Source organism: Halogranum gelatinilyticum, from assembly GCF_900103715.1.
Classification (GTDB): Archaea; Halobacteriota; Halobacteria; order Halobacteriales; family Haloferacaceae; genus Halogranum; species Halogranum gelatinilyticum.
The window spans coordinates 172,651-228,703 of record NZ_FNHL01000004.1; the positions used below are offsets into that span (position 1 = coordinate 172,651).

55 protein-coding genes are annotated in these 56,053 nt (G+C 67.6%); 29 read left to right on the forward strand and 26 right to left on the reverse strand.

The window, feature by feature from the left end; all coding sequences use genetic code 11:
• Positions 1–367 precede the first annotated feature (367 nt).
• Positions 368–511 carry a DUF7563 family protein gene (locus BLR57_RS20045; protein WP_449271668.1) on the forward strand — a complete coding sequence of 48 codons (144 nt, stop codon included), beginning with the start codon at positions 368–370 and terminating at the stop codon, positions 509–511.
• Between the two features lie 17 nt (positions 512–528).
• Here the strand turns inward: BLR57_RS20045 and BLR57_RS14290 are convergent, their stop codons facing one another.
• From BLR57_RS14290 to BLR57_RS14335, 10 genes are all read right to left on the reverse strand, one after another.
• Complete coding sequence (locus BLR57_RS14290; protein ID WP_170830652.1) at positions 529–1,671, reverse strand: PrnB family protein; 1,143 nt, start codon at positions 1,669–1,671, stop codon at positions 529–531.
• Between the two features lie 132 nt (positions 1,672–1,803).
• Positions 1,804–3,705: a hypothetical protein gene (locus tag BLR57_RS14295; protein WP_089698686.1), complete on the reverse strand. Its 1,902-nt coding sequence runs from the start codon at positions 3,703–3,705 to the stop codon at positions 1,804–1,806.
• The gene (locus BLR57_RS14300) at positions 3,702–6,524 is read right to left on the reverse strand and encodes a hypothetical protein (RefSeq protein ID WP_089698688.1); all 2,823 of its coding nucleotides are present in this window, start codon (positions 6,522–6,524) and stop codon (positions 3,702–3,704) included. Before BLR57_RS14300 ends, BLR57_RS14295 begins: the two co-directional genes overlap by 4 nt.
• The gene (locus tag BLR57_RS14305; protein ID WP_089698691.1) at positions 6,525–8,033 is read right to left on the reverse strand and encodes an alkaline phosphatase family protein; all 1,509 of its coding nucleotides are present in this window, start codon (positions 8,031–8,033) and stop codon (positions 6,525–6,527) included.
• A 198-nt stretch (positions 8,034–8,231) separates the two neighbouring features.
• The gene (locus BLR57_RS14310; protein WP_089698693.1) at positions 8,232–9,692 is read right to left on the reverse strand and encodes a sulfatase-like hydrolase/transferase; all 1,461 of its coding nucleotides are present in this window, start codon (positions 9,690–9,692) and stop codon (positions 8,232–8,234) included.
• On the reverse strand, positions 9,689–9,877 hold the full coding sequence (locus tag BLR57_RS14315; RefSeq protein WP_089698695.1) for an HVO_A0556 family zinc finger protein: 189 nt from the start codon (positions 9,875–9,877) through the stop codon (positions 9,689–9,691). Before BLR57_RS14315 ends, BLR57_RS14310 begins: the two co-directional genes overlap by 4 nt.
• On the reverse strand, positions 9,874–11,805 hold the full coding sequence (locus BLR57_RS14320) for a glycosyltransferase (protein ID WP_089698697.1): 1,932 nt from the start codon (positions 11,803–11,805) through the stop codon (positions 9,874–9,876). Before BLR57_RS14320 ends, BLR57_RS14315 begins: the two co-directional genes overlap by 4 nt.
• Positions 11,802–13,097 carry an MATE family efflux transporter gene (locus tag BLR57_RS14325; RefSeq protein WP_089698698.1) on the reverse strand — a complete coding sequence of 432 codons (1,296 nt, stop codon included), beginning with the start codon at positions 13,095–13,097 and terminating at the stop codon, positions 11,802–11,804. The genes BLR57_RS14320 and BLR57_RS14325 overlap by 4 nt, the downstream gene beginning before the upstream one ends.
• Before the next feature lie 3 nt (positions 13,098–13,100).
• On the reverse strand, positions 13,101–14,054 hold the full coding sequence (locus BLR57_RS14330) for a hypothetical protein (RefSeq protein WP_089698700.1): 954 nt from the start codon (positions 14,052–14,054) through the stop codon (positions 13,101–13,103).
• Positions 14,055–14,438: 384 nt separating this feature from the next.
• Positions 14,439–15,209, reverse strand: a complete 771-nt coding sequence (locus BLR57_RS14335) for a helix-turn-helix transcriptional regulator (RefSeq protein ID WP_089698702.1) — start codon at positions 15,207–15,209, stop codon at positions 14,439–14,441.
• Positions 15,210–15,418: 209 nt separating this feature from the next.
• On the opposite strand from BLR57_RS14335, the gene BLR57_RS14340 reads away from it, so the two are divergent.
• Positions 15,419–16,351: an NAD-dependent epimerase/dehydratase family protein gene (locus BLR57_RS14340; RefSeq protein ID WP_089698704.1), complete on the forward strand. Its 933-nt coding sequence runs from the start codon at positions 15,419–15,421 to the stop codon at positions 16,349–16,351.
• A 131-nt stretch (positions 16,352–16,482) separates the two neighbouring features.
• Here the strand turns inward: BLR57_RS14340 and BLR57_RS14345 are convergent, their stop codons facing one another.
• The 4 genes from BLR57_RS14345 to sod form a co-directional block, all read right to left on the reverse strand.
• Positions 16,483–17,664, reverse strand: coding sequence for an AI-2E family transporter (locus tag BLR57_RS14345; RefSeq protein WP_089698706.1), 1,182 nt, complete (start codon positions 17,662–17,664; stop codon positions 16,483–16,485).
• A 115-nt stretch (positions 17,665–17,779) separates the two neighbouring features.
• Positions 17,780–18,613 (reverse strand): hypothetical protein, encoded by an 834-nt coding sequence (locus BLR57_RS14350; protein ID WP_089698708.1) that lies wholly within the window; start codon positions 18,611–18,613, stop codon positions 17,780–17,782.
• 185 nt (positions 18,614–18,798) lie between these two features.
• Complete coding sequence (locus BLR57_RS19900; RefSeq protein ID WP_280140456.1) at positions 18,799–18,927, reverse strand: hypothetical protein; 129 nt, start codon at positions 18,925–18,927, stop codon at positions 18,799–18,801.
• A gap of 211 nt (positions 18,928–19,138) precedes the next feature.
• Positions 19,139–19,741: a superoxide dismutase gene (gene sod / locus BLR57_RS14355; protein WP_089699069.1), complete on the reverse strand. Its 603-nt coding sequence runs from the start codon at positions 19,739–19,741 to the stop codon at positions 19,139–19,141.
• Between the two features lie 177 nt (positions 19,742–19,918).
• On the opposite strand from sod, the gene BLR57_RS14360 reads away from it, so the two are divergent.
• From BLR57_RS14360 to BLR57_RS14380, 5 genes are all read left to right on the forward strand, one after another.
• Positions 19,919–20,542: a TetR/AcrR family transcriptional regulator gene (locus BLR57_RS14360; RefSeq protein ID WP_089698709.1), complete on the forward strand. Its 624-nt coding sequence runs from the start codon at positions 19,919–19,921 to the stop codon at positions 20,540–20,542.
• Positions 20,539–22,050 (forward strand): MATE family efflux transporter, encoded by a 1,512-nt coding sequence (locus BLR57_RS14365; RefSeq protein WP_089698710.1) that lies wholly within the window; start codon positions 20,539–20,541, stop codon positions 22,048–22,050. The genes BLR57_RS14360 and BLR57_RS14365 overlap by 4 nt, the downstream gene beginning before the upstream one ends.
• 70 nt (positions 22,051–22,120) lie before the next feature.
• Positions 22,121–22,552, forward strand: coding sequence for a universal stress protein (locus BLR57_RS14370; RefSeq protein ID WP_089698711.1), 432 nt, complete (start codon positions 22,121–22,123; stop codon positions 22,550–22,552).
• A gap of 98 nt (positions 22,553–22,650) precedes the next feature.
• Complete coding sequence (locus tag BLR57_RS14375; RefSeq protein ID WP_089698713.1) at positions 22,651–22,854, forward strand: hypothetical protein; 204 nt, start codon at positions 22,651–22,653, stop codon at positions 22,852–22,854.
• Entirely contained in the window at positions 22,851–23,492 is a 642-nt protein-coding gene (locus BLR57_RS14380) for a response regulator (RefSeq protein ID WP_089698715.1), read from the forward strand. Before BLR57_RS14375 ends, BLR57_RS14380 begins: the two co-directional genes overlap by 4 nt.
• A gap of 78 nt (positions 23,493–23,570) precedes the next feature.
• Here BLR57_RS14380 and BLR57_RS14385 read toward each other — a convergent pair whose 3' ends face one another.
• A complete protein-coding gene (locus tag BLR57_RS14385; protein ID WP_089698717.1) occupies positions 23,571–25,358 on the reverse strand; it encodes an ABC1 kinase family protein in 1,788 nt (595 codons plus the stop codon).
• Positions 25,359–25,524: 166 nt separating this feature from the next.
• Between BLR57_RS14385 and BLR57_RS14390 the strand changes: the two genes are divergently transcribed.
• From BLR57_RS14390 to BLR57_RS14400, 3 genes are all read left to right on the forward strand, one after another.
• Positions 25,525–26,553, forward strand: coding sequence for an NADP-dependent oxidoreductase (locus BLR57_RS14390; RefSeq protein WP_089698719.1), 1,029 nt, complete (start codon positions 25,525–25,527; stop codon positions 26,551–26,553).
• Between the two features lie 63 nt (positions 26,554–26,616).
• Positions 26,617–26,841 (forward strand): hypothetical protein, encoded by a 225-nt coding sequence (locus tag BLR57_RS14395; RefSeq protein WP_089698721.1) that lies wholly within the window; start codon positions 26,617–26,619, stop codon positions 26,839–26,841.
• A 65-nt stretch (positions 26,842–26,906) separates the two neighbouring features.
• A complete protein-coding gene (locus BLR57_RS14400) occupies positions 26,907–27,176 on the forward strand; it encodes a DUF8147 domain-containing protein (protein WP_089698723.1) in 270 nt (89 codons plus the stop codon).
• Here the strand turns inward: BLR57_RS14400 and BLR57_RS14405 are convergent.
• On the reverse strand, positions 27,122–27,715 hold the full coding sequence (locus BLR57_RS14405; RefSeq protein ID WP_089698726.1) for a SprT-like domain-containing protein: 594 nt from the start codon (positions 27,713–27,715) through the stop codon (positions 27,122–27,124). The genes BLR57_RS14400 and BLR57_RS14405 overlap by 55 nt on opposite strands.
• A gap of 451 nt (positions 27,716–28,166) precedes the next feature.
• Here BLR57_RS14405 and BLR57_RS14415 point away from each other — a divergent pair, with 451 nt between their 5' ends.
• Positions 28,167–28,442: a hypothetical protein gene (locus BLR57_RS14415; RefSeq protein WP_089698730.1), complete on the forward strand. Its 276-nt coding sequence runs from the start codon at positions 28,167–28,169 to the stop codon at positions 28,440–28,442.
• Between the two features lie 6 nt (positions 28,443–28,448).
• On the opposite strand, the gene BLR57_RS14420 is transcribed toward BLR57_RS14415, so the two are convergent.
• Positions 28,449–29,216 (reverse strand): HFX_2341 family transcriptional regulator domain-containing protein, encoded by a 768-nt coding sequence (locus BLR57_RS14420; protein WP_089698732.1) that lies wholly within the window; start codon positions 29,214–29,216, stop codon positions 28,449–28,451.
• 482 nt (positions 29,217–29,698) lie between these two features.
• On the opposite strand from BLR57_RS14420, the gene BLR57_RS14425 reads away from it, so the two are divergent.
• The 4 genes from BLR57_RS14425 (at position 29,699) to BLR57_RS14435 (ending at position 33,638) form a co-directional block, all read left to right on the forward strand.
• On the forward strand, positions 29,699–31,801 hold the full coding sequence (locus tag BLR57_RS14425) for a bacterio-opsin activator domain-containing protein (RefSeq protein ID WP_170830653.1): 2,103 nt from the start codon (positions 29,699–29,701) through the stop codon (positions 31,799–31,801).
• 141 nt (positions 31,802–31,942) lie between these two features.
• Complete coding sequence (locus BLR57_RS19475; protein WP_170830654.1) at positions 31,943–32,089, forward strand: hypothetical protein; 147 nt, start codon at positions 31,943–31,945, stop codon at positions 32,087–32,089.
• A gap of 543 nt (positions 32,090–32,632) precedes the next feature.
• Positions 32,633–33,118, forward strand: a complete 486-nt coding sequence (locus tag BLR57_RS14430) for an Lrp/AsnC family transcriptional regulator (protein WP_089698734.1) — start codon at positions 32,633–32,635, stop codon at positions 33,116–33,118.
• Between the two features lie 55 nt (positions 33,119–33,173).
• Complete coding sequence (locus tag BLR57_RS14435; protein ID WP_089698735.1) at positions 33,174–33,638, forward strand: universal stress protein; 465 nt, start codon at positions 33,174–33,176, stop codon at positions 33,636–33,638.
• A gap of 1 nt (position 33,639) precedes the next feature.
• Here the strand turns inward: BLR57_RS14435 and BLR57_RS14440 are convergent, their stop codons facing one another.
• Positions 33,640–34,368: a HoxN/HupN/NixA family nickel/cobalt transporter gene (locus tag BLR57_RS14440; RefSeq protein ID WP_089698736.1), complete on the reverse strand. Its 729-nt coding sequence runs from the start codon at positions 34,366–34,368 to the stop codon at positions 33,640–33,642.
• A gap of 272 nt (positions 34,369–34,640) precedes the next feature.
• On the opposite strand from BLR57_RS14440, the gene BLR57_RS14445 reads away from it, so the two are divergent.
• The 7 genes from BLR57_RS14445 to BLR57_RS14475 are packed head-to-tail and all read left to right on the forward strand — an operon-like array spanning position 34,641 to position 39,969.
• A complete protein-coding gene (locus BLR57_RS14445) occupies positions 34,641–35,021 on the forward strand; it encodes an urease subunit beta (RefSeq protein ID WP_089698737.1) in 381 nt (126 codons plus the stop codon).
• A gap of 1 nt (position 35,022) precedes the next feature.
• Positions 35,023–36,732 carry an urease subunit alpha gene (gene ureC / locus BLR57_RS14450; protein ID WP_089698738.1) on the forward strand — a complete coding sequence of 570 codons (1,710 nt, stop codon included), beginning with the start codon at positions 35,023–35,025 and terminating at the stop codon, positions 36,730–36,732.
• Between the two features lie 28 nt (positions 36,733–36,760).
• Entirely contained in the window at positions 36,761–37,078 is a 318-nt protein-coding gene (locus BLR57_RS14455) for an urease subunit gamma (RefSeq protein WP_089698739.1), read from the forward strand.
• The gene (ureG, locus tag BLR57_RS14460; protein WP_089698740.1) at positions 37,075–37,692 is read left to right on the forward strand and encodes an urease accessory protein UreG; all 618 of its coding nucleotides are present in this window, start codon (positions 37,075–37,077) and stop codon (positions 37,690–37,692) included. The genes BLR57_RS14455 and ureG overlap by 4 nt, the downstream gene beginning before the upstream one ends.
• Positions 37,693–38,646 (forward strand): urease accessory protein UreD, encoded by a 954-nt coding sequence (locus BLR57_RS14465; protein WP_089698741.1) that lies wholly within the window; start codon positions 37,693–37,695, stop codon positions 38,644–38,646.
• Complete coding sequence (locus BLR57_RS14470; RefSeq protein ID WP_089698742.1) at positions 38,646–39,278, forward strand: urease accessory protein UreE; 633 nt, start codon at positions 38,646–38,648, stop codon at positions 39,276–39,278. Before BLR57_RS14465 ends, BLR57_RS14470 begins: the two co-directional genes overlap by 1 nt.
• Entirely contained in the window at positions 39,271–39,969 is a 699-nt protein-coding gene (locus tag BLR57_RS14475; RefSeq protein ID WP_089698743.1) for an urease accessory protein UreF, read from the forward strand. The genes BLR57_RS14470 and BLR57_RS14475 overlap by 8 nt, the downstream gene beginning before the upstream one ends.
• Before the next feature lie 394 nt (positions 39,970–40,363).
• Here BLR57_RS14475 and BLR57_RS14480 read toward each other — a convergent pair whose 3' ends face one another.
• Positions 40,364–42,346, reverse strand: coding sequence for a PAS domain-containing protein (locus tag BLR57_RS14480; protein WP_170830655.1), 1,983 nt, complete (start codon positions 42,344–42,346; stop codon positions 40,364–40,366).
• A gap of 106 nt (positions 42,347–42,452) precedes the next feature.
• Here BLR57_RS14480 and BLR57_RS19480 point away from each other — a divergent pair, with 106 nt between their 5' ends.
• Positions 42,453–42,608, forward strand: a complete 156-nt coding sequence (locus BLR57_RS19480; protein ID WP_170830656.1) for an HVO_A0556 family zinc finger protein — start codon at positions 42,453–42,455, stop codon at positions 42,606–42,608.
• Positions 42,609–42,774: 166 nt separating this feature from the next.
• Positions 42,775–43,005, forward strand: coding sequence for a DUF7120 family protein (locus BLR57_RS14485; RefSeq protein WP_089698745.1), 231 nt, complete (start codon positions 42,775–42,777; stop codon positions 43,003–43,005).
• 1 nt (position 43,006) lies between these two features.
• Here BLR57_RS14485 and BLR57_RS14490 read toward each other — a convergent pair whose 3' ends face one another.
• On the reverse strand, positions 43,007–43,828 hold the full coding sequence (locus tag BLR57_RS14490) for an undecaprenyl-diphosphate phosphatase (protein ID WP_089698746.1): 822 nt from the start codon (positions 43,826–43,828) through the stop codon (positions 43,007–43,009).
• Positions 43,829–43,875: 47 nt separating this feature from the next.
• Positions 43,876–44,070: a hypothetical protein gene (locus tag BLR57_RS14495; protein ID WP_089698747.1), complete on the reverse strand. Its 195-nt coding sequence runs from the start codon at positions 44,068–44,070 to the stop codon at positions 43,876–43,878.
• On the opposite strand from BLR57_RS14495, the gene BLR57_RS19025 reads away from it, so the two are divergent.
• On the forward strand, positions 44,041–44,451 hold the full coding sequence (locus tag BLR57_RS19025) for a hypothetical protein (RefSeq protein ID WP_139173368.1): 411 nt from the start codon (positions 44,041–44,043) through the stop codon (positions 44,449–44,451). The genes BLR57_RS14495 and BLR57_RS19025 overlap by 30 nt on opposite strands.
• A gap of 22 nt (positions 44,452–44,473) precedes the next feature.
• The gene (locus BLR57_RS14500) at positions 44,474–45,277 is read left to right on the forward strand and encodes a DICT sensory domain-containing protein (RefSeq protein WP_089698748.1); all 804 of its coding nucleotides are present in this window, start codon (positions 44,474–44,476) and stop codon (positions 45,275–45,277) included.
• Between the two features lie 24 nt (positions 45,278–45,301).
• Here BLR57_RS14500 and BLR57_RS14505 read toward each other — a convergent pair whose 3' ends face one another.
• On the reverse strand, positions 45,302–46,255 hold the full coding sequence (locus tag BLR57_RS14505) for a transcription initiation factor IIB (RefSeq protein ID WP_089699071.1): 954 nt from the start codon (positions 46,253–46,255) through the stop codon (positions 45,302–45,304).
• A gap of 139 nt (positions 46,256–46,394) precedes the next feature.
• On the opposite strand from BLR57_RS14505, the gene BLR57_RS14510 reads away from it, so the two are divergent.
• The 3 genes from BLR57_RS14510 (at position 46,395) to BLR57_RS14520 (ending at position 49,181) form a co-directional block, all read left to right on the forward strand.
• Positions 46,395–47,132, forward strand: a complete 738-nt coding sequence (locus tag BLR57_RS14510) for a DUF2270 domain-containing protein (protein ID WP_089698749.1) — start codon at positions 46,395–46,397, stop codon at positions 47,130–47,132.
• A gap of 277 nt (positions 47,133–47,409) precedes the next feature.
• Positions 47,410–47,994, forward strand: a complete 585-nt coding sequence (locus BLR57_RS14515; protein ID WP_089699073.1) for an NAD(P)/FAD-dependent oxidoreductase — start codon at positions 47,410–47,412, stop codon at positions 47,992–47,994.
• Between the two features lie 224 nt (positions 47,995–48,218).
• On the forward strand, positions 48,219–49,181 hold the full coding sequence (locus tag BLR57_RS14520) for an AAA family ATPase (RefSeq protein WP_089699076.1): 963 nt from the start codon (positions 48,219–48,221) through the stop codon (positions 49,179–49,181).
• Positions 49,182–49,190: 9 nt separating this feature from the next.
• Here BLR57_RS14520 and BLR57_RS14525 read toward each other — a convergent pair whose 3' ends face one another.
• Genes BLR57_RS14525 through BLR57_RS14540 form a run of 4 tightly spaced genes read right to left on the reverse strand, consistent with a single transcriptional unit; the run spans position 49,191 to position 55,897 of the window.
• Positions 49,191–50,858: a DUF7519 family protein gene (locus BLR57_RS14525; protein WP_089698750.1), complete on the reverse strand. Its 1,668-nt coding sequence runs from the start codon at positions 50,856–50,858 to the stop codon at positions 49,191–49,193.
• 7 nt (positions 50,859–50,865) lie between these two features.
• Positions 50,866–52,212: a DUF58 domain-containing protein gene (locus tag BLR57_RS14530; RefSeq protein WP_089698751.1), complete on the reverse strand. Its 1,347-nt coding sequence runs from the start codon at positions 52,210–52,212 to the stop codon at positions 50,866–50,868.
• Entirely contained in the window at positions 52,209–52,829 is a 621-nt protein-coding gene (locus tag BLR57_RS14535; protein ID WP_089698752.1) for a DUF7269 family protein, read from the reverse strand. Before BLR57_RS14535 ends, BLR57_RS14530 begins: the two co-directional genes overlap by 4 nt.
• Positions 52,829–55,897, reverse strand: coding sequence for a transglutaminase TgpA family protein (locus tag BLR57_RS14540; protein WP_089698753.1), 3,069 nt, complete (start codon positions 55,895–55,897; stop codon positions 52,829–52,831). Before BLR57_RS14540 ends, BLR57_RS14535 begins: the two co-directional genes overlap by 1 nt.
• Between the last annotated feature and the right edge of the window lie 156 nt (positions 55,898–56,053).

Genomic DNA, 56,053 nt, shown 5'->3' on the forward strand with positions numbered 1-56,053 from the left:
GCTTCAGTCGACAGCCTGCTCGGCACTGCTGGCACGAACGGCGGACACGACAGACGCGTGTCACGGCTGAATGGGGACAGAGCGGATGCTCCGTAACGAATCGGTACCTGCTATAGGACTCGTGAGGAGATAACCGAATCGGTGATTCGAGCCGAGTGACGCCGAGACGTTCGGTATTTCCAGAACGTTTCTAGATAGCTAGCGTCCGTCTTTGAGACAGTTCGCTCTCTCTAGTCGGATGCCCTGAGCACGGAATCGCCCGTCAGTCGTGTCGGCCGTCGGCCGCGGGAATTGGCCACCGTCGTTGCCACCCCGCCCCGAGCGAGTCGACGGCCGACCGGGAGCGACGGTTCCACAGGAGCCACCCATGAGAACCTGCAACAACTGTGGAAGCCTGGTGACGATGCGCTTTGCGCGTGTCTTCGGAACGAACAGCAGTGACGTGTACGCGTGCCCCGCGTGCGCCCCGTACGAACAGCTCATGTCGGGAGCCGCCGCCCAGTCGGTCTGAGCAGCTTCTTCGATTTCTCAGAGCCGCGTGTCCGCCGTATCGGTGGTGAACATATCCAGAAACCGGCCGTGTGGCGTGCCGCCCGTTCCCGTATCCTCGCCGAGCGGCGCGGTCAGATACTGGCTGACGATGCCCGTGTGGCGGTCGCGGAAGTCGACCATGCGGTCGAGACAGGCGTTGTAGGCCGCCACGAGCCGCTCGTCACCGGCGACGTACTCGTGGATGCTCGGCCCGTCGGCCGTGGCGGCGATGAACGCCTTGTGCTCCGGGGGCATATCCGCCCGGAGCGTCCGCAGATGGCTGACGAGCGGGTTGTCGCCGTGGTCGACGCCGAGTGCCGCGTCGAGTGCGGGGAACAGGCTGGACTGCGCGCCCGACGCGCCGCGGAAGGACTGCGGGCCGTCGAGTTCGTCGACACCCGCGTACTCGACGTCGACGAGCGGCTTCAGATAGTGTCGGAAGGTGTGGCCGTAGTTCTCCGGGGCGTTGCGTTCGGGCATCCGGGCGAGCACCCCGTCGACGGTGGCGATGGCGTCGGTCATCGTCACCAGTGCCTCGTGGACGCCGTCGGCGTCGTCGGCGCGGACGGCCGCCTGCGCCTCGCCGATGGCACCGATGGCGGGACCGGCGGCGGTCTCGATGGCGACGTGGATGGCGATAAACCACGTCTCGTCGGGCAGGTCGACGAAGGTCGTCAGCGCGTCGAGGTTGTCGGGGCGGAAACCGCCGTCGTCGGCGACGCGCGCCCAGTTGTGGAGGACGTAGCCGTCGTAGGAGAGCACGGGCGTCCGGCCGAGCCGCGCCGTCGACTCGTAGAGCGGGACGGCGACGCCCGCCGGGATCGTGTCGCCGACGCGACCCTCGGGGCTGTGGACCGCGACGTTGGCGAGAAAGCCCGCGAGGCGGTAGACGTGGAGCAGTTCGGCCCGCGAGAGGTCGTCGAACAGCCCCGTTGGGGGGACCTCCAGTTCGAAGAGCGTCTCGCGGAGCGTCCCGGCATCGAGCCGCTCGGGGAGCGTCGCGCCGAGTTCGTCGAGCCGCCGGAGCGTCGAATGGGAGTCGGAACCGAGAGCGGTGAGCGGGTCCGTATCGGGGACGAAGCCACGACGCGGGCTGACGTCGAAGCGGTCGTAGTCGAGGGTGGCTACCCGTGCGTTCATAGGTTGACCACGACTGCCGAGCGCGATAATTGATGTGGGTTTCGGAGTGAACATCGGGGGACAGCAGTGGTGTCGACTCCGGACATCTGCACACGACACGACAGCCTCGCGTCCGGATCTCACCGTCGAGCGTCACCCGCGTCGGCGACGGCCGACCCGACGACCGAGGACGGTGACGGACACCACCGTGACCCCGACACCGACTGCGAGCGCGCCGGTCGGGACGGGTGGTCCTGCCCGTGGCCACGGCGCGTCCGCGGACTCGTACGCCTCGTTCTCGTAGACGGTAATCCCCTCGTCAGCGAACGCGACGGCGAAGTCCTCGTGTCCCGCGAGCTCGGCGTACTGGCGGTAGTCGGCCTCGTGGGCGAGCACGACGTGCTCGATACCGACGGCGGCGAGGTCGTCGCCGAACGTCGGCTCCGACGGGTCGGCCAGTGTCGCCCGGACGCGAGCGTGCGTCGGGTCGGTCGCCCGTGTCTCGATGCCACCGACCTCGATGTTGTGGCCGGCGACGACCGGCCGCTCGAAGAACAGCGGGGCCGGCGTGGCGACGCGCCGCTCGGTCCACGAGAACGTGAGATAGCCGTGCCACGGGAGAAAGAGGACACGCCCCTCGTCATCCCCGCTCTCGGCGACGAGGTGGTCGTTCGCCGCGTGCCACGACTCGGGGTAGGTCGTGGAGTCGAGTTGGCCGTCGAAGCCAGTGACCATCGGGGCGGTGTAGGCCAGTGGCGTGAGGAGCACGAGTGCGACGAGGGCGACACGGGCGAGCGTCCGGCGGTCCACCGAACGGCTCGAGTCGACGAAGCGGCGCACAGGCTGCCGGTCTGTCGAGACGAGCGCGTCCACCCCTCGACACCCCAGAAACGCGTAGCCGAAGACGAGCAAGCCAGCGAACTTCTGGGAGTCGCGCATCCCACGGAGCGGCGGGACGAGTTCCGTGAGCGTCCGAAACAGCGGATCGGACAGCGGCGTGCTCACGCCGAGACTCAACACGAACGCGACGATGCAGGCGAGGGTGACGCCGCGGACGGTCGGGTCAGCCCACCGGCGGAGCGCGCCCGAGACGGCGAGATACAGCAGGACGGCGAGGAGTGCGAGGACGGCCGGCAGGGAGAGGAGGTCGACCGTCGTCGTCGCCGCGCCGCGCCAGAAGCCGTACAGCATCGCCACCGAGAGCGGGACGTTGTCGGCGACGGTTCCACGCGCGCTGAACACGGTGAGGTCGGCTCCGTCGATAGTGGTCAACTGGGTCCCGCCGCCGACCGTCGCGGCGAGGGCGGGGAAGAGCCAGTAGGCGTTGACCGCAGCCGCGACGAGGCAAAATCGCCCGAAGCGACGGGCGAGGGTTGTCGCGCTCGTGGTCGCCGTCGTCGCCGCAGTCGCAGTCGTTGCCCGGTTGTCACGGACGGAACCGACCGTCCGGACGAACCAGAGACAGCCGCCGGCGAGCGCGACTAGTACCGTCGCGTGCGGGTCGAACACGCTGACGAGCGTCGTCCAGCCGACGGCGTGGGCGAGCGACCCCTCCTTCTCGCCCGCGACGTACCGGTCGAACGCGACGACAGCGAGGGGGACGAAGGCGTAACCGAGGAGGAAGTACCAGTGGCCGGCGAGCAGTCGGACGGAGACGAACGGGTTGACGGCGTAGAGCGTCCCCGCGAACAGCGCGGCCGTCCGGGTCCGTGTGTCGCAGGCGGCGTACATCGACAGGCCACAGAGCACGGGGAGCGCGAGGAGGATGAGCTTCTGAATCACCCAGTCGTCGACAACGAGTGCGAGTCCGTCGAGGACGAGGAGGAACGGTAACCGACCGTAGTACAGCGGACCCTTCGTCCCGAGGCCGAATCCGAGGTAGTCGGCGTTGGGCGCGAAAATCATGTCCAACGAGAGGACGTAGCCCGGTTCGAGGAGGGGAAAGCAGACGAGGAGACTCAGGAGCGAGAAGTAGCCAGCGGGAAGGACGTATCCGGAGAGGCCGCTCTCGGACAGGCGAGCACGCCACTCTGAGAGCGAGACGGGGGTGCTCACAGCAGTCGCTCGTCACCTCCGCCGGCACGCCGTCGACGCCTGTGGACGACGATGGCCCCGAGCAACCCGAGCGTGACGACCCAGCTCCCACCCCACACAGCGACGACGATGCGGCGAACCTCGCCGCCCGTCCACTCGATTTCGGCTGGCTCGGCGTCGACGTAGCCGTTCGCCCAGCCGTAGGCGCGGAAGTGTGTCGCGTTCTCCGGGCCCTCCCACCGCTCGTCGTAGGAGGTGTAGAGCACCGTCACCGGCCGGTCGTCGAACTCGCCGACGACCCAGTAGTCCAGCACGGTGCCGTTCGGCGTCTCGTCCGTCACCGTGCGCGCGTCGTCGGGGACTGCCGCCGGCAACTGGCCGTCTTCGAGCAGGACGCCGACACCCTGCCGGTAGTCCTCGTCGTAGACCAACCGCCCGTCGACGACCGTTTCGGCGTCGCGGATGCGAACCGCGGGGTCGACGGCGGCCGTCTCGCTGTCGTTCAGGTTGACGCCGACGGCGACGCCCGTCGTCGTGTTTGTCGACCTCCCGTCGACGACGACACCGGGAATCGCCTCGGTGTTCGCCGCCAGCCCCGTCTGTCGGGGGTAGGTCGTCCGGCGGAGGGAGACGTCGTCGACCCGTAACCGCGTCTCGTTCGGCCGGATGCGCACGGAGGCGGTCACCCCCTCCGAGACGACGGTCCGCGGGGTGGCGTTGAGCGCGTAACTGTCCACCGCGACGAGGTTGTCCGGAGACTGGGTACCGTTGTACCAGTACAGGAAGACCTGCCCGGACCCCTCGGCGTCGAGTTCGAGGTGGTAGGGTTGTCCCGACCGGACGGACGTCGACTGGGCGATAGGGTAGATGTCGCCCTCCTCGGTCACCATCTCGACGGCGCGGCCGTCGGTGGTGTTCACGACGGTCGTCTGGGTTCCGTCCTCACCGGACCACGCCCACCACCCGTCGAGACCGTCCGCGAAGTCGCCGTTGGTGACGAGGTTCGTCCCGTCGGTTTCGACGTCGCCGGACGACTCGGGGTAGTAGAGGCGGTGGACGCCGGTCGTCTGCTCGAAGCGCTCGGTCGGCTCCGCGCCTTCGACACGGTAGACGGTGTAGTTGCCGGACTCGAAGGCGTACTCGTAGCCGTCGCTCTCGTCGAGCATCGTATCGTAGTTCTCGGGGGCACCCCACAGCCACGGCGCGCCCCAGCGTTCGACGACCCGGGGACTGCCGAAGCCGACGTCGCCCGGCGGTTCGGACTCAACGACGACGTGGGTCACCCCCTGTCGGGCGAGCTGTGCCCGGACGGCCGAGGGGTCGTCGGTGAACCCCTCGAAGAGGTCGGTGACGTATCCTGTGTTCTGGATGCCGTGGAGCACTCCGCCGCTCTTGATGCCGACGTGGTCGGGGGCGGTGTGCCGCAGGCGCAGCTGGGTCGTGTAGCCGTACGGCACCCACATGACCGTTCCATCCAGCTTGTCGGTCAGTTCCTCTTGCTCCTGCGGGATGTAGTAGTCGTCCCCGCGAACCTCCTGTAAGCCGAGCGCGCCGGCGGCGGGGGCGGCGTAGGAGACCAACGCGAGACAGACGACCGCGACGACGACGGCGTTGCTTCCGAGCGTCGACCCGCCGTCCGTCAGCGCGTGGCGGTGGCCCGTGTCCGCAGCCAACGGTTCGGACGAGCGACTGTCCACATCGCGTCGGCCACCGCCGAGCACCGTCTCCAGCCCCGCACCGAACAGGAGGCTCATACAGACGAGCAGCGGATACTGCAGTTTCACCGGGTTGCGGAGCGACCACACGGGCGGGAACGACTCGAACAGGACAGTCGTGTAGCCGTGTTTGGTCAACACCATGAACGCGACGATGGCCGCGGCGATGCCGTAGTAGACCCGGAGCCGACGCCGACGGATGGCGAGCAGTGCGATGCCCGGAATCACCAGCCCGACCAGCATCGCCGGGTCGGTGTTGTAGCCCAGTCGGTTCATCGCCATCACACCGTGGTTGCCCGCGAGGCGAGCGACGGCGAAGACGCTCGCCTCGGTGTAGTTCCACATCAGGGTACTCTCCAGTACGCCCGACCCGGAGTCGAAGCCGAGTGCCCGCTGGAGCATGTGGTGGACGCTCGGCAGCGACAGGAGCACACCGAGCAGTCCCGAGACGCAGAGCTTCGCAAGCGTCCGCGGCGAGCGACGTGCCCGGTAGGCGAGATAGCCCGCGAAGGGCGCGACCATCCAGAAGCCGAGCCACGGGCTGATCGTCGTCGCCCCGAAGACGATGCCCGTCTTCAGCGTCGCCGCCCACTCGTCCCACCGGTCGTTCGACGGCGACAGCCCGGTGTCGACGATGGCGTACAGATAGTGCAACAGGAGCGGCAGCACCGCGTAGCCGATGAGCGCCGCCATCCCGCCGTTGACGAACTCGCCGATGGTCAGGGGATTGACCGCGTAGACGAACGCCGCGAGATGGAGTGCCGGAACCGACTCGACGAACCGCCTACCGAACACCAGAAACGTGAGGTAGCCAATCGGGAGAAACGACAGGAACAGCAGGTTCTGGGCGAGCGCGCCGCCGACGGCGGTGACCGCGCCGAGATAGAGCGGCAGGACGTGGTAGATGTACGAGAAGCCCAGTCCCTGCTCGACCCAGATGTCGGTGAGTTTCTCCATGCCGCGCATCCCGTAGAACGGCGGGAAGTCACCGAACGTGTAGAGCTGGCCGAGGTGGATGCCCCACAGCAACGACCCGTAGACGGCGAGGAAGGTCGCGAAGCCGACGGCGTGAGCCAGCCGTGGCTGCTCGCGGAGGCGTCTCACGAGGGAGACCAGACGGACCATCTACAGGTAGCCGAGGTCTTTGAGCTTCTGCTCGACGTTCTCGTCGTGTTCGACCACGCGGTCGACGTCGCGCTGGACCGGGAGCGGTTTGCGTTCGCTGTTCGACCCGAGCAGGCCGATGCTCTCGCCGCGCATCTCCTCGGGGATGTCGATGCCGAAGCCGTCGAGGATGGTCGGTGCGAGGTCGTACAGCCGCGGCTCCAGTTCGTCGAGCGCGACGTCTTCCACGTCGGGGCCGCGAGCGGTCAGGATGCCGTTGCGACGGTGGTGGGCGGTCTTGTGGTGCCGCCAGTCGCCGTCGTACTCGAACAGCACGCCAGGTTTGACGATGTCGCTGATGCCGTAGTCGGTGTGCTTGATGACGAGGTCGGGCATCCGCACGTCGGTGTCGGGGTAGATGTCCTCGCCGTAGTACACCTCGTCGATGACCTGCTCGCCGTCTCTGTCGGTGACGTCGAGCAACTTCTCGCGAATCTCGTCTGCGACCTGCTCGTTGCGGGTGTAGACGAGCGGGGCGAGCGCGACGGCGTCGGCCTCCCAGTCGATCTTGTCCTGTAAGCCCTCCAGCTTCCGGTTTCCCGGCATCTGACGGGCGACCTTCCGGAGGAAGCTCTCGGGGAGCGTCTCGAGGACGACACCCGAGAGTCGGAGTCGTTGCATGAGCGCCAGTGCCCGGTCGTAGTCCAGCCCCATCAGCCCGAACAGGTCGCCGAAGTCGAAGCCGGAGTCGTCGATGTGGATGTAACCCTCCTGTTCGAGCCACGTGTTGAGGTAGAACCGCCCCTTCGTGTAGCCGAAGCCGTGGTCCGACATGAGGACGACGTTCCAGTCGTCGCCGAGTTCGTCGAGGAACCACGCGAGCTGTTCGTCGACGGACTCCCAGAAGGACTTGCAGACCGGCGAGTCCCACTCGGTGTGCTGGACGGTGTCGGTCAGATAGAGCGTCGTGTGGACGAAGTCGGCCGTCTCGGTGAAGCCGAGGGCGGTCCGGAGCTTCGTCTCGACGGACTCGACCGCGCCGTCGATGTCGTCGGGGTCCCGCGAGAGGTAGTACTCCGGGAGGATGGTGTAGTCGTTCCTGTCGAGCGTCCGGCCGAGTTCTTCCGGGCGCGTGTAGTCCTCTTGCTTGCCCGAGAACGGCCCGCTGATCTGCCAGCCGTCGATGTCCCGCGGCGGGTAGGTCGTCGGCATGTTGACGACGGCACTCTGGTGGCCCGCTTCGCCGAGATAGTCCCAGAGTTCGCGCGTCGTGAACGACTCGTTCGTGACGGTCGTGAACTGCTCCTCCTCGAAGTCAGGCTCGACGAAGGTGAACACGCCGAGGTCACCCGGGTTCATCCCGGTCGAGTAGACCTTCCACGCCGGCATCGACAGCGGTGGGATACAGCTGTCGAGGGTCGTCCGCCGCTCGTCGGCGAAGGATTTGATGGTCGGCAGATCGTCGAGCCACGGGTCGAGCAGGTCCCACGTGGCCCCGTCGAGACCGAGGACGCAGACCTTCGTGCTCATGCGGCGACCTCCGTCGTGGGAGCGGTCGGTTCGTTGGTGAGAACGGTCGGTAGGGCGGTCTTGGGTGGGGTTTTGACGTTCATAGCTGCAGTGTGTACTGAAACGGTGAGTGCGCGACACGCCGGGGTCGACGTGCGCGAGGGGTGGTCGAAAGTCGATGCTGGTCGGGTGCCGAGGACGCTACGAGCGACCAACTGCTCAGACATAGCCGAGGTCCTCCAGTCGCTCCTGGGCCATCCCGGAGACGCGGACGTCGGCGTGTTCGCCGTTCGGCCACGCCGGCAGCGCCTCGGTGAGTCGGCGTTCGACGTCGCTCGGGAGGTCGGTCGGGGTCTCGTCGGCGAGGTCGAAGCCGACCGACTCGTCGTCGCCCTGCGAGACGACGAGTTTCCAGCCGTCCGCGTAGGCGGCCTTCTTTTCGTGGCCGTAGCGGGCACTCTCGACGAGCGTCACGCGGTCGGCCGGGATGCCCGTGCGGAGTGAGACGCCGGTCGTGTCCAGCGCGTCGTCGAGACCGGCCGCGTCGAGCAGTGTCGGCGCGAGGTCGACGAGCGAGGCGGGAGCACTGGAGTCGCTCGTGTCGGGGTCGTCGCTCCCGCCAACGTCGAGACCGTCGACGGCGAGCGGGACGCGGGCCAGCGACTCGTAGGGCGTGCCGCCGTGGTCGACGCAGTAGGCGGGCCGGGAGTCGGCGAAGCGCGCCGCGTCGAAGCCCGTGTGCTCCCAGAACGCCTCGCCGTGGTCGCCGGTCACGACGAACGCGACGTCGCCGTCGAGGTGACGGTCGAGATGGCTGCGGAGTCGCGCGAGGCGGTTGTCCACGTGCGCGAGGGCGGCCCGGTAGAGTCGGCGTCGGTGCTCACGGTAGCGTTCGCCCTCGGGACCGGGGTCGGCGGCGTCCGTGTAGTCCCACGTCGTGATGTCGGGAATCGTGCCGTCGACGTCGTAGCGGTCCCAGTAGCTCGCCGGGGGGTCGACCGGTTCGTGCAGGTCGCCGACGTGGAGATACGAGAACGTCCGCTCGCGCTCCGTCTCGGCGAGCCACTCGCGGTAGTCCTCGAAGACGGTCATGACGTCCGCCTTGTCGGAGACGTCGTGGGACTCGAACCGGCCGCCGATGGCGAAGAAGGGCATATGGAACGCAAAGCCGCCGTAGGTGTCGTAACCCGCACTGCCGAAGGCGTCCGGCAGAGTCGTCCGCTCGTCGGGGAGCTTCGGCGGGATGACGAGGTCCGTCGACCCGGTGTCGGCCGCGTCAGTCTGGCGGATAGCACCGTGTTCGTGCGGATACTCGCCGGTGACGAGCGAGGTGACGGCCGGGAACGTCCACGGCGCGGGCGTGACGAGGTCACGCGCCAGTCGCTCGTGGAGGAACGGGCTGTCCGCGGCCGTGACGGCGTCGGCGCGGAGTGCGTCGACGACGACGCAGACCACGTGGTCCGGCGCGCCCGCTGCGGGCGACCGCGACGGGAGCCGTCGTTGGCGACGGCGGTACTCGCGGTCGGCCTTGACCGTCAGAACCCGGTTGTACGGGCCGACGAGCCGACGTTTGACACCGTCCGGGAGCGACTGCATCAGCCGTCGTTTGGCCGTGTCCACCCCCTCGATGACGGCGTCGGTGCGGCTCCGGTCGTCGCTGTGGGGTCCCGAGCCGCTCACGCGTCGTCACTCCAGAGGCGGGCCGCGGGGACCTCGCAGGCGTCACAGACGACGGCGGGTGCGTCCTTGTACTCGCCGCGATTGAGGGTCCCGTCGCACTGGCGTTGCGGGCAAGGTTCGGTGGCGAGGCGGGCGAGGACGTCGTTCTCGGCCTGACCGAGCCACTCGAAACGACTCTCGCTCACGCGGAGACCTCCCGGTCGATGAGTTCGACCATCCGTTCGGCGGTGTCGCCGATGGTGTAGGCCGCGGCCGCGTCGGCGTTGGCGCGGGCGATCTCCTGCAGGCGTTCGCGGTCGACCCAGAGATTGATGAGCGTGTCCGCCAGCGCGGTCGGGTCGCCCGACTCGTAGAAGGCGGCGTCGCCGCCGGTCTCGACCGTCGAGGTCCGCATCCCGTCGACGTCGGAGCTGACGACGGCCGTGCCGTAGGTTTTGGCCAACTGGAACACGCCGCTGACGCCGGTACAGGTCCGGTAGGGCATGACGACGGCCGAGGCGTTCCCCCAGACGTCGTCCATCTCGTCGTCCTCAACGTAGCCGAGGAACTCCACACCGGGGCGGTCGCCGTACTTCGCTTCGAGCGTCTCGCGGTGGTCCGGGAAGCCCGGATGCGAGTCGCCGGCGACGACGAGCTCGGCGTCCGGAACCGACATCCGGACCTGCTCGAACGCCTCGACGACCGTCTCGATGTCCTTCGTCGGGCTGAGATGGCCGAACACCATGATACGGAACGGTTCGGGGATGTGTGGCAGGCCACCGTCGGCGTAGGCGAACGTCCCGTGGGGGACGTGGTGGACGTTCGGCGAGTAGTAGCGGTCGGTGACGATGTCGAGATACTCCTCGGAGGTGACGGTCGACGCGTCACCCATGAGGAGCAGTTGGGTCGCCGCCCGCGCGCCAGCCTGTTCGACGAGGCCGATGTTCTCGTCGACCATGTCCTCCTCGACGACTTCGAGCAGGTCGTGCATCGTCGTCAGCACGGTCATGCCGTAGACGCGACTGAGCAGCGGCGGGAGGACGAGGCCAATGAAGCGATGCACGTTCTCGTTGCCGAAGTAGGTCATGTGGATGTTGAACTGGACGGCGTCGTAGTCGCCGGCGACCAGTTCGTCGAGCAGTGCGCGGGCACCGTCGAGCGAGTCTCGGTCCCAGACGCGCCGGACCTCGTAGCCGCGGCGGAACTCGACCGGTGGGGCACTGTCGCTGCGCCGGGCGAGGACGGTCACGTCGACGTCGTCGCGTTGGCCGTAGGCGCGGGCGAGTTCCTCGCCGTACTCGGCGAGATGGCCGCGGTTCGGCGGGTGGGAGGTGACGAGCGCGACCTTCGTGGCGTCGTCGTCGGCCGACCCGGGGGCTTCGGGGGCCGGGCCACGGACGCTCTTGCGGATCCGGTAGAGCGACCGGAGCATATCCGGGGCGTCGCGGGTCGGCGAGACGCTGCTGTCGCCGGGGTCGTCCCACGCGATGGGGACTTCCTCGACCTCGTAGCCGCGGCGGTGGACGCGGGCGACGAGTTCCGTGTCGAACGCGAAGCCCGTCTCGCGCATCTGTCTCGACACCTGCTCCCAGACCTCCGCGCGGAACGCCTTCGCGCCGCACTGGAAGTCCTCGATGGGGGCGTGGGTGACGCGTCGGGCGAGCGACCGGTAGCCGCGGGCGAGACACTGCCGAATCGGGGTCTGGGAGACCCGGCAGTCGCCCTCGACGTCGCGGGAGCCGACCGCGACCGAGGCGTCGCCGTCGGCGACGACGTCGTAGATACGGTCGAGTTCGCCGACGGGAATCGCGCCGTCGGCGTCGACGTAGCCGACGATGTCGGCGTCGGCGCGGTCGAGCCCGTCGATGAGCGCGCCGCCCTTGCCACGACGTGTCTCGCTGACGGAGACGAGCGTGTCGGCGTCGGTCGCGAGCGCGTCGAGCGTCTCGCGCAGGTCGGAGTCCGGACGGTCGGCGCAGACGACGACCTCCTGCCAGCCGGCGGCGTGGAGGTCGTTCACCAGCGAGACGACCATCGAGGGCGACTCTGCGTAGACGGGAACGACGACGGAGCGCGTCGGCTGTGACGATGCTGAATCGAACGGTACGGTGGGTTGCGTGGATTTGAAGCTCATGAGTGCACCTCGAAGAGTCCGAGGACGAACAGGGCGATGTTGCCGAGCAACAGGACCTGGACGAACTGCAGCGGGGAGGAGTGGAGTGCCCACATCAGGGCGATCTCCACGACGGAGAAGGCGGTAAAGACGTAGACGAACCGGTTACGGTCGCGTGCCAGCTCGAAATTGAGGACGACGCTGGCCAGTGCAAAAGCGAGAACCGCCACCCCGTACCACTGTAGGATGGGGGCGGCGTCGGCGTATGCAGCCCCGTAGAACGTCGTCAGAACGAACCGTGGGGCAGCCCAGTAGACGGCCGCGCCGGCACCTGCGATGCCGGCGGTGTAGACCAGCGCTCGGGTGAGCAGTCCGGTCGGGGCCATCGTCGTGGTCTCGTCGGTCTCGTCCGTCGAGACCTTGGGGAACAGCGCGGTGCTGATTCCCATGGGGAGAAACACGAGTATCTTCCCGAGCACCGACGCGGAGACGTAGAGTCCCGCGAGCTGTGCCGAGAAGAAGTGTCTGGCGAGGATGACGTCGACCGTCGTCGGGACGGTCATACAGAATCCGGCGAGGACCGCTGGGCCGGTGTAGCGGTACGCACGCCGGTAGTCGAAACTCGGCGAGCGGTCGGGCGTTCCGAGCCGACGACGCAGATGGAGCGTCGTCGCGCCGAAGACGACGACCGAGGAGAGCACGAGCGCGCCGAACGCCCCGTGCACCCCGTAGCCGAGGACGACGAGTCCGACACCGAACGCGAGTTTGACGGCAGCGAGCAGCACCTTGTAGCCGCCCAGCGGAACGAACCACTGGAGACCTTGCAGCGTGCCGAAGTTCGCGGTCAACGCCAGTCCGAACGGCGCGGTGCCGGCGATGGCGAGCACGAACAGCGTCGGCGACACGTCGAGGAAGCCGCTCAACTGCGGTGCGAGTGCGACCAACGCGACGAAGACGCCGCAACTGAACAGCGTCGACTGGCGGATGAACCCCCGAGTGAACGCCGCGAGTGCGGGTCCGTCGTCGGCGAGTTCGGCCGTGAACCGTGTCGCACTGAACCGGATGCCTCTGCCCAGTACGTTGACGATGTAGAACAGCGCGAACAGCGCGCCGAACACCCCGTACTGCTCCGGGCCGAGTGCCCGGCCCATGAACACCTGGTAGGCGTAGTTGAGCGCGCCACTGGCTGCCGTCGCGACGGCCATCACGCTGCCGTGGTGCAAGAGGTCGTCGCCGAGCACGTGTCGGCGGACGACTCCTACCGGGTCGGCAGCGAACTGACGGACGTCGAAGCGGTCGGTGTCGGAAGACATCGGTTAGCTGACGCTCCCTCCTGCGAGGTCGGTCGCCAACGTGCCCGAGTGACCGGAGGCGAACGCCGTCAGGACGCGGTCGAAGAAGTCAGCGAGACCGTGTCGCCAGTGCCGATCGAACCGGTCCGACCGGTCGGAGCGGTCCGAGTCGTCGTGGCGGTCGAAGCGGTCGAACAGCCTGTCGAACAGGCGGTCGAACGGCGGCCCACGACGGTCGTCGTCCGCGTCGTCGTCGGCATCGTCACCGTCGTCCGCGTCGTCGCCGTCACCAGCGTCGTCGTCACCGGGCCCGTCGCCACCGCCCCGGTTGCCGGGACGGGTGACCTCGAACGCGAACTCCTCGGAGGCGAACGCCGTCTCGTCGCCGGTGTCGACGCTGAGTTGGCCGACGAAGGCCGTGCGGTCGAGTGCCGTCGCGTCGAACGCGATGGTGTAGCCGAACTCGGGCGTGTCGGTGTCGGCGTAGCCGTAGCCGTAGCCGTATCCGAAGTCACGCGTCTCGTCACCGTCGGCACCCGTCCGGTAGCCGTAACCGTAGCGAGCGTTTCGGTCGGTCGGCGTGATCGTGAGCGATTCGACGAACTGCTCGACTCGGATGTCGCCGTTGTTGACCGTCCCGTCTTCGGGACCCACGTCGAGGACGGTCCCGTTCGGCGCGAACGTCACGGTCAGCGCGTCGTCGACGCCGTCCGGACGCAGCGTCAGGACGAAGGCGTCGATGGGGACGCGCTCGTCGTCGGTCAGGTCGACCGTCGCCGTCGTCGTGATGCGGTCGTTGCGGTCGACCTCGTCGGGACCGGTCAACGTCGTCTCGACGGCCGCAGAGGGCGTCGCAACCGCGACGAGCGACCCGAGGAGAACCACGGTGACAGCGAGACTCAACACTGTCTGACGGTTCGCCGACAGATAGGCTCGGAGTCGCTGGCTCGACCACGTCACCAGCCGATTCCCCTCCATTCGGTGTCGCCACCGGTGTCGAACCGTCGGCGATAGTCGTCGAGACCGTGACCACCCGCTGGCGGAGCACAGCCTCGCTTGGCAGTACACTTCTCAAATGACATTTTATATCGACTCCATCGTCAGAGAAACCGCTGTAGAGCCACATATTATTACTTCACTTTATAGAGAAAATTTACTGAATCGCGCCTGGAAGGTTGAAACGAACCTAGAGAGGTGAGTCGCTGTTCACCGACTGAACAGCGGCATAGCAGCCGAACACCACTGCAGCACGTGGGGTCCGAAGCGGCGGCAGGTCCGAGGAACACGCCGGTCGACGACCGGTGACGAGCGCGCCGCTCGCCGGATAGCTGCAGAAGAACGGTGACAGTGGTCGACGCCAGACTACTCGTTGATGCTCGGCTGCGTCGCCCTCTCGCGGTACGACTCGTAGAAGTCACGAGCCCACTGTACCGCGGCGGGGCTGTCGTTCTGGATGACGCCACGGAGCGTCCCGTCGTCGTAGACGATGACACAGACGCGTTCGACCGGCTCGTCGACGACGATGAGACCGAACGGGAGCGAGTCGTCGACGACGAGACAGCTCAAGCCGGCGTCGATGGTCTCCTCCAACTGGTCGGGCCAGTTCGACACCAGATACTCGAAGACGGCGGGAGTCGTGAGGATCTCCGCGTCGAGCGTCGTCGTCATCAGTTGGTCGTGAAACAGCGAGACGTATCGGCCGACGATGACCGGGGAGAACCCCCGGACAGTGGTCGCTTCGCGGACGACCGACTCGATGACGCCGAGTGGTCGCTCCGGGGCGAACGGCAGACTCCGAGTGTAGCTCGCACCCTCCAGCATATCCGACGAGATCTCGGCCGAGTCGCGCAGTGCCAACAGGAGCGACTTGTTCTGGTGGACCGTCTCGAACTCCGAGAGCGTCGAACGGTAGCGGTCGAAGACGAGTTGACCGTACGTGGTGAGACGGTAGCCGTCCGGTGTCTCGGTGACGACGTCGTGTTCCTGCAAAGATTTCAGACTCCGGTGGACGGTGGGTCGCGAGACGTCGACGGCCGCTGTGAGAGAACGGATATCGATCGGACCGTCACTAATATGAGCGACGATGTCGTCTCGACGAAAGAGAAGCCGCAGAAGGTCTTTGGTGTCGGTCACACGCGATTGTTTTCATAAATACTCAAAAGTATACCGGCCAAATGACAATAACAACTAGTTTGTCAGACGATTGTGCGACATACGTCAGATAAATTCAGATGCCCGCCTGCCGTCCGGGGGTTCGACTAAACCGAGCTGCCTACAAGGCCAATTACAATAAATATTACTAGCCGAAATATTTTTGAAAGGGGTCTCTCGCATATTGGTGTGTGAAAGACAAGCGGCTCTTGGTAACCGGTGGGGCGGGCTTCATCGGCTCGAACCTCGCGAACCGACTGGCAGCGGACAACGACGTCGTCGCACTCGACGACGGCTATCTGGGCACACCCGAGAACCTCTCGGACGACGTGGAGTTCGTCGAGGGGAGCGTCCTCGACGACGACCTTCCGACCGACGTCGACGTGGTGTTTCACCTCGCGGCACTCTCCTCGTACAATATGCACGAGGAGGACCCGACGCAGGGTGCCCGCGTCAACGTCGAAGGCTTCGTCAACACAGTCGACCAAGCTCGGCAGGACGGCTGTGACACCGTCGTCTACGCGACGACCTCCTCGATCTACGGCAACCGGACCGAACCCTCGCCCGAGGACATGGCCGTCGAGGCTCGGACGGGCTACGAGGCGTCGAAGCTCGCTCGCGAACGCTACGCCGAATACTTCCACCACCACTACGGGATGTCGATGGCGGGGATGCGGTTCTTCTCGGTCTATCAGGGCTACGGCGGTGCGGAGGCACACAAAGGCGAGTATGCGAACCTCATCGCGCAGTTCGCCGACGACCTCGCCGCCGGCGAGGCCCCGGTCATCTACGGCGACGGCACCCAGACCCGTGACTTCACCCACGTCGACGACATCGTCGACGGCCTCGTCGCCGCCGCCGAGAACGAGTTGAACGGCGTCTACAACCTCGGGACCGGCGAGAGCTACGACCTGAACACGCTCGTCGAGAAACTGAACGACGAACTCGGGACCAGCATCGACCCGGAGTACGTCGAGAACCCGATTCCCGAGGACATCTACGTCCACGACACGATGGCCGACACGACGAAGATGGCCGCGGCGACCGGCTGGGAGCCGTCGGTGTCGTTCAAAGAAGGGCTGCGACGGGTCTGCGCACAGTACCAGTCGACGGCGAGTCAGTAAGCCAGCCACCGCGGGGTTCGGTTCGCCCGACCAGCGACGCGACTCCCGTTTTCGGCGACGTGACTCCCGTCCTCGACGCAACCCCCGTTTTCGGTGGCGTGACTCCCGTTCTCGGCGACGCGACTCAGCTCTCAGTCGTCACCCTCGGCGGAGCGTCCGAGCACGTCGGCTGTCCACTCGGACGCCGGTGCTCCCGCAGTCAGTTCGGTGGGGACGACCACGTCATCACCGTGAGCGTGGAGCAGTTGCGGCAACAGCACGCGGACGAACTCCACCGTAACGACGAGGAGGAGCGGCGCGAGGAAGATGCCGTACCAGCCGAAGAGCAACGACCCGAGGACGTACGTCAGCATGAGCGTCCCGCTGTGGAGCGTGCCGCCGGAGACGAACGGCCGGAGCACGATGTCGGGTACGGTGTCGACGACGACGAGCGAGACGAGCACGAAGGCGGCGACGAACCACAGCAGGTCTTCGCGACCGGCGAGGACGAGGGTGCCGGTGAGGTAGAGCGAGACCGGCACGTAGACCAGCTTCATCCCGACCATCGGAATCAAGCTGGCGACGCCGGTGAGCATCCCCAAGAGTGCCGGATACGGGATCGCCGCGCCGCGTGGCGCGAGGTAGACGTTGAGCAGCGTGTAGGCGATGACGCCGATGGCACCCGTCGCCGCCGCGTTGGCGATGTTGCCGAAGTAGACGTTTCTGAGGTCGCGGTCGACCGCCTGCCCGTAGGCCAAGAGGGCGTCGTTGGAGACCCAGTTGCGACCCCACGAGGCCAGCTGGTCGCCGTCACGCAGCAGGTAGAACGCCAGCGTGAGCATGATGAAGAGATGGATGACCCCGAGCCCGAGCAGCGAGAACGACTGCGAGAGGATGTCGAGTGCGATGGTGACCGACTGGACGACGAGTCCGACGTCGATGTCACGCGACAGCAACGCCTCCGGGTCGATGGCCGTAGGGACGGCGGTGACGTACCGGTCGAGCACCGAAGAGAGGAGTGCGACGTTCCGCTGGTTGGTGAGGAGACGGCCGAAGTCGTTGACAGCGACGGTGACGGCGTAGAAGACGACGAGCAGCGCGGGGAGGGCGAGTGCGAACATCGAGAGGAACGCCGCGAGGCCGCCGGAGGGGACGACGCGGCGGAAGACCCGGTAGATGGGCCTGACCGAGTAGTAGATGAAGATGCCGAAGACGAAGGTGCCGACGAAGCTGTAGATGAAGACCGAGAGGGTGAGAAGACAGGCGACGCCGAGGACGGCCGTCACAGCCATCGCACGGTCGAGAGCTGGAGGGCTCGCGGTTTGGAGGGACATATCTAATATAGTCGCGAGAGTCCGGCATAGCTTGCTAGAGACTACCACGTAGTAAGGCCCGATTACCGGGGTGAGCGCGGCCGAGAGGGGGAGGCCAACCCCACCGAAAGGCGGCTCAGTCGAGCGCGTCGCGGGTCCGCTCGGCGACCGCAGACCGGAAGGCACGGCCGTCGACGTCGCCGGTGAAGGCGTCCGGTGGATGCTCGCGGAAGAGCGTCTGCAAGAGGCGGTCGTAGACCGCGTCGAACGTGACGGGATAGCCCCGCGCCTCCAGCCGCGAGACGACCTGTCGGACGCGCGCCGACGTCACGAGGTCGGCCGCGAGTGCCTCGGGCGACTGGTCGGCGGCCAGCGCGTCGTCGGGCGTCCGCGTCGAGACCGTCACGGCAGGGTTGTCGAGTCGCGCACAGCCGCCGCGTTTGTTCCGGAGGACGACGCCAGCGACCGGCCCGTCGTACCACGCGGAGGTGGGGAACTCGTAGCTCGTCGGGTCGAAGTCGGCCGCGCGAACCTCTTTGGCGACGGTGTTCAGCGAGTCGAGACCGAGCCGCTCGAAGACGTGTTCGACGGCGTCGACGCCGAGGAAGTCGCCGGTCGCGCCGTTCCAGACGTCGCTACCGAGGAACGCTGGCGTCCGCGTCCAGTCGTAGTCCAGCCCGCGGTGTTGCATGGCGTGGCCGAAGAAGACGACCGACGACACGTCGTCGACGGCCGAGCGGAGCGCGGCCCAGTCGCAGGTCTCGCGGACGTGCCGGACGACGTGGCGGTACTGCGGGGGGACGTCTTCGGGGTCGTACTCCCGGTCGGCGTCGCCGACGCGGAGGCGGCCCGAGGGCTGCAGTTGAAACCGGAACGGCGCGCCGACAACCGCCTCGTAGAGCCAGAGATGGCCCGAGAGGAGTCCGTCGGGAGCGGCCGACACGTCGGGGACGTCGCGGAAGGGCTGCATCTCCCGTCATCTCGCACGCGGGGGAGTATGAATCCGTGGGCGTCGCGGGTGAACGGTCCGTGGCTGTCGCGGACGAACGGTCCGTGACTGTCGCGGGCGACGGGCGAGCCGAACACAGAAGCGAGCGGCCGGTCGGCTGGCGGGGGGTGAAGACTGTGGAAAAACGGCGCGGTCGTCGGAACGGGTCAGACAGCCGCAGGCGGTGGCGACCGCTCGTCGCCGCCGCGGATGATGCGGTCGACGAGGTCGTTCAGATCCGGTGCGCGCGTGGGGCTGTCCGGTTCGTCCGATGGATAGTGTGGTACGGCTGGCATGACTCGGTTCCTCCCATTCCGGTCGTATGTCCCACGCCAGAAACATAACGGTTGTGCCTTCTGTCGGGTCGGAGACGACTGTGAACGGCGTCCGTGTAATCCGTGGCCGAGCCGACGCGTCGCTGGCGCAGTCGACACTGCGAAAGAAAACGACGGTGGTGCGGTCGGTGGACCCGACGGCACCGTGTGCCCACGAAAGAGACCGAGGACGTTACTCGAACAGCTCGACGGCCTGCTCGTAGCGCGCGCTCGGCTCGTCCCAGTCGACGACGTTGAAGAAGCCTTCGACGAAGTCGCCACGGGCCGGGCCGTAGTCGTGGTAGTAGGAGTGCTCCCAGACGTCGAGCGCGAGGATGGGGTGGCTGCCCCAGAGGGCACCCTGGTCGTGCTTGTCGACGACGACGTTGCGCAGCTGGTTCGAGAAGCTGTCGTAGACGAGCAGTGCCCAGCCACCGGCGTTGCCGGCTGCGGCCTCGAACTCGCCCTTCCAGGCCTCGTAGGAGCCGAAGTCCTCGGCGATGCGGTCGGCGAGCGCGCCTTCAGGCTCGTCGCCACCCTCAGGGGACATGGAGTTCCAGAAGAGGTCGTGGAGGATGTGGCCGGAGCCGTTGTGCGTGACGTTGCGGATGGCACCGGCGGAGCCGGAGAAGTCACCCTCTTCGCGGGCGGCTTCGAGCGTCTCCTCGGCGCTGTTCCAGCCGTTGACATAGCCCTGGTGGTGCGTGTCGTGGTGCCACGTCAGGACCTGCTCGGAGATGTTCGGTTCGAGTGCGTCGTAGTCGTACGGCAGGGGGTCGAGTTCGTAGTCGGACATGTGCATTTCATTCATGTCCCGCCACGCCTGTAAGGGTTCCCTGAACGGCGTTTTAGTAACTGAACGGATAGGTCAGAGACGCCGAATATGAGCCGCCTTCCCACGGTCTTCGGCGTTCCGAACGCTTTTGACTGACCAGTCAGTAAGTGAGATAACCACCTTTTCGAGTCCCAACCAATGCCACAGGAACCAGCCGACGACATCGTCGACGCGACGTATCGCGCGCTCTGTACGCACGGGTACACTGACCTGACCATGCAGGCCATCGCCGACGAGTGCGACAAGAGCAAGGCCGCGCTGCACTACCACTTCGACAGCAAGCAGGAGCTGTTGGAGACCTTCCTCTCACATCTCCTAGACGACTTCGAGGAGCATCTCGCGGACGTCGAGGGCGACGACCCCGTCGAGCGGCTGTTCGCGCTCGTCGACACGATGCTCGTCGAGCCGTCGGCCGAGGAGGACGCGCCGGACGCGGAGTTCAAGACGGCCGTCCTCGAGTTGAAGGCCCAAGCCCCCTACGAACCGGTCTACCGCGAACGGCTGACGCTGTTCGACGAACGGCTCCGCGACCGCATCGAGGAACTCGTCGCCGACGGCATCGAGGCCGGTCTCGTCGTCCCCGAGCGTGACCCCGAAGACGTGGCGACGTTCGTCAAGACCTATCTGACGGGCGCGCAGACCCGCTTCGTCGCCACCGGCGCGCCGTTCGAGGAGAGTCGGCGGCTGCTCCACGAGTACATCCGGACGGAACTGCTCGTCGAGGGCGTCGACGTGAAGGAGTCCGGGGAGGTCACAGCGTGAGTCTCCGCGACCGACTCGACTCCGTCTTCAAGGGCCAAGAGGAGATCAATCTGACCGAAGGCTCTATCGCGAAGCCGCTGTTCTACCTCTCGCTGCCTATCGTCGTCACCAATCTGCTGCAGACGGCGTACAACCTCGCCGACACCTTCTGGCTCGGCCAATACAGTACAGAAGCACTCGCCGCCATCAGCTTCGCCTTCCCGATGGTCTTTCTCCTCATCGCGCTCGGGATGGGGCTGTCGGTGGCCGGGAGCGTCCTCGTCGCCCAACACACCGGTGCCGAGGAGGAGGAGGAGGCCGAGTACGCCGCCTCCCAGACGGTGACGTTCTCGCTCGTCGCCGCCGTCCTGCTCGGAACGGTTGGCTATCTCGGCGTCGACCAGTTCCTCGGCCTGCTCGGGGCGTCGCCGGACGTGCTGCCGCTGGCGACGAGCTATATGCAGGTCATCTCGCTCGGTCTCGTCTTCATGTTCGGCTTCTTCGTCTTCATCTCGCTCATGCGGGGCTACGGCGACACCATCACGCCGATGCTCGTCATGTTCGGTTCTGTGGTACTGAACATCTTCCTCGACCCCTTCCTCATCTTCGGGTTCACGGACAACCCGCTCTTTTCGATGCTCGGGCTACAGGGACTCGAAGCGAGCCTCTACGCTGCGACGGGTTACACCGGTGACGGCATCACGGGCGCGGCCGTCGCGACCATCTTCTCGCGGGCACTCGCGCTCGTCGTCGGTCTCGGCATCATGTTCAGCGGGACCCGCGGCGTCCAGATCCGGCTCTCGCAGATGACGCCGAACTTCTCGTACGCCCGCAAACTGCTCCGGATCGGCGTGCCCGCCTCCATCGAGGGGACCGGCCGCGCGCTCTCGGTCAACCTCCTCTTGATCATCGTCGGGCTGTTCTCGACGCAGGTCGTCGCCGGCTACGGTATCGGCGTCCGCATCTTCTCGGTCATCTTCCTCCCCGCCATCGCCGTTGCCCGCGGCGTCGAGACGATGACAGGCCAGAACATCGGCGCGGGCAAGCCCGACCGCGCCGAGGGAGCGGCGAACTTCGCAGCGAAGGTGATGTTCGTCGTCCTCTCACTGCTCGGCGTCGTCGCCATCCTCGCGGCACAGCCCATCGCCGCGGTGTTCTCCAACGACCCGGCTGTCGTCGACGTCGCCGCCGCGTTCCTTCGGTGGGTCGCGCCGACGTTCGGCTTCATCGGTATCATGCGCGCCTACACCGGCAGCTTCCGCGGTGCGGGCCAGACCATCGTCGCCGCCGCCATCGCCATCACGATGCTCGGGCTGATTCGGCTCCCGGTCGCCTGGATCGGCTCCCAGCAGTTCGTGCCGGGACAGAACGGCATCTGGTTCGCCTTCTCGGTCTCCAACGTCGCCGGGGCGGCCATGGCCTACGCGTGGTACCGCCGTGGCACGTGGCGTGACGCCGACGCGACCCGCGGTCCCGGCGGCGACGTCGACGTCGACCTCGACGAGGGTGCGGCCGCTGCCGACGACTGATAACGGCGGCTGACGCGGTGCCGCAGTCTCCGACTGAACGCTTATTTTCTCATCCCACGAACCGCCCCCAATGACGTTTGTCGTCCCGTTTGATGGCTCCGAACTGGCAACAGCCGCCCTCGACCGCGCGGTCACCCTCGGCGACGCCCTCGGCGAACCTGTGGTCGCAGTCAGCGTCGTCCGACGGAACGACGCCCCCTACGCCCGCAAGAAGGGATGGCTCGACGCCGACGAGCCGTTCGACCTCGAAACGATCGTCGAGAGACTCCGCGAACAGGTCGCCGAGGCTGCCCCCGACGCCGAGTTCCGCCACACCACCATCGGCCGGTTCACGACGGATTCGGAGGTCGCACGGGCGATTCGGGGCCTCACAAGGGAGGTCGACGCGACGGTCGTCTTCGTCGGCAGCGACAACGCGGGCCGCATCGTCTCGTCGCTGTCGAGCATCGGAACGAAAGTCGCGACCGACGTCGCCTACGACGTCTACATCGTGCGGAGCTGAGAGCCGATGGATCTTGTCACCGGCTTCGACAGGTGAACCGTGACATCTCATCGACGCATATATTTATACCAGCTCGGCCAGTAATTATTTGTATCATAGTGACTCTCTGGGGTGGCCAGCAGTTCGACTCGGCCGTCGACGGCTGGACGACCGCGGTGTTCACCCGCGACGAGAGCGAATCCGCTGAACGCGACAGTGTCAGCGGACCCCTCGGAACCAGTGGAACCAACAGGACCAGCGAGACGATGGCGACGAACGCTGCGGAGACCCGTCGGCCGACAGTCGAAGGGACCGACAGATGACCACAGACGACGAGACGACTCACTCGGCCGACGACGAAGCCAGTCGGACAGACGAAAGCGAGAGCGACCGGCCGGTCGTCCTCGTGGTCGAAGACCAGCCCGCAGTCGCCGAGACCTACCGGCAGATGCTCGCGGACCGCTACACGGTCCGCGTTGCGACCGACGGAGGGGCGGCACTCGCCGCCCTCTCGACGGGCGTCGACGTCGTGTTGCTCGACCGCACGATGCCCGGCATATCGGGCGAGGAGATACTCGCGGAGATCCGTGACCGTGGCTCCGAGTGCCGGATGGCGATGGTGACCGCCGTCGAGCCCGACGTCGACATCGTCGAGATGGGCTTCGACGCCTACGTCCAGAAGCCGCCGACGCGGGCGGAGCTGGTCGCGACGGTCGAGGACCTCCTCCGCCGGAGTCGCTACGCCGCGGATCTCCGGAACTACTGCACCGCCCTGTCGAAACAGGCGACGCTGGCGGCTGCCGAGAAGCCGATGGCGGCCCACCCGGAGTACGCGACGTTGGTGGCCGACATCGAAGCGACGGGCGAGCGACTGCAGGCGGCCGCGGTGGACCTCACCGACGACATGGCGTTTCTCTCCGTTATCCGCCACATCGACGAGACGCCCGGCGTCGACGCCTGACGCCGCCGTTGCTCACTGCGGGCACCCTCGTCGCCTCGGTGTCGGCGTGGCCGACGGCTGTCGCTACTCACGCCGTCGCTACTCGCGTCGTCGCTGCCGCATCTCCTGGCGCGTGAACTGCGGGCTGACGCGGAGGCCGCGCTTGCCGCGGAGTGACTGGGCGAACAGCAGGCAGAGGACGGCGGTCCCGGCAGCCGCGACGAGCGGGACGGGTCCGGTCGTCGTCGCGACGAGCAGCAGGGTCGCGGCGACGCTCGCCGCCAGCAGGATGCCGAGACAGAGCCGTTTGGCGAAGCGGTCCCACGGCTCCTCGCGGCCGCCCGCGAGGACGATGCCCAGCGCGAGGTTGCCGCGTTCCGCACGGTCGAGGACGCGTTCGAGTTTGGGCGGTACCCGAACCAGCGACTGTGCAGTGGCCTGAATCTCTTTCTGCGTCGACTCGACGACGCGCTTGACGCCTTCCTCGCCGTAGCCCTCCTCGCGGACGTAGTCGGTGATGAGCGCGATGACGTCGAACTCGGGGTCGAGCGTCCCGGCGACGCCGTCGAGGACCGTCGTCACCCGGACGATGAGCGCGACCTGCTGAGGCAAGCGAAGGGGAAACTCGTAGATGTTCGACTGGAACTCGCCGACCAGCTGCTCGATGCGGTAGTCGTCGAGGTCGTTGCCGCGGAACGACTCGATGGCGAGGTCGAACACCTCGCGCATCAGTTCGCGGTCGGCCGTCGGGTCCAGCGCGTCCATCGCGACGAAGGCGTCGATGACGCCGTCGATGTCGTCGCGGGCGATGGCGACGTAGAAGTCGAGGATGTTGTTCTGAAGTTCCTGAGACACCCGGCCGGTCATGCCGAAGTCGTAGAAGACGATCGAGCCGTCGCGCTTGACCGCCAGATTTCCCGGATGCGGGTCGGCGTGGAAGACGCCGTCTTCGAGAATCATCTGGATGTACGCGGATTCGAGGCGGCGGATGAGTGCCGTCCGGTCGATACCGGCCTCGTCGAGCGCGTCGACGTCGTCGATCTTGATACCGTCGACGTACTCCATCGTCAGCACGCGCGGCGAGGAGTGGTCGACGAGCACCTCGGGGACGATGATCGACTCGTCGTCGGCGAAGTTGTCGCGGATGGTCCGGAGCATCGCCGCCTCGTGGGCGTAGTCCATCTCCTCGCGGATGGCGTCGGCGAACTCTCGCCCTAAGTTCTGCAGGGTGTACGCCTGTCCCTGGGGTGCAGTGGCCGTGAGCAGGGGCATGAGCGCGTCGATGACCCGGAGGTCGGCTTCGACGCGCGGGCGGATGTCCGGGCGGAGCACCTTCACCGCGACCTGCTGGCCGTCGACGCGGGCGGTGTAGACCTGCCCGAGGCTCGCGCCGCTGATGGGCTCGGTGTCGAAGTCGTCGAAGACCTCGTCGACCGGGCCGAGGTCGCTCTCGACGACGGGGCGTACTTCGTCCCAATCGTCGGCGGGCACGCGGTCCTGGAGCCGCGAGAGGACGTCGATGTAGGTCCGCGGGAGGGCGTCGGGGCGGGTCGAGAGGATCTGGCCGAGTTTGATGAACGTCGGCCCGAGCGCGACGAGGCTGTCGAGCAGCCGTTCGGCGCGGGCGGTCTGCTGGTCGGCCGTGACCTGTCGGCGACGGCCGAAGAGGAGGAAGCGTCGGCGGTCCCGGAGATACGTGAGCGCGAGCGGGAGGAACTCGCGGACGACGGCGACGAGTCGGACGAGCGCGCGCAGGCGGAGCCAGTCGGTGTCGGCGTCCGTGTCGCTCGCGGCGGACTGCTCGTCGGCGGCCGCACCGTCGGCGTCGGAGCTCACGCCGTCTGCGACGGCGGCGGCGAGCGAGGACCGGGTGGTGTCGTCGTCCATCGGGAGGCTAGATGGAGTGGCGACCCGCGACGACAAGAACCCCACGTCCGCGGCGAGACGAGTGTTCTGTGTCCACACGGCCCATATCTCACTGCCCCGAGAGGGGGCAAGACCCTCGCCCGGCGGAGGTCCTTTTACCACTCTCAATCAATTGGCTGTTGTTCCGATGACCGACCTCCCCGAGACCAACCGCCAGTACCACCTCGCCAAGCGACCGACCGGCGAGCCCGACATGGACACCTTCGAACTCGTCGAGGCAGACGTTCCCGAGCCGGACGCGAACGAAGTGCTCGTCAAGACGCTCTATCTCTCCGTCGACCCCTATATGCGGGGCCGGATGCGGGACGCCGAGTCCTACGCGGAGCCGTGGGACGTCGGCGAGCCGATGCAGGCCGGTGTCGTCGGCGAAGTCGTCGCCTCGAACCACGCCGCGTTCGGCGAGGGCGACGTCGTCGTCGGCAACCTCGACTGGGCCGAGTACACGGCCGCGGACGGCGGCGAGCTGACCGCCATCGACCCGGACGTCGCGCCCGTCTCAACCGCGCTCGGCGTCGTCGGGATGCCCGGCCGGACGGCCTACTTCGGCCTGCTCGACGTCGCGGGACCGAAACCAGGCGACACCGTCGTCGTCTCCGGTGCGGCGGGCGCGGTTGGCTCTGTGGTCGGCCAGTTGGCGCGCGAGGCTGGCTGTCGCGTCGTCGGCTTCGCCGGGTCGGACACCAAGACAGAGTGGCTCACGGACGAGTTGGGCTTCGACGCGGCGATCAACTACAAGACGACCGACGACCTCTCGGCCGCGCTCGCGGACGCCGCGCCCGACGGCGTGGACGTCTACTTCGACAACGTCGGCGGTCCCATCACGGACGCCGTCTTCAATCAGTTGAACGTCGACGCCCGCGTCGCGGTCTGCGGGCAGATCTCGCAGTACAACGCGATCGAACTACCCACTGGACCCCGAAAGCTCGGGACGCTCATCCAGAAGCGCGCGAGCGTCGAAGGCTTCCTCGTCAGCGACTTCCAGCCGCGGTTCGAGGAGGCGACGACGCGGCTGGCCGGCTGGGTCGCAGACGGCACCATCCAGTACCGCGAGACGGTGACCGAAGGCTTCGAGAACGCCCCCGACGCGTTCCTCGGGCTGTTCGAGGGCGAGAACATCGGCAAGCAGCTCGTGAAGGTCGCCGAGCGGTCCGAATAGTCCCGTCGAATATACTGTCGTTGGCCACAGAACACAAGTCCCTCCAGCCGGCTATTGGGAGATATGGAAGAAGCACTCGAAGTCGTCGACGTGGTCGCGGACTCCGAACTGGAGGGTGCAGTCACGTGGCTGCTGCGCATCGTCGGCCTCGTGTTGCTCCTCGGCGGATTGGGGCTGTGGCTCCTGACCGAGATGGGACTCCTGGTGCTGCCCGCGCTGCTCATCGTGGCCGGGTTGGTACTGCTCGTCGCGCCGAGCATCCTGCTCGCGCTCGCAGAGTTGGCCTAGCGAACTAGCAAACACGACGCGCAGTACGGAGTCGGAGTTATTCTCACCGCCCGCGTAGGGGCGGTATGGTCCTCGAACAGGAGACGAACAGTGACGAGACGGCCAGTGGCGAGGCTGTGCGTGCGAGGTGGCCGCCCGCCGTCGCCGCGCTGCTCGGTCTCGGCTCGCTCTTCGGCGTCGGACTCGCGGTGACAGCCTACTTGGAGCCGTACGTCTGGCCGTCGGTGCTCGTCGGGGTTCCGGCGGGACTCGTCGCGGGCGTCGTCGTCACCGTCGTGAGCTACTGGCTGTTGACGCGCTGGCAGCGGAGGGCTGCGGCACAGCACGAAGACTGATACTGGCTGTGTTCGCGGACGAGTTTGCAGTCGCGGTAGCGACGCGCCACGACCTGCTCGCAGTCGCCACAGGAGAGGACGAACTTCGGCGTCGCGAAGCGTCGGCACTTGACCGGCGTGTCGAGCGTTTCGGCGCGGTGCTTGAACCGGGAGCCGTGGTTAGTCGTCCCGAACCGCTGGAACTGCTCGACGTGGACGAGTTCGTGTCGGAGGGTTGCGGCCCACTCCTCGCGGTCGAAGCTCTGGGCTGCTTCCCAGGTGAGTGAGACGGTGCAGGTCGGCGGGTGGGGGTCGGCCGTTGCGTCGTGACTGGACCAGTCGACTGGCGTGCCGACCGCGGCGTCGGGGATGCGCGGGCGTTTGACGGCGGCGGCGCGGCGTTTGGCGCGAGTCGAGACCTCCCACTCGACGCGCGAGAGGTCGACTGCGAGGTCGGTTGTCTCGGTTTGGGTGTGGGCGTAGCGGCGGGACCACGCGACTAGGGCGGCGTGGCTGTCGAGGGTCTCGTACGCGTCGGGGACGGCGTCGTCTGCCACGATTGGCGTGTTGTGGGCGAGTGGTATGAATGGTTCTGCTATCTGTGGCGGAGTCTGTTAGGGCGAGGAAGTGCGTAGGCGATTGTGTAACTGGAGACGCCTCGAAAGCCCCGACGCGCTGGACTCGGTGACCTCGTTGCGCGCGCTCCCTCCGGTCGCGTGCTAACGTCGGTCGCCTTCGCCCAGCGCGTCGCCCCTTTCAGTCCCGCCCGCGACAGCCACGTCCTCCCCAGCCGATTCGCTCACTTCGCTCCCGCTCGTTCGCTCATCCCTCGCGTGCGTGTCTCGCGGCACAGAGGCCGCGAAGCCACGCGCCACGACCAGTTGGACACTCCACGGGGCTTTCGAGGAGTCCTCTTCAGCGGACGAGACCAATTTGACCGACACGAACGAATCGACGAGACACACCATCACTCGATAAACGTTCAAACCGATCCGTGCCGACACGTCGAGTATGAAAGTCAAGTACCGCGTCACGAACCCTGAGAGTCCCGAACCGGACTACGAAGCCGTCGAGACCGTCCCCTGCTGTCAGGAGTGTCTCGACGCCTGGGAGCGCGAGACGTTCACCTTCGAGGCGGGCGTCGACCTCGACACCGACGAGTCGGTCGCCATCGTCTGCGTCCGCGCCTACGAACGCACCGACGAGGGCGAGTTCGAGAGCGCGCTTCCGATGTATTACTGCCCCTTCTGCGGGACCGGCATCCTCTGTGTCGAAGTCGACGACTAGCCCGAATTATCCGAATTTCAGTTTGTGCTCGAAGGCGACGTAGACGCTGTGGCCGATGTCGGTCAGCGAGACGAGTTTCCGGCGGCCCGCGCTCCGCACGTCGAGATAGCCCTTCTCCGTCAGCGGGTCGACGACCGCGCTCTGGAGTCGCCGGTACTTCGACTGGCGGTTCGTCGTCGGCGGGTCGACCATGAACCGGAGGTCTGCGTTCTCGGCGAACTCGATGAGGTCGCGCTTGCGGACGGTGTAGCCCTTCTCAGCCTGTTTCGCGAGATAGTCCATCACCGCGATCTGTGGGCGGGTCGGCGACTCGATGGGGTAGTCCGGGAGGGACTCGACGTTCGCGACGCCCGTGGTCCGCGGTTCGCGGTGAACGTCGTGGGCGTTGGTCTCGGGTTCGACGGTGTAGGCCGTCGCGTGGGTCGTCATGCAGGCGATGGTGGTGCCGACGGCCGCCAACGCGGTCCCACTGGAAACGTTGACCAGCACCTCGTCGTCGCCGTGTCGGGCGACGAGCGTGGTCGTCCGGCCGAGCACGTCGTAGATGTCTTGGAGGTCGACGTCGACGCGTTCGACTTCGATACCGGTCTCGACGAGCCTGGCGACGAGGTCGTCGTGGTAGTCGGGTGACGACGACGAGGGCGTCGTCGGCCCGAGCAGGTAGAGGAGGTCGGCGTCGTACCGCGTCGCGGGCAGGAGGATGCGGTCGTGTTCGTACCCGAGCGGGGCGATGTGGACGCGCCGCACCGAGTGGAGTCCACGTGAGTCGTCCATAGCACTCCTGGTCGTGAGAACGGCTTGAATGGTTCGGAGGTGAGTGGGAGAATGTGGATGGTCGGCGTCGAGGAGGTGATGAACGGTCGGTATCGACGAGACCGGAGAGAGTCGACGTCGACGATGGTGGAGGGCCGACGTCGACGAAGCGATGGAGGGCTGGCGTCAGCGGGGCAAACGGACACGCGCCCCACAGCGGGCAGCGGACAGGCGAACACGCCGCGGGGCACGTGCAACTCAGTCAACTCCGGATCGGCTATTGAGAATTGACACGAGACAGCCGTGACAGTCGAGAATATCAGGATGACAAGTAACGGCCACTGGGAGCGCGTATTATCGGCTGGACGGCCGGTAAATCGGGAGAAAACGGGTGGATGGGAATCTCTTGTGAGCGACGTGGAAATAGAGATGACACCTGTTTGAACAAGCCATTGATTACCCCTGATGGCATAGCTTGTTACCAAGGAGCATGGCTTGTGGATTTGGATGACACGAAACAGTACAACGAGCACGCACGGGCCGTCGACGGGGAAGCACAGTTACAGACACTCGTAGACAACGCGCCGGTCGTCCTGTCGGCACTGGACGACGACGGCGTCGTCCTGCTCTCGGAGGGGAGAGGGCTGGACGCGCTCGGACTCGAACCGGGAGAGCTCGTCGGCGACTCCGTGTTCGACCGCTACGACGACGTACCGACCGTCGTCCGTAACGCCCGTCGGGCACTCGCTGGCGACTCGTTCACCGCGACCGAGGAGGTCGAGGGCATCAGTTTCGAGAGCATCTACCGGCCGGTCTTCGGCCAACGGGGCACCGTCGAGTGGGTCGCTCGGGTGTCCGTCGACGTCACCGACCGCCGCCAGTACGAGGAGACGCTGGCCGCGCTCCACGGGTCGACGCTCGCACTGGTCGACGCCGAAACGAAGAGCGAGGTCGCCGAACGCATCGTCGACGCCGCGACCGACGTACTCGATCTGACCGGCGTCGTCCTCTTTCTGTTCGACGAGACGACGAACTGTCTCGAACCCGTCGCGGTCTCGCCCGACGTCGAGTCGTTCGTCGGCGAGCCGCCGACCTACCGTCCGGGGACGTCGATCACCTGGGACGTCTTCGCGGAGGGCGAATCGCGCGTCTACGGCGACGTCCGAGAGTCGGAGTTCGTCGACAACCCCGACACGCGCGTCCGCAGCGGTCTCTACATTCCGTTGGGGAGCCACGGCGTCCTGGTCGCCATCTCCGCCGAGCGCGACGCCTTCGGGGAGGAGACCACCGACCTCGTGACGCTGTTCGCGACGAACGCCGAGGTCGCCCTCGACCGCGTCGACTACGAGGAGATGCTTCGCACACGCGACGACGAGTTACAGACGCAGAACGACCAGCTCACCCGACTCAACGAACTCAACGGCACCATCCGCGAGCTAGTCCAACGGCTCATCCGCGCCGACACACGCGAGGAGATCGAGCGCGCCGTCTGCGAGCGGCTGACGACCGTCGACCGCTACGGGCTGGCGTGGGTCGGCGACGCCGACGTGGTCCGCGAAGAGCTGGTCCCGCGCACCTGGGCCGGTGGCGACCACAGCTATCTCGACAGCGTCGACCGGTCGCTCACGCCCGAGGGCGGTTCGACCGAGCCAGCCTGCGTCGCGGCGAGCAGGCGTGAACTCGTCGCCGTCGACAACGTCGCCGAGGGACTCCGGGACGACCCGTGGCGCAAGGAGGCACTGTCGCGCGACTACCAGTCCGTCCTCGCCGTCCCGCTCGTCTACGAGGGCTTCCTCTACGGCGTGCTCACGGTCTACGCCGCCCGGCTGAACGCCTTCGACGAGACCACCTCGGCGGTCCTCAGCGAACTCGGCGAGACCATCGGCTACGCCATCAACACCGTCGAGACGAGACGGGGCGTGTTGACCGACGGGACGCTCGAACTCGACATCCGGCTCTCGGAGACCGACGACCTGCTGGCCCGCGTCGCGCGGAGCGTACCGTGTCGGCTGGGCTTGGAGGGAATCGTCCCCGAGACGGACACGGCCGTGTTGTTCGTGACCGTCACCGACGCCGACGTCGAGGAGGTTCGCGCGGCCTTCGAGGAGCTGGTGAGCGTCTCGGCGGTCCGCGTCGTCGCCGAACACGACGACGAGGGGCTGCTGGAAGTCGTGACGAGCGGCGAGACGCTGCCGGGGACGTTGACCCGACACGGGGCCGTCCCGAAGTCCGTCACCACGACCGACGACGGCCTGCGCGCCTTGGTCCACGTCGCCTACGACACCGACGTCCGGGCCTTCTTGGCGATGCTCCGCGAGAAGTATCCCGACGTCGAACTGGTGGCCCGCCGCGACCGGGAGCGGTCGCTCGACCCCGGACAGGGCTTCGCGGCCGAACTCGACCGACGGCTGACCGACCGACAGGCGGAGGTGTTGAAGACGGCGTACTGCGGCGGCTTCTTCGAGTCGCCACGCGAGAGCACCGGCGAGGAACTCGGTGCCTCGCTCGGCATCACCCAGCCGACGTTCAACCACCATCTCCGGGCTGGCCAACGGAAGCTGTTCGACCAGCTCTACGACGGCGAGGGTCGCCGTCTAGATGAATAGACGGTCACTCCCGTGTGACTCGTTCCACGAAGAGAACACCGCTATGACCCTCCCACTGATACTGGTGACTGTGAACGTGACACGGACCCACGCATCTCCGACGGCTCGTGTTGCCGCCACGCTCGACATCCGCAACGAACCATGAACGACGAGCAACAGTCCCAACAGACGATTGCCGCAGAGTACACCGAGTTCACCCTCGGAACCAAGACCATCAGCCTCATCTCCGACCCGGACAACGCCCGAGCGTGGCTCAAGTCCGACGTCACAGTGGGTCTCGAGCGATAAGTACGGCTCTCACGGCTTTTCTGACGGTATCACCCGAATCACCCCGAGCGAAGCGACGGTTTCGCCGACGAGCGAGGGACGAAACCCGACGACTGCGGAGGGGTTCGAACGTGTCAGATCAGACTGTACTCTAGATGAATAGTATCCGTTCGGGGCGGCGTCGTTTCACGTAGATAGAACCGATATGGCCTTCCCCGGAGTACCGTGGTATGTGAACACCCGGCCGACGCGGGGCGACCGCGGGTGGCTGGCGACAGCTGTTCACAGTCCAACTGCCATGTGGACCGGACCCGGCCGTGAGGCACGCACCCATCCCTTCCCACACCCCCCTCGTTGCCCCACGCCTATCCTCGGACTGACCGGGTCCGTCCCGTCGACCGGCCGCCACAGACGGCGTTACTGCCAATCGTAACCATAACCATGGCCGTGGTGGCCCGTTCCAACCAATCGAGCGAGCCGCTGCGATGCCGACACGCACAGGGCGTCGGCCGTGCCGCAGTCGGGGATTACTTACCGCTGCCCGGAGAGGCTAGCCTGAGACCGATGGACGAGCGTGACATCAGACTGCTGAAGGCCATCGCGGACCTCGAAACCGGGAGTCCCGAACAGCTCCACGAGGAGACGGGGATTCCCGTTTCGACGATCCACTACCGGCTGAACAACCTTCGGGACGAAGGCATCATCGTCAACGACCTCTACGACATCGACCTCGACGCGCTGGGACTCGGTGTGACCGTCATCGTCGAGATTCTGGCCGACTACAGCGGCAGCCACGAGACGGTCGGCGAGAAGATCACCGATATCGAAGGCGTCACGCAGGTCTACTTCACGATGGGCGAGACCGACTTCGTCGTCATCGCCCAACTCTCCTCCAGCGACATGGTCGAACGGCTCATCAGCGACTTCGAGTCCGTCCCCGAGGTCGAACGCACCAACTCGACGTTCGTCATCTCGACGCTCAGAGAGAGCCACCGCGCGCTCCAACAGTACAGCCTCGACACGCTCGTCGACGAACTCGCCGACGAGTAGCGCGCCCCCTCGCTCGGCTGTCACTTATTTGAGACCCGAACGCGTACCGCATGGTATGTACGAGACCATCCTCCACGCGACCGACGGCAGCCCCTACTCCGCGGCCGCCGCGGAGAACGCCGTCGACCTCGCCGCACAGTACGACGCCGCACTCCACGTCGTCTCGGTCGTCGAGACGGACGTCGCCTTCTCGGAGACCATCTCCGAACAGATTCTGGAGGACCTCGAAAAGCGCGGCCAGCAGGCGGTCGACGCAGTCGCCGAGCGCGCGGCCGAAAGCGGCGTGAGCGACGTCCACACCGCCGTCGTCCAGGGGACACCCCACCGCGCCATCCTCGACTACGCCGACGAGCACGGGGTCGACCTCGTCGTCGTCGGCACCCACGGCCGGACGGGACTCGACCGGCTGCTGCTCGGCAGCGTCGCCGAGCGGGTGCTCCGGACGGCGGAGCTGCCGGTGTTGGTCGTCCGTGGCGAGCCAGAAGAGGAAGAGGAAGAGGAAGAGGAAGAGGAGGAGTGACTCAGAACGGCGTGCCGACCGCGCCGAGGACCATCGTGGCCGCGAGCGCGACGACGCCGACACCGGCGACGGTCTGGACCGCGCCGAAGGCCCGCACGCCGCGACCCTGCGTCAGGCCGAAGACGGCACCCGCTCCCGCGCCGATGAGACTCATCGCGACGGTGATGCTGACCGCGTAGGTCGTCACCGCGAGGCCGACGACGCCGCCGTCGAACTGCGGCAGGAGCGTCGACGTGAACGCGAGCATACTGAGCGGGGGTGAGAGCGTGAACAGTGCCCCGACGAGACCGGTCTTCAGATAGGCTCGGACGCTCCGGTCGTGTTCGGCGTGGCTGTCGTGGTCGGTCGTCCCGAAGAACGGCAGACCGACGTGGACGTGGCTGTGACTCTCGCCGCCGTGGTCGTGTTCGTAGACCGCGGCACGGAGACCCGAGACGGCCATCATGGCACCGAAGAGACCGAGGATGACGCCTGCGGCCGTCGTCCCGACCGTGTCGAGAATCGGCGGGAACGACGTGCTGCCGAGGACGAGATAGGCCAGTCCGACCCAGACGACGACGACGGCGGCGTGGCCGAGGCTGAAACAGGCCCCGACGAGTGCCGACAGCCGGGCGTCGCCGTAGCGACTCGTGAGCGATGAGATGCCCGCGACGTGGTCGGGTTCGATGGCGTGGGTGACGCCGAGCAATCCGGCCGTCGCGAGCGCGACACCGACCGACTCTGCACTCATGATACTGCCCGGTTCACCGTCGGGTGATTTGAGTTCCCCGGTCCGGCGGCGGATGCCGCGGAGCCGGTGACTGTGTGTGCGTCACGCATGGATTCCTCCGTGTCTTTCTCGGTGTCAGTGCTAACCGTATTCGAGTGGGCAAATATTGGGTGATTCGGCCAAGCCTATTACATTCTTCTCGGAACGGTGCGCTATGCGTGACAAACACCAATTGACTGTCGAGCAGCGGGATGGACGCTGCGCGCCCTCCGCGACCCCGGGAGCGGTCGTCCATGACTGAGGAGTCACTCGTCCCCGGCGAAGTGATTCCGGGCGACGGCACCGTCACCATCAACGAGGGGCGGAAGGAAGCGACCGTCAGCGTCGCCAACACGGGCGACCGGCCGGTCCAGGTCGGCTCGCATTTCCACTTCTTCGAGGTGAACAAGGCGCTCGACTTCGACCGCGAGACCGCCTTCGGGATGCGACTCGACATCCCCGCGGGCACAGCCGTCCGGTTCGAACCCGGCGACGAGCGCGAGGTCGACCTCGTCGCCTACGCAGGCAAGCAGCGTATCACCGGCATGAACAGCCTCGTCGACGGCGCGACGAGTCGTGGCGCGCGCGAGGACGCACTGAAACGTGCCCGCGACGCCGGATTCAAGGGGGCCTGAGATGGCGCGCGACTTGGACAAAAAGCGGTATACGGACCTCTACGGGCCGACCGAGGGCAGCAAAGTGCGCCTCGGCGACACCACTCTATTCGCCGAGGTCGAGGAGGACTACACCACCTACGGCGACGAGGCGGTCTTCGGCGGGGGGAAGACCCTCCGTGACGGGCTCGGGATGGCTCCCGGCACGACGGCCAAAGAGGGCGCGCTCGACTGGGTGCTGACGAACGCGACCGTCATCGACCCGGTGCTCGGCATCGTCAAGGGCGACATCGGCATCAAGGACGGCGAAATCGCGGGCGTCGGCAAGGCCGGCAACCCGAACACGATGGAGGGGGTCCATCCGGACCTCGTCGTCGGCGCGAGCACGGACGTCTACCCCGCGGAGGGCCGCATCGCCACCGCGGGCGCGCTGGACATCCACGTCCACTTCAACAGCTCCGGTCTCGCCGAACACGCGCTGGCCGCGGGCATCACGACGATGATGGGCGGCGGCTACGGCGGCGGCGCGACCACGACCACGACCGGCCCGGTCAACATCAAACGCTTCCTGCAGGCGGCCGAGGAGTGGCCCATCAACGTCGGCTTCTACGGCAAGGGCAACAGCAGCAAGCCCGCCAGCCTGGAGGAGCAGGCGGAGGCGGGGGCCTGCGGGCTCAAACTCCACGAGGACTGGGGGGCGACGCCCGCGGCCATCGACACCTGTCTCTCCGTCGCCGACGACATGGACCTCCAGGTCTGTCTTCATACTGATACGCTCAACGAGGCCGGCTTCGTCGAGGACACCTTCGCCGCCATCGACGGCCGGACGATCCATATGTTCCACATCGAGGGCGCGGGCGGCGGCCACGCCCCGGACATCCTCGAGCTCGTCGGCGAGCCGAACATGCTGCCGTCGTCGACGAACCCGTCGATGCCCTACACGGTCAACACGTTCGACGAACATCTCGACATGGTGATGGTCTGTCACCATCTGAACCCCGACGTCCCCGAGGACGTCGCCTTCGCCGAGTCGCGCATCCGCGCGGAGACGCTCGGCGCGGAGGACGTCCTCCACGACGAGGGCGCGGTCAGCATGATGACCTCCGACTCGCAGGCGATGGGGCGGATCGCCGAAGTGATTCCCCGTACCTGGCAGACGGCGGACAAGATGAAGAAACAGCGCGGGCCGTTACCCGAAGACGAGGACACTAGAAACGACAACCACCGTATCAAGCGCTACGTCGCGAAGTACACGAAGAACCCCGCCATCGCGGCGGGCATCGACGACTACGTCGGCTCGCTCGAACGCGGCAAGCTCGCGGACATCTGTCTGTGGGACCCGGCGTTCTTCGGCATCAAGCCGGACCTCGTCATGAAGGGCGGCTTCCCCGTCCTCTCGGAGATGGGCGAGTCCAACGGCTCGCTCATGACCTGCGAACCCGTCAAGCAGCGGCCGCGTGCGGGTGCCATCGGCAAGGCCAAACACGCCCTGTCGCTGGCGTTCGTCAGCCAAGCCGCCGCCGAAGCGGAGGTCGGCGAGAAGTACGGTCTCGACAAGACGGTCGTCCCCGTTCGGGGGACGCGGAACCTCGACAAGGGCCAGATGCTCTACAACGAGGCCACCCCGGACATCGACGTCGACGCCGAGACCTTCGAGGTGAAGGTCGACGGCGAGATCGTCACCAGCGAACCCGCCGAGGAGATCCCGCTCGCACAGCGGTACACCCTGTAACTGCCTCACTCACCCACTCACATCACCAATGAAACTCAGCCCCAAAGACGAAGAACGGCTCACGGTCTTCATGGTCGCCGAACTGGCCCGCCGCCGCAAGGAGCGCGGCGTGAAACTCAACCATCCCGAGACAGTCGCCTACATCTCCGATTGGGTCTGCGAGGGCGCGCGCGACGGCCGCGACGTGGCCGAACTTCGCGCCGACGCGACCCAGCTGCTGACCCGTGCGGACGTCATGGAGGGCGTCCCCGAGATGATCGACATGATTCAGGTCGAACCCACCTTCCCCGACGGCACGAAGCTCGTCACCGTCCACGACCCCATCCGGCTGGAGGGCGACGAATGAACTACCGCAACGTCGCGAAGGTCGGTATCGGCGGTCCCGTCGGCTCAGGGAAGACCTCGCTCATCAAGGAGATAACGCCCTCTCTCCTCGAAGACGAACTCGACGTCGGGCTCATCGCCAACGACATCCTGACCCAGGAGGACGCGAAGGCACTCAAGGCCGCCTTCGCGGGCGACATCCCCGACGAACTCGTGCAGGGCGTCGAGACCGGCGCGTGTCCGCACACAGGAATCAGAGAGGACCCCTCGATGAACTTAGAGAAGATCAACGAGTTCGTCGACACCGAACCCGACCTCGACCTCGTGATCGTCGAGAGCGGCGGCGACAACCTCGCGGCGACGTTCAACCCCGAACTCGCCGACTACTTCATCTACATCATCTCGGTAGCCGAGGGCGACGACATCCCCCGCAAGCGCGGGCCGGGCGTCGTCGACGCCGACCTGCTCATCATCAACAAGACCGAACTCGCGCCCTACGTCGACGCCGACTTGGAAGTCATGGAGCGCGACGCCCGCGAGGTTCGGGACGGCCCGACCGTCTTCACCGACTGCAAGACCGGCGAGGGCATCGAGGCCGTGGTCGAACACATCCGCGAGCAGGTGCTCTTCGCGTAGATGTCCACGGAATTCCGCCCCGCGTCGTTCGACGAGTACGCGACCGAAGCCGTCCCGCAGGCCGCCGCAGGCTCCGCGGGCAAGAACGGCATACTGGAAGCGACGTTCGCGGCCGATTCGACGGGGCAGACACGGCTCGTCCGCGACTACGCGAAGGTCCCCTTCCACGTCACGGGCGACCTGAGCCACGACCAGGAGCTGCCCGAACTGGCGAGCCTGTTCGTCCAGTCGCCGACGGGCGGCATCGCGCAGGGCGACCGACACAGTATGGACGTCGAGGTCGGCGCGGACGCGAAGGCCCACGTCACCACCCAGAGCGCGACGCAGGTGCTCGGGATGGAGCGCAACTACGGCCGTTCGGACGTCACCATCAGCGTCGACGACGGCGGCTACGTGGAGTTCCTCCCCGAGCCGGTCATCCTCTTTCGGGACTCGCGGCTGCTCCAGCGGGTCGACATCGAGTTGGGCGAGGACGCGACCGCCGTCTTCGGCGAGACAGTCGTCCCCGGCCGACTCGCCCGCGGTGAGGCGTTCGATTACGACCGCTACTACTCGCGAATCACGGCGTGGGACGGGAGAGACGACGGAGACAGTGCTGACGGCGGCCGACGACTGTTCGAAGACGTCGTCCATCTCGCGGGCAAAGACGCCGTCCAGGGACCGGGCGTCTTCGGCGACTACCGCGTGCTCGGCAACCTCTACGTCGTCGGGACGGGGTTCGACGAGGGCGAGGCCGCCGAACTGAGCGACCGGTTGCACGAACGGGTCGCAGGCGACGGCGACGAGGAAACCGAGGCACTCGCGTCGGCGTCGACGCTCCCTCGAGAGCGCGGCGTCGTCGTCCGCGCGCTCGGGCCACGGACCGACACCGTCACCACGGCACTCGCCGCCGCGTGGGACGAGACACGGCAGGCGCGCTTCGGCGTCTCCGCCCCGGAATCGAGGAAGCTCTGATGTTGGTCGCAGACGGGGTGCGAGGCAACGTCCACGAGGACGACGCACTGCACGACGCGTACCACGACCACGAGGACGCGGGGACGCTCGAACGGGTCGTCGTCGACCGCACGACCCGGCGGCGCTCGCGGTTCCGGACGACCACGGAGTCGGGGACGGACCTCGGCGTCGTCGTCGGAACGGGAGAACTGACGCCCGGCGACGTGCTCGCCGTCGACAGCGAGCGGCTGTTCGTCGTCGAGTTCGAGCGGGAGGACGCGGTGGTCGTCGAGCTACCCGAGAGCGAGGGCGACGCCGAGACGCTCGCCGCCGCCGTCGCGTTCGGCCATCTCGTCGGCAACAAACACTGGGACCTCGCGGTCGACGACGGCGAGGTGTACGTTCGCGTCGGCGCGGACGGCCACCGCGTCGAAGAGGAACTGGACGCCGAGTTGCTCGACGGCGCGACGCTCCGGCGCGAGCAAGTCGACCCGACGCTGTTCGACGAGAGTCCGGGGGACCACGAGCATACGCACGGCGGTGAAGGACACGGCCACAGCCACGACCACGGCGGTGGAACGCACGACCACGACCACGGAGACGCGGGCCACAGCCACCCCGTCTCGCGCCCGAGGGAGGGCCGTGATGACTGACTCGGATCCGCTCGCGACGGTGACGGCCTTCCAGTTGGCCGACTCCTTCCTCCCGGTTGGGACCTACACCGCCTCCTACGGTCTCGAACAGTTCGTCGCCAGCGACGCCGTCGACGACGTCGAGAGCCTCCAGACCGTCCTCGAAGACTACCTCCGTCACCAGATCGGGCCGTGCGACACGGTCGTCCTCGCCCGCGCCTACGACGCAGCGAGCGAGGGGGACCTCGACGGCGTGGTCGCCACTGACCGCCGACAGGAGGCGGTGACGCTCACCGCGGAGTTCCGCGAGAGTTCGACGAAGTCCGGCGGCCAACTACTCTCGTTGCTGGCCGAGACGGAGGACGACGAGTTCCTGGCGGCGTACCACTCGCGCGTCGCCGACGGCGACGCGCCGGGCAACTACGCCGCGGCCTTCGGAGCCGTCGCAGCAAGTCAAGGAATTCCCCGCGAGACGGCCTGTCTCGCGCAGGGATACGGTTTCGTCGTCGGCCTGCTCGGGGCGGCCCAGCGGCTGATGCGGATCGGCCACACCGACACCCAGCGGGTGCTGGCCGGGCTGAAGCCCGTCGTCACCGAGATTGTCGCCGACCACGAGACGCGGCCGCTCGACGAGATCCAGTCGTTCGCGCCGATGGTCGAGTTGGCGTCGATGGAACACGAGCGCGCCGAGCGGCGGCTGTTCGTCAGCTGACAGCCGCCGCCGTCCGCTTCACGTCGGCTCAGACGGTCGTTGATAGTTGTGTCTCCCCGCCTACATCAACCGCGCACATTCGCTAAACAAACATAACGGAATTTTGATACTCTCGGTGCTGAAAACGGAGCGTGCGACCAACGTCCCCGTCGGGGACGGTCGCCGCTCAGAGGCATCCACCGATTCGACGCTCTCCTGCGTTCTGGCCGTCGGCGGTAGTCTCGCGGACTCGGGCAACTGCTCGCAACTACTCGACCGATGGCCGGAGCGCGTTCTTCTCTCGGAGGTGTCGACGACGAACAATGGACCTTGTCGATAACGGGCAGCAGATGCTGTCGGCGACGGACAGTGGACGCTGTCGACGACGAGCAATGGACCCTGCCGACGACGAGCGTCACGACGCTGGTGTCGCGGGGAGCGTGACGGTGACGGTCGTACCCTGTCCGTCGTCAGCGAGGCCGATGTCGATGTCGCCGTCGACGGCATCGACGAGCCAGTAGCTGAGCCACAGGCCGAAGCCGTCGCTGTGGTCGAGCGGCGTCTCCTCGTTGCCGAGCAGTCGCCGCTCGTGGGGCGGAATGCCGGGTCCGTTGTCGACGATGCGGACGACGACCTGTGGCCGCGCGCTCGCGGCCCGACAGGAGACGTCGACGGCGACGCGGGGTGTCTCGGCGTCGTTGTGGACGATGGCGTTCTCCACGAGTTGCTGAAAGGCGAACCCGAGTCGGTCGGTCGCGAGCACCCTCGCCTCGGTGGGTGCCGAGAGCGTCACCGCCGCGTGGGGGAACGCCTCCTCGACCGTCGAGAGACAGCGTTCGAGCAGTGCGACGACGTCGACCGGATACGTCGGTGATGGTTCGTCGAGCGTCGACTCGACGAGTCGGGCGGCGTCGCTGAGTTCGAGGAGGTCGTTCGCAGTCCGAGAGATGACGGTGGCGAACGGGCGGGCCGCCGGGTCGCGGTCGACGAGGAGGTCGGTGTAGCCCTCGATGATGTTGACGCGCGTACGGATGTCGTGACGGAGGACGCGGTTGAGGACCGAGAGCCGCTGTCGGTGGCGGGTGAGCCGCTGGTTCTGTCGTTCGAGGTTGGTGACGTCGACGACCGAGAGGATGACACCGCCCGCTCCCTCGTCGCGGAGGGGAGCGGTATCCAGCGAGTACCACCGTCGGTCGCCGTCGGGAAACTGGACCTGTAGCTCCACGCCCGAGACGCTCTCGCCCGTCTCGATGGTGTGGCGCGCCGCCGAGTCCTCCGGCGACAACGGTTCGCCGTCGGCGGTGAACAGCCGGACGTGCTGGGAGTCGAACAGTTCGTCGAGCGACCCGATGCCGGTCCGTTCGACCAGCCGCTCGAACTCGCCGCTGGCGCGGACGATCCGTCCATCCTGGTCGAGGACGGCGAGTCCGACTGGCGCGGTGTCGAGGACCCGCGCCAGCAGCTTCCGCTCGTCGGCGAGCGCGACCTGTGACTGCTGGCGGTCGATGAGCGTCCCCATCTCCGTCGCCACCGTCGACAGCAGGTCGAGGAGCTGCTCGTCGCGCTCGCGGCGGTCGGCCAGGAAGAAGACGAGGACGACGATGACCGACCCGTCGTGACAGATCGGGACGCTGACAGCCGACTCGAACCCGGCGGCGGCGACCTCCGCGGCACGACAGAAGGGGTCGTCGTCGCCAGTCGGGAGGTCGGCGAGCCAGATCGGCGTGGCCGACGCCCACGTCCGACCCGGCAACCCCTCGCCCGGCGCGAAGCTGAACGAGGCCGACAGCTCCCGAAAGGTCCGGTGGCCGGAGTCGCTCCCGTGCCAGATGGGACTCGGCTCCAGCCGTCCCTCCGCGTCGTCGGGAAGCCACGCCTCGCCGTAGACGAACGGCGTCGTCCGGCAGATGGTGTCGACGACGGTTCGCAACGCCTCCGCCGTCGTCTCGGCGGTCGCCGTCTCCCTGATGACCTGTTGGAGTAGCTGCCGCTCGGCGAGCGTCCGCGTCTCGTCCGTGATGTCGATGCCCTCCGCGAGAACCGCGTCGACGTCGCCGTCGGCGTCACGGAGGGGTCGGAGGGAGACGGTGAGCGTTACGGTGTCGTCGACGCCGTAGTGCTCCGCGTCGAACCGGACGAACTCGCCGTCGGCCGCGCGGCCGATGGCGGCGACGAGTTCCTCGCGCTGCTCGTCGCTTTGGTCCCACCACGGCAGCGTCCAGAAGGGCTGGCCGACGACGTCCGCCTCGGCCGCGTCGACGAACCGGAGTGCCGCGTCGTTCACGCGGCGGAGCGTCCCGTCGGTGTCGAGAAGTCCGACGAACGCGCCGGGATCCACGAAGAGCGCGTCGAACCAACGGTCCGGCGGGTCTCCACTGTGGCCGTCTGGATCCCTCATGGTTAACGTAATTATGATGTGTGCCGACATTAATCGTTGCGACGGCCGTGACAGGTCGCTGGGGCCGCCAGTAGATTGATATCGGGGGTGGCGTATGCTAGCAGTGATGTCTTCGACCATTGACCGTGACACACTCGTCGACAAGCTATCCGGCCGTGACTGTCACTACTGTGACGACGGGACCCTCTCCAGTGGGACGTACAAGGACAACACCGCCGTGGTCTGCGGAGACTGCGACACGCCCGCGCTCCAGCTCTGGTGAGCCGCGTCGAGTGAGGCGGGCGGCCGCCTCCGTGCCGTCGAGTCGGCCCGAGCAGTCGAAGTCGAACGAGCGAGGAGCGTCCGCTGGACCGCGAGCGTGGAACGCTGCACCGCGTCCGGCAGGCGCAGTCCAAGCGTTCTTACCGCTGGCGCGACAAGGTCAAGCGATGCCACGAATCGAAGTCTCCCTGTCGGACGACGTCCATTTCCAGTTCGAACGCATGGTCGACGAGGAGTTCGTCAACGAGGACCAGGCGGTCGAGGAGTTGCTGTCGGCCGGGCTCGAAGCCTACAACGTCGCCCCGGAGGCCGAAGACCGGACGGGCTACGAACAGGGTGCAGAAGACAACCTCTTCGACACGGACGGCGAGGACCCGAGCGCCCGCGACACGCTCTGAGCTAGACGAACAGTAATCCGACGCCACCCGCGACCGCCAGCCCTCCTAACCCGACGCAGACGCCCCAGAAGGGGACCCGCCGGACGAGTTTCATCAGCGCGCCGATAGTCAGATACCCCACGAGCGCCGCGACCGACAGCGAGACGAGCGCCGCGGCTGGCGTGACGCCCGGCAGCCCCCCGAGGTCGGCGACGGCCAGCACCCCGCCGCCGAGCGCGGCCGGAATCGAGAGGAGAAACGACAGCCGAAACGAGTCGGGACCGTCGTGGCCGCGGAGCAAGAGCGCGCTCGCAGTCGTCCCCGACCGGGAGACGCCGGGGAGGACGGCCAGCCCCTGTAACGTCCCGACGACGACGGCGTCTACGAGGTCCGGATTCTCGCGGCCGCCGAGCGACAGCGACCCGGCGAACCGCTGGAGCAGTCCAGTCAGCACAAGGAGACCGCCGACGAGTGCGACGAACGCGCCGCCGGTTAGTTCCGAGACGAACCGGTCGAGCGCGCTGTAGGCGACGATAGCAACGACGCCAGAGGCGAGCGTCCCGAGCGCGAGAAACGAGAGCGTCGCGGTCTCGCCGTCGAAGGCCGTTCCAGGTCGCCACGAGGGGAGACGGCGAGCCACGCCGAGCAGTTCGTCGCGGTAGTAGACGGTCGCCGAGAGCGCGGTTCCGGCGTGGAGAAAGAGCGCGTAGGCGACGGCGGTCGAGGGGTCCGAGCCGAGCGCGGTCAAGGCGATGGCGATGTTGCCCTCGCTGGAGATGGGGAGCCACTCGAAGACCCCCTGCAACAGTCCAACGACGACGGCGATGACGAGCGCGCGGTCCATGTCCTCACCGGCGGGAGAGTCCTACAAAAACGGTTCGGGACGTCGGCTCAGTCCTCCGCGGTGTCGGCCGCGGCCGTACGGATTGTCGCCTCCGAGCGGACGTCGGCGACGAGGTCCGACAGCAGATGGACGTAGAGGACGAGACCGACGAACACGGCGAGAAAGCCGTCGACGAGTACGAGTCCGCCGACCGCGAGACCGCCGAGGACGACGTGGCTCAGGAGCCGCCGGAGGACGCCCACGTCGCCCGGGTCGAAGATGGCACTCTGGTCGAGGAAGACGATGCGAGGGTCACGAAGGCAGCGACGGACGGCCGTCCACGAGCCGGTGTTGAGCCGGGCGACGAGGAAGTGATCGAAGTCGATGCCGACGCCGACGGCGGCCGCGAGCCCGACGAGCAGCCACCACGGATACGGGACGTCGACAGCGAGGAGGACGGTACCGGCGACCGCGAGCGAGCCGAGGAGATGGTGTTTCGAGTAAATCGTCGCTCACCAGCCACTCCGACGGGCGGGGGCGGGATAAAGCCGTCCCGGTCGGAGACGGGCGAATCCACCCGACGACGAGAACCTGACAGCCGACAAACGTTCTGTGGATTCAGCTATGCAAACAATGAAGTGTGACAGCGTACCTATGAAACTGTGAATGTCACTCTCGGAACTCATCGCGGGCGTCGAAGACCATCGGAAGACGCTCACCGTCGTCAACGCGAGTCCGGGGGTCGCCGACAGTCTCCGTGACTACTTCGTCGATAGAAACCTCCACGTCGCCGAAGAGACCTCCGAACACACACCGAAAAACTACATCGTCCTCGGGCAGGACGAGACGTTTCTCACGGCGACCAGCGTCGCGACCCTCCTCGCCGACGAACAGGTCGACCCGGGCTTCGAAAACGCCAGCTACCGGCCGGTGCTCGACGAGATGGACGAGACCATGTTCACCTCCTACGACATCGGGCGGATGGTCGCGGCCTCGCGAGAGATCGAAGACCGCGCGTGGCGAAACGGGAAGGGACAGCTCCACGCCGGGTTCCAGCGGCTCTCGACGCTCGAAACGCAGTTCGAGGTCTACAGCCGACTGGGGAGCCGCGGCGACCTCGATGTCCACGCCTACGCCGCACCCGACGTCGACGTTCCGGAGACGCCGGGCGTGCGGGTCCACGTCGAAGACACGGAGGAGATCCGTCGCTCGTGGTTCGTCGTCTACGACGGCGGCGGCGTCGACGAGAACAAATGTGCCCTCCTCGCCGAGGAGCGAGAGCCGCGGGAGTTCTACGGCTTCTGGACCTACGGTAGCGACACGGTCGACTACATCATCGACCATCTGACCACGTCCTACGCGTTCGCCGAGACCGACGGTGGCGATGGCGACGGTGACGGCCGCGAGCGGCCGACGGGGCGTCGGGGAGACCGGCCGCTCCAGCCACCGCAACGGCTCGTCAGCCGGTAGTCGTCGCGTCGGCGACGCGGGTGCTCAGAGTCCCATCGCTTCGATCTGTTCTTGATACCGGTTGCGGATGGTGACCTCCGTCACCTGTGCGACGTCGGCGACCTCCCGTTGGGTCTTCTTCTCGTTACAGAGCAGCGAGGCAGCGTAGATTGCGGCGGCCGCGAACCCGGTCGGCGACTTGCCGGACAGGAGACCCTTCTCGGCGGAGACGTCGATGATCTCGTTGGCCTTCGACTGGACCTCTTTGCTCAACTCGAGTTCGCTCGCGAACCGGGGGACGAACTGCTTGGGGTCGACCGGCTTGAGTTCGAGACCGAGTTCCTGGGAGATGTAGCGGTAGGTGCGGCCGATCTCCTTCTGTGGGACGCGCGAGACCTCGGCGACCTCGTCGAGGCTTCGAGGAATGCCCTCCTGCCGACAGGCGGCGTAGAGCGCGCTCGTCGCGACGCCTTCGATGGAGCGGCCGCGGATGAGATCCTCGTTGAGCGCGCGTCGGTAGATAACCGACGCCACCTCGCGGACGGAGTCGGGGACGCCGAGCGCGCTCGCCATCCGGTCCAGTTCCGACAGTGCGAACTGGAGGTTACGCTCGCCCGCATCCTTCGTTCTAATTCGTTCCTGCCACTTGCGCAGGCGGTGCATCTGGCTCCGCTTCTCCGAGGAGAGCGACCGCCCGTAGGCGTCTTTGTTCTTCCAGTCGATAGTCGTCGTCAACCCCTTGTCGTGCATCGTCTTCGTCGTCGGGGCACCGACACGCGATTTGGACTGCCGTTCGGAGTGGTTGAACGCCCGCCACTCGGGACCGTGGTCGATGTTGCTCTCGTCGACGACAAGCCCGCAGTCGTCGCAGACGAGTTCGCCATCGGTCCGGATCAACGCCTCGGAGTTGCACTCCGGACACGCCTCCTGGGCTGACTCCGACTCGACATCCGTTTCGCGCTCGCGCGTTCGCTGCCGTTCACGAAACGAATCTGTCATCATCTGAGACTCACGTCCCCCAGTACTTAATTGTCTGTCGGACGCTGGCACGGCACACTCTCTCCCACACCGACGTGTTTGTTGTAGAGAATTGGGTCTTACGCACAATTCTTTTGCAGTCGGAGCGAGTATCGGGGGTATGACCGGAGACGACGGGTCGTCCGACCGTGGTCCGACCGATGCCGCGTTCGACCCGAGCGACAAGCGGGCGCGGACGCTCGGCCGGGGCTTCTTCGAGGAGGAGAGTGCCCCCGGTTCGGCGATGGCGCATCTCTACCGCGGCGAGCTTCACCGCATGAAGCTCTGGCGCGAGCGACTTGACCGCACGACCAACTGGGCGGTGACGGTGATGGCCGCCATCCTCACCTGGGCGTTCGCGGACCCCTCGAATCCCCACTATGTCATCCTCGTCGGAGGAGTCATGGTCGGCATCTTCCTCGTCATCGAGGCGCGACGCTACCGCGGCTACGATATCTGGCGCTCGCGTGTGCGACTCTTACAAGAGAACGTTTTCGCCTACGCACTCGACCCCTCACACGGCGTCGTCGACGACGACTGGCGGCGGAAGTTGGCCGACGACTACCGGACGCCGACGACGAAGATCAGCTACGAGGAGGCCATCGCCCACCGGCTGCGACGGGTCTATCTCCCGCTTTTCACCGTCCTCGTCGCCGCGTGGCTGGTCCGCGTCTGCGTGATGCCGCCGACCGGCTGGCCGACGACCGCCGCCGTTGGAATGGTTCCCGGCGTCGTCGTCACCGGTGGAATCGGTCTCGTATATCTCGGTCTCGTCTCCGTGACGTTCCGACCGCGCCGGTGGCGCGCGCACGGCGAACTGCGGAACCACGACATCGGCGCGTGGGACGACATGGAGTGACCGAGACCGTCGTTTGTGGAGGGAATAGCGGTCCGATAAATGGCATAGTGCGATAGCAAACCGGCATGAGACACTGAACTGTCGACACGAGAGACACCACGCGGGACGACACGGAGGGAGGCGAAACAGAGAAGGACGACACGGAGAGCGACACAGCAGGAGGCGACACGGCGAGGGGCGACATCGGAGCCGCGAGACCGGGGGGTCGCCATCACAGATGCCGGTGAGACTGTACCCTTCGACAATATCTATCCGTCCGCACCGAGAAGGCGTGGACATGACACACGTCATCGTTGTCGGCGGCGGACCCGCAGGACTGAGCGCAGCGCTGTTCACACAGAAGAACGGCCTCGAAACCACCGTCTTCGACACCGATAAGACCTGGATGCACAAGGCGCATCTGTTCAACTATCCGGGCATCGGCTCGCAGGACGGGACGGCCTTCCTCGACACCCTCCGTCGGCAGGTCGACAGTTTCGGCGTCGAGCGCCACCAGGGTGAGAAAGTCACCGACGTCGCTGCGACTGACGACGGCTTCACCGTCACGGTCGGCGACGACGAGCACGAGGCAGATTACGTCGTGCTCGCGACGGGCGCGAACCGCGATCTCGCCGAATCGCTCGGCTGTGAGTTCGACGGCGACCTCGTCGACGTCGACGTGACGATGGAGACGAGCGTCGAGGGTGCCTACGCCACGGGCGCGATGGTCCGCGCCGAGGAGTGGCAGGCGGTCATCTCCGCGGGCGACGGTGCGGCCGCGGCCCTGAACATCCTCTCGACGGAGAAGGGCGAGAACTACCACGACTTCGACGTCCCTGCCGACGCCGACCGCGTCTTCGGCGAGCTGGCCGACGAAGAGTAAGTTCGCACCCCAGATTTCTGTTTTTTCGCCGCGTCGCTCCGATGTCCGAAGCGACAGCCAGGCCTCTGAGTGCCAGCAACGCTACTGAGCGACAGCCACGCTATCGAAGCGACAGCCACGTCGCCGCCGCCTGAACCACCGCCACGGGTATTTCGTATCGCACTCGAAGGTTTATGGTCGGGGTGTTCGCAACGTTCAACACCTCGTCGTGTGACGTTTCGCACATGAACGTAGCCGAGGCCGCCGCCACCTGCGACGACGTACTCGACGCGGTGGGTGAGGCGGTCATCGCCGACCGGCAGTTCCTCGAAACCGTCCTGACGGGCGTCCTCGCCCGCGGGCACGTCCTCCTCGAAGACGTCCCCGGCACGGGCAAGACGCTCACGGCTCGGAGTTTCGCCAGCGCGCTCGGTCTCTCCTTCAAGCGCGTCCAGTTCACCCCCGATCTTCTCCCCGCGGACATCACCGGCTCGAACGTGTTCAACCGCGCCGAGAGTTCCTTCGAGTTCCAACCCGGCCCGGTCTTCGCCAACATCGTCCTCGCTGACGAGATCAACCGCGCGCCGCCGAAGACGCAGGCCGCGCTGCTGGAGGCGATGGGCGAGGGGCAGGTCACTGTCGACGGCGAGACCCACCCGCTGCCCGAACCGTTCTTCGTCATCGCGACGCAGAACCCCGTCGAACAGGAGGGAACCTTCGCGCTGCCGGAGGCCCAGCGCGACCGCTTCGTCGTCAAGACCGAGTTGGGCTATCCCTCCCGCGAGGGTGAACGCACTCTCATCGACCGTCGCGCCGAGCGTGCCTCGCAGTCGCCGAGCGTCGACCCCGTCCTACAGGGCGATGCCGTCACCGACCTCCAAGCGGTCCCCGAGACGGTCCGCGTCGACGGCAAGCTCCGCGACTACGTCGTCGACCTGGGGAGAGCGACCCGCGACGACGACCGCGTCGACGTCGGCGTCTCACCCCGTGGCATCCAGCGACTGTTCGAAGCCAGCCGCGCCGTCGCCGTCGTCGCTGGCCGCGACTACGTCGTCCCGGACGACGTGAAACGCATCGCACCGGTGGTCTTCGGCCACCGGCTCGTCCTGACGAACGAGGCCGCTGTCCGCGACACCGACCCCCGTGTCGTCATCCGCGACGTGCTCGACCGCGTCGAGGTTCCCGCCGTCGCGAGCACGGGGACGTAGCGCGGCGAACTAGCGCAACGCGACGACCAGCGAGACGACGCCAGCGACGGCCGCAGCAAGCGCGAGGAGTACCGGCGTCTCACTCCCGGCTGCGAGCCGCGGCACCGACCGCGCGAGCGCGAGCACGGCACCCGCGGCCAGCGCGCCGACGAGCAGGCTGCCAGCCACGTGGACGAGTTCCGTCTGTCGGGTCGGCGCGCGGCGGCCGACCTCTCGGCCCAGTCCGACCGCGTACTCACCAGCGTCCCAGACGGCGAGACTCGCGACGAGACAGCCGAGGACGAGCGGCGCGCTCACCCCGACGGTCTTCGCGAGCGTGGCCGCGACGAACAGGCCGCTGCCAGCGACGCCCGCCGCGGCGGCCCGCCCCGAGAGGAAGCCGAGCCAGCCGCCGACGACCAGCCCGAGCGTCACCCAGGCGGTGACGACGAGCGCGCCCACCAGGAGCCCGAGGACGACGGTCTGCGGCCCGTAGAACTCCACGACGCTCGTCGCAACCGAGTCGAACTCGGTCGCGAGCTCCGTCGGCAGCAGCTCGAGGACGGTCGCGAAGAGCGCGTCGACCACACCGGCGGGGTCGGCCGACGCGGCGGCGACGAGCAGCCCGCCACCGGCCACCGCGACGACGTAACTGCGGGTTCGTTCGTCGACGCGAGCGGCCCGTCGAAGCGCGGCGAGGACGCCGACCGCAAGAAGCGAGGCGGCCGCGATGGTGACGAAGAGCCACCGAAGGCTGGGCGCGTTCGAGACGACGGCGAGCAGCGTCGTGACCGCCGCGGGCAGCCGCGAGAAGACGGGGTCGGAGGGGATGGCCGCGACGACGCCGACGAACGCGAGCAGCAGCCCGCCGAAGCCGGACCACAGGAGCGTCCGGTCGAGGGCTGCCACCGTCGCCGTCACCGTCTCGACAGTCTCGTCGGGCGTCAGTTCGGCCAGCGGCAGCCGATTCAGTGCCCAGCGGGCGGCGACGGCCGCGGCGACGAGCAGGACCGCAAAGGAGATGAGATGCGGTTCGTCCGCCGGGGTCGGGCGTATGAAGGTCGCTTCGGCCGCGCTCGTCAGTCCGTCGGCGACCTCACCCGCGGGCGTCAGCGGCAGCAGCGAGGCGGCCGCCAGTCCGAGGAAGGCCACAAGCGGTATCCCGAGCGTCGCAGCGGTGACGGCCGTCAGTCGGCGGAGCGCGTCGGTCGTGAGCACGTCGCGGACGGCCGCGGCCGCACCGAACCCCCCGACGGTCAGTCCGGCGACGACGAAGACGCTGCCGACCGCGACGCTGCCGTTCAGCTGTTGTAAGAGTGTGTAGCCGACGCCGACGGCGAGACCGACACCCGCCGGGAGCAGGAGCAGGCTCCCCGCGAGTGTCGCCGGAAGCCGGAAGCGGTCGCGGGCGACACACCACAGCGCGGCGGCGAGTGCGAGGCTGCCGCCGACGCCGACGCCGACCGGCGTCGTCAGCCCGGTCGCCGTGACGAGGAGCGCGGTCACGAGGAGCGTGCCGAGGAGGACCAGCCCGCTACCGAGTCGGGTGGGTCCCCACGTCGACTCGGGCGGGCTGTGCTCGTTTGCCTCCGGAAGGCGTCCGTCCCGGCGAGCGTCGGCCGGAGCGTCGGACGCCGTGGACTGAGCAGGCGAGGCGGGCGAGGCAGACGAGCGGCCAGCGGGGTGAGAGTCGGACATGGTCAGATCAGAGCAGTCGGGAGAGCGTGCGTTCGAGGAGCAGTTCCAGGGGGTCGGCAGGGTCCCAGTCGGCGGCGGTCACGCCGCCGTCGAGCCGACGGAGCCTGACCTGTCGCTGGATTCCGGCGAGCGACTGGCCGGGCGTCGCGTTGCCGACGACGTCCGGGCTGACGACGAGCGTGTCGTAGCCGCGGCGCGCGAGGTCGGTCGCCAGCGTGGCCGGGTCGTCGTCGAGCAGCGGCGAGAAGACGACGACGCTGGTGTCGCTCGGGAGCCGGGCGGCCAACCGCGTCGCGAGCGGGTCGCCGCCGTCGGTAGCCGGAGACCGGGTGTGTCGGCCGCGGCCCGCTGTACTGGCCGAATCCCGATTCTTCCTCCCGGCGGCCGTCGCCCGGACCGCCTCGAAGAGCGCGGTAGCTTGCGCGCGGACGTTGCCCGACGCGGTCGAGTCGACCCACGGCAGGCCGTCGGGCGTGACGGTGACGGTCTCCGGAACGCCGTCGTCGAGACCGAGTGCCGTCACCCGGACGTCGTGACCGGCGGCACGGAGACCGACGAAGGTCCGTTCGGCGGCGTAGGCCGCGAGTTCGGTCCCTGTGGGGAAGCCCAGCCGTGAGGAGACCCGCGAGATGGCGCGGCCGTCGACGACGAGCGCGACGCTCGCCGACCGCTCCTCGGTGAAGTTGACCGTCGTCAGCTCGCCGCGCTTGGCGTAGCCGCGCCAGTCGATGCGGCTCTTGGGGTCGCCCGAGCGGTACTCCCGCGTCGAGTGGAACTCCAGGCCCTCGCCGCCGGTCGGCCGCGTCCGGGTGCCGACGCGGCTCGTCGCCGTCGTGACCGGCGTCTCGTTGACGACGCCGTGACAGGCGAGCGTGGTCGCGCCCGACACCGCCAGCCGGTCGGTGAGGACGTGTGTCGCCGCGACCGTCCGGACCCGGACGAGCGGCTCGTCGAAGGCGTGGTCGCCGCGGCGGGCGACCAGTTCGTACTCGGCGGTGACCGTCGCCCCGGGGCGGAGCGCGCCGCTCACCCGCGGCGAGCCGTCCGTGACCGCGAGTTCCTCGGGGACGCCGTCGACCGCGCGGACGTCCGGAAGGGTTGTCTCGCCCGTGTTTTCGAGCGTCAGCGAGACGGTCACGCGCTCGCCGGGTGCGGGTGACGACGGCGTGACGGTCCGTTCGACCGCGAGGTCCGCATCCGTGGGTAGCGACGAGAGCGCGCCGAAGACGACGTACGCGAGCGGGACGAGTGCCGCGGTGAATAGCAACGGGTCGGCGTAGACCAGCCCGACGACGACGAGCACGAGCGTCCCCGCCAGCCCGACGTTCCACCGACGGTCGCGGGCGACGGTCATCGGTCGGCCTCCAGTCGGGCTTCGAGCGCGGCGACCGTCCGCCGGAGCCGCCGCTCGCGTTCGCTTTCGGGGTCGAGCCAATGCCGCAGACGCGCCCACAGTGGCGGCCGCGGGCCGTCGACCCCCGCCAGCGTCGCCGCCGCGAGCCGGTCGTCGGTCCACGTCCCGCGGTCGACGGCGCGTGTCGCGTCCTCGGTCCCCTCCGTCAGCGCGACCACGTCGACGGCGGTGTGTCGGAGGTGGGTCCGTGCGCCACTCTCCGCCCAGCGGTCGCGGCTCGCCCCCGCGGCTGCGAACTGGTCGTCGAACTGCCGACCGGCGACGACCGCCCCGGTCGAGACGCTCTCCGGCGGCGTCGCCACCAGGCGGTCGAAGGCGTCGTCGGGGGCGGAGCCGCGGCTCCGGACGAGCCAGAGGACGAACAGGGCCACGACGGCCGCGACGACGAGCAGTGCCTGGCCGGGGTCGACGTCCGCGAGAGCCTCGACGACTGCCGAGAGTACCGGGAGGGCGAGTAGCCGGTCGGGGGCGACGACGAGACCGACGGCGACGGCGACGACGGCGACGCCGACACCGGCGAAGACGGCAGTCCGTGCCGAGACGCGCGGCCGACGCATCAGGCGCGCACCTCCGGGCTGTCGCCGCCGGTGTCGTCCGACTCGTCCGATTCGTCCGACTCGTTGGCCGTGTCGGTCGCGTCGGCCGCGTCGGCAGCACCGCCCGCGCCGCCCGCTCCGTCCTCCGCGGACGCGCCGTCGTCCGGCGCGTTGCCCGCGCCGTTCGCGGCCGCCTCCCGCCGCTCGACCGCGCGTTCGATGCCGTCGAGCGCGTCCTCGACGTGCGCCAGCCGGTCGCTCGGCTCGCGGCCGCCGTACTCGACCGACTGGAACACGTCGACCAGCGTGTCGACGTCGGGGGCGGGGAGACCGTCCACGTCGACGGCGTGGGTCCGAATCTCGCCCGGCGTCTTGGTCCGCACGTCGCGGAGACTGACGAGCGCGAGCAGCCGTGTCCACGCTTCCCGGACCGTCCGGTAGGCAGTGTCGACCTGTTCGGTCTCGTCGCCGGCGACGGCCCGTCCGCGGGAGACGAACCCTCGCGTCGCCGCCGTCGCCTGCGAGCGTGCGGCGGTCAGACTCGCGTGGAGCCACGCACGCAGCGCGGCCAGGAGCTCCGACAGCGACCGACGCCGGGCGACGAGCGAGCGGAGCGCGAGGAGTGCCCGCCGGAGGGCGACGGCCGTCCGGCGGAGCAGTCGGTCGACGGCCTCCGCGAGACCGACGAGCAGTGCCAGGACGTGCCGGACGAGCCGCGTGACGAGGAAGCCGAGCGTCCGCAGGACGGAGCGGGCTGTCACGCCCCGGCGGGCCGCCGAGACGACGACCCCCGCGAGGAGCGCGAGCGGCGGGAGACCGACGAGCAACGCGTTGAGATACAGCCCCGAGACGCCGGTTCGGGCGGTCTGGCCGTACTGCTGGACCGTGATGGCCGCGCTGTCCGCGAGCGGCAGGTCGGTGCGGAGCGTCCCGTCGACGTCCGTGCGGCCGACGGACTCGCCAGCGACGGTCGCGTTCACGCCAGCGGCGGGGCGGTCGCCGAGCGTCGCCCGCACTGTGACGGGCTGGAGCGGGAGCGCGAGCGGCAGGGACGGCTCGACGCGCACGCCGAGTTCGGCCAGTGAGAGCGTCTCCCGGCCGCTGACCGCCCCACGGCTGACCGCGAGGGTGACGTTGCCCGGCTGGGTCGGGAGCGTGACTCGCGCCCGGCCCGTCCGGTTCGTCCGGGCGACCTGCTCGCCGTCGAGCGTGAGAGCCGCGTCGCGGACAGGGAAGCCACTGACGCTCGCGGTCACCAGGACGTCGTTGCCGGTGACGCGCTCGCCGGTGACCGAGAGCGTCGCGTTCGTCTCCAGCCGGTAGGACCGCGAGGTGTTCGACTCGTTCGCGGCGGCGTCCTGCTGGAGGACCACAGTTGTGTCCGACGATAGCGCGAACCGCCGGTCGTCGTCGAGTATCCCGACGCCGGGGACCGAGCCGACCGCAGCGCGCCGTTCCACGTCGGCCGCGCCGATGGAGACGGTCAGGTTCTCGGTGTAGGGGACCGTCGCGACGACGGTGCCGTTGGCGTCCGTGCGGCCGACCGACGCGTCGTTGAAGAAGACCTCGACACGCTCGGCCGGGTCCCCGTCGTTCGTGACCGTGACCGCGACCGACGCGCCCGGTACGGGAGTCGTGTTCAGGTCGATTGCGTAGCCCGACGACGGGTCGGCGTCGTCGTCAACCGAGTTCTCCGAGGAACTGTCGCCGTCCGACTCCCCATCCGACTGTGACGACTCCGACCCCGACTCCGACTCGTCGCCGTCGCCAGCGGAGCCACCGCCGGAGGGCGTCCCGGCCGTCGGCTCGCTGCCACTACCCGACGTTCCGTCGGCGGCCGATCCGGTTCCCGTACCGTTCTGCGTGCCGTTCTCCGCGCCGTCGGGTGGGTTCGTGCTCTCGTCGCCCGACGCGCTGTCGTTCGCCGAGAACGTCTCGCCGGGGCTGCCTTCTTCGACTCCGTCGTAGCTGCCGGACTCGCCCGCCGCCTCGAAGGCCTGCTGTTCGGCGTTCAGCCGTTCGGACCCCGGCGTCGGGTCGAAGCGGACCCAGCCCACGTCGGCGAAGTAGACCTCGACCCACGCGTGGGCGTTCATCCCGCGGACGGTGTAGGCGTTCTCGCCCGTCGCCTGTCCGGTGGAGTAGCCGACGACGTAGCGGGCGGGGACGCCCTGCGAGCGCAGCATGGCGGTCATCGTCGTCGCGAAATATTCGCAGTAGCCCGCGTCCATCTCGAAGACGAACTGGTCGGCGACGTCGCCCCCGTCGTGGCTCGCGTCCAGCGAGTAGGTCTTGTTCGCCTCCAGCCACCGCTCGATGCGGACGGCCTCCTCGTAGGGCGAGCGTGCCCCGGCGGTCAGCTCGTCGGTGAACGTCGTCAGCCGCTCGGGCGTCGAGTCGGGCAGTCGGGTGTACCGCGTCTCGACGGCGGCCGGGTAGTCGCGGCCGCTCGTGCGGAGGACGTCGGGGTCGCTCGGCGGCCGGACGCTCGTGCCGGTGTACGTCGTCCCGGCGGGGACCGGCTCGTCGGCGCGGACCGCGCCGCCGTCGGTGACGAGCAGGTCCGCGTCGCCAGCGTCGACGCGCTGGGGGATCCAAACCGTCGGCAGCGACGTCGCAGAGCGGTTGAGCCGGACCTCGTACTGGACCTCGCGGTCGCCCAGCCCCGCGACGTCGACGCGGCCGTCAGTCGGGCGGACGGCACCGGTCTGCTCCCAGCCGCTACCGGTGTAGCGGTCGTACGAGCCGGTCCGCCAGTAGCCCGCGCTGGTGCTCCGGACGGTGAAGTGGACCTCGGGACTCAGCGAGCGCAGCGAGCCGTTGTCGTCCGCGAGCGACCCGCCCACGTCGGTCCGGTTAGCAGCGTTGAGCGCGCCGAGCTGCGGGCGGTGGGCACCGTCGAGGCTGCCGACACCGTCGCTACCGCTGCCCTCGCCCTCGACGAAGACGAGCGAGTCGGCGGGGGCGTCACCGGCGAGCGCAGGAACCAGCGAGGCCGCGAGGACGAGCGCGACGACGCACGAACAGACGAGGGCGATCCGCCCGTACTCGCGGCCGCCGACGTCGGAGAAGGGGTTCCTGTCTGCCATCGATTGATATGTACGGGATACTGTCACCGTGGAACAAATACTCTCGGTTCGGGGTGGTGGCCGTCGCCCGACCCGCGCGCACAGCGTCGGCAGCCTGTCGAGCACAGTTGTCAAGAGCAGAAACTGATGTTCGTCTACTTCTACCGCAATTAGCTA

Excerpts from the sequence above, each read along its gene's own strand:
- BLR57_RS20045 (WP_449271668.1), top strand. The coding sequence starts at position 368 with ATGAGAACCTGCAACAACTGTGGAAGCCTGGTGACGATGCGCTTTGCG.
- BLR57_RS14290 (WP_170830652.1), bottom strand. The coding sequence starts at position 1,671 with ATGAACGCACGGGTAGCCACCCTCGACTACGACCGCTTCGACGTCAGC.
- BLR57_RS14300 (WP_089698688.1), bottom strand. The coding sequence starts at position 6,524 with ATGGTCCGTCTGGTCTCCCTCGTGAGACGCCTCCGCGAGCAGCCACGG.
- BLR57_RS14305 (WP_089698691.1), bottom strand. The coding sequence starts at position 8,033 with ATGAGCACGAAGGTCTGCGTCCTCGGTCTCGACGGGGCCACGTGGGAC.
- BLR57_RS14320 (WP_089698697.1), bottom strand. The coding sequence starts at position 11,805 with ATGAGCTTCAAATCCACGCAACCCACCGTACCGTTCGATTCAGCATCG.
- BLR57_RS14325 (WP_089698698.1), bottom strand. The coding sequence starts at position 13,097 with ATGTCTTCCGACACCGACCGCTTCGACGTCCGTCAGTTCGCTGCCGAC.
- BLR57_RS14330 (WP_089698700.1), bottom strand. The coding sequence starts at position 14,054 with ATGGAGGGGAATCGGCTGGTGACGTGGTCGAGCCAGCGACTCCGAGCC.
- BLR57_RS14345 (WP_089698706.1), bottom strand. The coding sequence starts at position 17,664 with ATGTCCCTCCAAACCGCGAGCCCTCCAGCTCTCGACCGTGCGATGGCT.
- BLR57_RS14350 (WP_089698708.1), bottom strand. The coding sequence starts at position 18,613 with ATGCAGCCCTTCCGCGACGTCCCCGACGTGTCGGCCGCTCCCGACGGA.
- BLR57_RS19900 (WP_280140456.1), bottom strand. The coding sequence starts at position 18,927 with ATGCCAGCCGTACCACACTATCCATCGGACGAACCGGACAGCCCCACG.
- sod (WP_089699069.1), bottom strand. The coding sequence starts at position 19,741 with ATGTCCGACTACGAACTCGACCCCCTGCCGTACGACTACGACGCACTC.
- BLR57_RS14360 (WP_089698709.1), top strand. The coding sequence starts at position 19,919 with ATGCCACAGGAACCAGCCGACGACATCGTCGACGCGACGTATCGCGCG.
- BLR57_RS14370 (WP_089698711.1), top strand. The coding sequence starts at position 22,121 with ATGACGTTTGTCGTCCCGTTTGATGGCTCCGAACTGGCAACAGCCGCC.
- BLR57_RS14380 (WP_089698715.1), top strand. The coding sequence starts at position 22,851 with ATGACCACAGACGACGAGACGACTCACTCGGCCGACGACGAAGCCAGT.
- BLR57_RS14385 (WP_089698717.1), bottom strand. The coding sequence starts at position 25,358 with ATGGACGACGACACCACCCGGTCCTCGCTCGCCGCCGCCGTCGCAGAC.
- BLR57_RS14390 (WP_089698719.1), top strand. The coding sequence starts at position 25,525 with ATGACCGACCTCCCCGAGACCAACCGCCAGTACCACCTCGCCAAGCGA.
- BLR57_RS14395 (WP_089698721.1), top strand. The coding sequence starts at position 26,617 with ATGGAAGAAGCACTCGAAGTCGTCGACGTGGTCGCGGACTCCGAACTG.
- BLR57_RS14400 (WP_089698723.1), top strand. The coding sequence starts at position 26,907 with ATGGTCCTCGAACAGGAGACGAACAGTGACGAGACGGCCAGTGGCGAG.
- BLR57_RS14415 (WP_089698730.1), top strand. The coding sequence starts at position 28,167 with ATGAAAGTCAAGTACCGCGTCACGAACCCTGAGAGTCCCGAACCGGAC.
- BLR57_RS14420 (WP_089698732.1), bottom strand. The coding sequence starts at position 29,216 with ATGGACGACTCACGTGGACTCCACTCGGTGCGGCGCGTCCACATCGCC.
- BLR57_RS19475 (WP_170830654.1), top strand. The coding sequence starts at position 31,943 with ATGAACGACGAGCAACAGTCCCAACAGACGATTGCCGCAGAGTACACC.
- BLR57_RS14430 (WP_089698734.1), top strand. The coding sequence starts at position 32,633 with ATGGACGAGCGTGACATCAGACTGCTGAAGGCCATCGCGGACCTCGAA.
- BLR57_RS14435 (WP_089698735.1), top strand. The coding sequence starts at position 33,174 with ATGTACGAGACCATCCTCCACGCGACCGACGGCAGCCCCTACTCCGCG.
- BLR57_RS14440 (WP_089698736.1), bottom strand. The coding sequence starts at position 34,368 with ATGAGTGCAGAGTCGGTCGGTGTCGCGCTCGCGACGGCCGGATTGCTC.
- BLR57_RS14445 (WP_089698737.1), top strand. The coding sequence starts at position 34,641 with ATGACTGAGGAGTCACTCGTCCCCGGCGAAGTGATTCCGGGCGACGGC.
- ureC (WP_089698738.1), top strand. The coding sequence starts at position 35,023 with ATGGCGCGCGACTTGGACAAAAAGCGGTATACGGACCTCTACGGGCCG.
- BLR57_RS14455 (WP_089698739.1), top strand. The coding sequence starts at position 36,761 with ATGAAACTCAGCCCCAAAGACGAAGAACGGCTCACGGTCTTCATGGTC.
- ureG (WP_089698740.1), top strand. The coding sequence starts at position 37,075 with ATGAACTACCGCAACGTCGCGAAGGTCGGTATCGGCGGTCCCGTCGGC.
- BLR57_RS14465 (WP_089698741.1), top strand. The coding sequence starts at position 37,693 with ATGTCCACGGAATTCCGCCCCGCGTCGTTCGACGAGTACGCGACCGAA.
- BLR57_RS14470 (WP_089698742.1), top strand. The coding sequence starts at position 38,646 with ATGTTGGTCGCAGACGGGGTGCGAGGCAACGTCCACGAGGACGACGCA.
- BLR57_RS14475 (WP_089698743.1), top strand. The coding sequence starts at position 39,271 with ATGACTGACTCGGATCCGCTCGCGACGGTGACGGCCTTCCAGTTGGCC.
- BLR57_RS14480 (WP_170830655.1), bottom strand. The coding sequence starts at position 42,346 with ATGAGGGATCCAGACGGCCACAGTGGAGACCCGCCGGACCGTTGGTTC.
- BLR57_RS19480 (WP_170830656.1), top strand. The coding sequence starts at position 42,453 with ATGTCTTCGACCATTGACCGTGACACACTCGTCGACAAGCTATCCGGC.
- BLR57_RS14485 (WP_089698745.1), top strand. The coding sequence starts at position 42,775 with ATGCCACGAATCGAAGTCTCCCTGTCGGACGACGTCCATTTCCAGTTC.
- BLR57_RS14490 (WP_089698746.1), bottom strand. The coding sequence starts at position 43,828 with ATGGACCGCGCGCTCGTCATCGCCGTCGTCGTTGGACTGTTGCAGGGG.
- BLR57_RS14500 (WP_089698748.1), top strand. The coding sequence starts at position 44,474 with ATGTCACTCTCGGAACTCATCGCGGGCGTCGAAGACCATCGGAAGACG.
- BLR57_RS14505 (WP_089699071.1), bottom strand. The coding sequence starts at position 46,255 with ATGACAGATTCGTTTCGTGAACGGCAGCGAACGCGCGAGCGCGAAACG.
- BLR57_RS14510 (WP_089698749.1), top strand. The coding sequence starts at position 46,395 with ATGACCGGAGACGACGGGTCGTCCGACCGTGGTCCGACCGATGCCGCG.
- BLR57_RS14515 (WP_089699073.1), top strand. The coding sequence starts at position 47,410 with ATGACACACGTCATCGTTGTCGGCGGCGGACCCGCAGGACTGAGCGCA.
- BLR57_RS14520 (WP_089699076.1), top strand. The coding sequence starts at position 48,219 with ATGAACGTAGCCGAGGCCGCCGCCACCTGCGACGACGTACTCGACGCG.
- BLR57_RS14525 (WP_089698750.1), bottom strand. The coding sequence starts at position 50,858 with ATGTCCGACTCTCACCCCGCTGGCCGCTCGTCTGCCTCGCCCGCCTCG.
- BLR57_RS14530 (WP_089698751.1), bottom strand. The coding sequence starts at position 52,212 with ATGACCGTCGCCCGCGACCGTCGGTGGAACGTCGGGCTGGCGGGGACG.
- BLR57_RS14535 (WP_089698752.1), bottom strand. The coding sequence starts at position 52,829 with ATGCGTCGGCCGCGCGTCTCGGCACGGACTGCCGTCTTCGCCGGTGTC.
- BLR57_RS14540 (WP_089698753.1), bottom strand. The coding sequence starts at position 55,897 with ATGGCAGACAGGAACCCCTTCTCCGACGTCGGCGGCCGCGAGTACGGG.